This window comes from Streptomyces sp. NPDC041205 (genome assembly GCF_055591765.1).
In genome coordinates, this window is record NZ_JBVIZH010000017.1 from 1 (window position 1) to 56781 (window position 56781).

A 56781-nucleotide genomic window follows, 5' to 3' on the forward strand; every position below is an offset into this window, starting at 1 on the left:
CGCCCGGTTACATTCCGAACCCGGAAGCTAAGCCTTACAGCGCCGATGGTACTGCAGGGGGGACCCTGTGGGAGAGTAGGACGCCGCCGAACTAATTGTAGAGAAAACCCCCGTGCCATTCGGCACGGGGGTTTTCTGCGTTCCGGGGCATTTCCCGTACTACGACGGGCGCACCAGTTTCGTGTCGTACGCCAGAATGACCGCCTGCACGCGGTCCCGTGCGCCCGTCTTCGCGAGGATGCGGCCCACATGCGTCTTCACCGTCGACTCCGCGAGATGCAGCCGGGCGGCGATCTCCGTGTTCGTCCAGCCCTGGCCGATCACCGTGAGGATGTGGAGCTCGCGTTCCGTCAGGGACGACAGGCGCGGGTGCTTCGCGGGATCAGCCGAGCCGGACTCGGTGTCCGTGCCCGTCGGCAGCTGGTCCGCGAACGTGTCCAGGAGGCGACGCGTCAGCCGAGGCGCCACCACCGCGTCCCCCGTGGCCACCGCGCGGACCCCCGAAAGCAGCTCCTCCGGCAGCGCGTCCTTGATGAGGAAACCCGACGCCCCCGCCCGCAGCCCCGCGTACGCGTACTCGTCCAGGTCGAACGTCGTCAGGATCAGGACCCGCGTACTGGAGCCCGAAGCGACGATCCGGCGCGTGGCCTCGATGCCGTCCATGTCCGGCATCCGCACATCCATCAGGACCACGTCGGGACGCAGACCGGACGTCATGCGGACCGCGTCCGTGCCGTTGCCGCCCTCGCCCACCACCGTCATGTCGTCCTGGCTCTCCAAGAGCATGCGGAAGCCGAAACGCTGCAAGGGCTGGTCGTCGACTATGAGGACGGTCGTCACTGAGCGGATTCCTTAAGTGGGATGGGGAGGGGAGCGGTGGCGCGGGGGAGATGGAGCCTGACCTGCCAGCCCGGCTCGGGGTGCGGGCGCGGGCCGGCCTCAAGTGTGCCCGCGTACAAGGCGGTTCGTTCCCGCATGCCGGTCAGGCCGCGGCCCCCGTCGGCCGGCGCGCCGCCCTGCCCGGTGTCCGTGACCGACACCGACACGCCGTCCGCCGCGTACGAGACCTCGACCGTCGCCGTCGCCCCGGGGCCCGCGTGCTTCATGGTGTTCGTCAGGGCCTCCTGCACCACGCGGTACACGGTGAGTTGCTGGCCCTGGGGCAGGGAGTCGGCGCGGCCGTGGAACGTGCTGCGGACGGGCAGGCCCGCGGAGCGGACGCCGTCGATGAGGCGGTCCAGGTCGGTGAGGGCGGGCTGCGGGGCCAACTCGGCGGTCTCGGCGGCCTCCTCGCGCAGGACGTCCAGGAGGCGGCGCAGTTCGGCGAGGGCCTGGCGGCTCGTGGAGCCGATGGCGTCCAGGGCCTGCGCGGCGCGCTCGGGGGACTTGGTGGCCGCGTACTTGCCGCCGTCGGCGAGGCCGGTGATGACGGACAGGTTGTGGCCGATGATGTCGTGCATCTCGCGGGCGATGCGGGTGCGTTCGGCGGCGGCGGCGAGCCGTGCCTGCTGGTCGCGTTCGACTTCGAGTTGGCGGGCGCGCTCGACGAGGGCGCGGGTGTAGTCCTGGCGGGAGCGCACCGCGATGCCGAGCAGCGCGACGAGGGTGTACGCCCACACCTGCGGGACGATCTGCTGGTCCCAACTGCCGGTCGGATAGCGGACCGTGCCCACCACCAGGGGCACCAGCATCAGTACGCCCGCCCACCCCAGCGTCTTCAGGGGAAGTCGCAGCGCGATGTTGAACAGGGCGATGAGCTGGACCAGGGCGATCTGGAGCATCGCGCCGGACGCGCTGTTGACCACGCCGAACCCCACCATGACGGTGAGGACCGCCATCGGCCGGGTGCGGCGCCACAGCAGCGGCAGCGACATGCCGAGGGTCAGGGTGGCGACGAGCCAGCCGGGGAGGTCCGTGTTGTGCGCGATGTTGCGCCAGCCGCCGCCCAGGTAGTCGATGCCGGCCGCCACGACGAAGAACCCCGTCACGAGCAGGTCCCAGACCAGCGGGCGGCGGCCGTCGAAGGCGCGCGCCCGCTGGGTCAGCCGCTGCACGTGCCGGGTGAGCGGGTGCTGGTCCACGTCTTGGGTCACCGGCTCATCCTCGTACACGTACTGGATCTCGTACATGCGCCCGATCCTCACCTGTCGACTCGTGCCCGGGCTCACACGTCGCGGCGCTTGAGCAGGGCCGATGCCGTCACGAGGATGGCCGCCGCCCACAGGGTGAGGGCGAGGAGGCCCGTGCCCGCGGACACGCTGTTCTCGACGCGGGTGATCGAGCCGAGGGACGCGGAGGCCTGCGCCGGGAAGTACCTGACGGCGGTGTCGACCGCGTCGAGGGGGAGCGTGCCGATGACCTCCGGCAGGACCAGGACGGCGCCGACGAACGCGCCGATGCCGCCGGGCACGGAGCGGAAGAGCGCGCCCATGCCGAGGGCGATCAGGCTGAGCAGCGTGATGGCGGCGGCGCTGCCCGCGAGGGCGCCGAGGACGCCGGAGTCGGTGAGGGACAGCTCCTTGTCGGTGTCGGCGAGCCAGATCTGGGCGACGAGGAACGTGACGACGTTCGTGACGAAGGACAGGGTGAAGGCGACCGTCGCGAAGACCGCGGTCTTGGACCACAGGACGGGCCGGCGGCGTGGGACGGCGGTCAGGGAGGCGCGGATCATGCCGGTCGCGTACTCGCCCGCGGTGACGAGGATGCCGAGGACGGCGAGGCAGATCTGGGAGAGCTGGGTGCCGAAGAGGACGAAGACGACCGTGTCGATGTCGGAGTCGTCGCCGTCGTAGGTGGAGCCCATGGTGATGCCGACGGCGAGGACGAGGGCGGTCGCGGTGATCAGGGTGATCCAGGTGGAGCGCAGCGTCCACAGCTTGTGCCACTCCGAGCGCAGGACGCGGGCCGGGGTGACGCGGTACGGGCTCCGGGTCGGGGCGGGGGCGGGCGGGGTGAGGGTGTCCGTGGTCATGCCGCGGCTCCTTCCAGGGGGGTGACGTACTCGACGGAGTCGTGGGTGAGGTCCATGAAGGCCTGCTCCAGGGACGCGCTGTGCGGGGTGAGTTCGAACAGGGGGATGGCGTGGGCGGCGGCGGTGCGGCCGATGTGCTCGGCGTCGGTGCCGCGGATGTCGAGGGTGCCGGAGGCGCTGCTGGTGATGGTCACGGCGGGGCCCGCGAGGAGTTCGGCGAGGTGGGCGGCGGCGGGGGAGACGACCTTGACGGAGCCGGTGCCCGAGTCCCGTACGAAGCGCTCGACCGTGGTGTCCGCGAGCAGCTTGCCGCGGCCGATGATGATGAGGTGGTCGGCGGTCACGGCCATCTCGCTCATCAGGTGCGAGGAGACGAGGACGGTGCGGCCCTCGGCGGCCTGGGCCTTGAGGAGGTTGCGGATCCACAGGACGCCCTCCGGGTCGAGGCCGTTGACCGGCTCGTCGAGGATGAGGGTCGCGGGGTCGCCGAGCAGGGCGGCCGCGATGCCGAGGCGTTGGCCCATGCCCAGGGAGAAGCCCTTCACGCGGCGGCCCGCGACGTCCGTGAGGCCGGTCGTGGCGAGGACGTCCTCGACGCGGGAGCGCGGGATGCCGTGGGTGTGGGCGAGCGCCATGAGGTGGTGGTACGCGGAGCGCCCCGGGTGGATCGAGCGGGCCTCCAGGAGCGCGCCGACCTCCGTGAGGGGCGCGCTGTGCGCGGCGTACGCCCGGCCGCCGATCGTGCAGCGTCCGGCCGTCGGTGCGTCCAGGCCGAGGAGCATGCGCATGGTCGTGGACTTGCCGGCGCCGTTGGGGCCGAGGAAGCCGGTGACGGTGCCGGGGCGGACCTCGAAGGAGAGGTCGTCGACGGCGGTCTTGGGGTTCTTCCCGCCATAGCGTTTGGTGAGTCCGTGTGCCCGAATCATGGCTCGATGGTCGCGTCGGGGCGGGGGCGGGCGCGTCGGACCGGGGTCTCTTCGTCGGGTGGGGAGTAGTACCGGGGTACGACGGCGGGGGCGGTGGCCGTGGGGGCGCCGGGGCAATTGCGTTGCGCGTGGCGGCCCGTCCGCTCAAGATCGGTGTATGGAACACCTCATACGCCCCGTGCGCGCCGACGAATGGCGACAGGTCCGTGAGCTGCGGCTCCTTGCCCTGCGGGACCCGGCTGCGCCGGTCGCCTTCCTGGAGACGTACGAGAACGCCGTCGCGCGGCCCGACGACTTCTGGCAGGACCGTGCCACCGGCTCCGCCGCGCCGGGCGGTTCGGTGCGGCAGTTCATCGCGGAGGGGCCGGACGGCGTCTGGGCGGGTTCGGTGACGGTGCTGATCGAGGAGCCGGGTACGCAGGGGGTGCTCGGCGCGGGCCCTTCGGTGCGGCAGGCGCATCTCGTGGGGGTCTTCGTCCGGGCCGAGCACCGGGGCACGGGGGTGACCGAGGCGCTGTTCTCGGCGGCCGTCGGCTGGGCCCGGGCCACGGACGGCGAGGGGGCCGGGGTGGAGCGGGTGCGGTTGTTCGTGCACGAGGACAATCCGCGCGCGGAGGCGTTCTACCGGAAGTTCGGGTTCGTGCCCAGCGGGGAGGTCGTGCCGGTGCCGGGGGATCCGGGGGCGCGGGAGCGGGAGATGGTGCTGGGCCGGGCGGCCTGAACACCACATCGCGCCAGATAGAACGCTCGTTTTGGATGGGGTACGTGGTCCAGCGGATCTCAGCCCGTCAGCTCGTCGTGGGGCCAGCGGGCGCGGCCCTGTTCGCGGGAGCGGAGCAGGGCCAGGGTGGGCATGCCCCGCTCCGGTCCGGTGGCGAGCAGCTCCGGCAGTTGCGGGAGCGGGGCGACCGCGGCGACGTCGTCCAGGACGAGCGTCATTGGTGGGTCGAGCCGACCGGAGGATGACCGTTCGGCCATGCGCCGGCCGTGCTCGACCACGCTGGAGGCGAGTGCCGTCAGGAGCGGCATCGCGCCGGGGTTCGTCTTGGGGTCCTCGATCGCCTCACCCACCACAAAAAGCGTGCCCCCTTCATCGATGAAGGAATCCAGAGTGAGGGCGTCAGTTCGGTTCGGCGTGCAGGATTCTCGTACGTTGACCGTGAACAGGGCGGAGAGGGCGCGGGCCGTCAACTCCTGGGCGATGTCCCGGCGTTCGGTGTGCGCGGTCAGGGCCGACTCCAGTTCGCCCGCTGCGCCCGAGGCGGCCTTGGGGTGGGTGCGCAGGACACGGACGGCGTCCTGGACCTGGGTGCCCTGGGCCCAGCGGTGGACGTGCTTGATGTTCCGGCCGTCGATGGCTGCGGCGTGCAGGAAGCTGCGGAGCAGGGTTTCCGCCGTGTCGGCCACCGCGGTGTCCAGCTTGGCGCTGGGCCTTATCGGGGCGAGGAGGGATCTTGCCCGGTGGGCGGCTGTCTGGTTGTCCTCGCAGCCGGTGGTGGGGGGCCAGTGGAGGCGGGCCGGGGTGTCGCACAGGTGCGAGGGGTCGTAGACCAGGACGGGGCCGAGCTTCGCCCGGGCGTCCTTGGTCTCCTCCCACAGGGTGGGGTCCGAGGTGATGACCAGGGCGGCGGATTCCGCGTCCGCGATGGCTTGGGCTGCCAGGGGGCGACGGGTTTCCGGGGTGCCTAGGACCAGGGGGGTACGGGGGGTGGGGACCGTGGGGGTTTTGGCTGGCTCGACCTCGGTGGGCGCCGGGGTCGGCGGGGTGGCCGTCTCCGTCGGGGCGCCGTCGGCCTGCGCCGACTTCGGGCCGGGATCCGCCCTGTGAGCGGACCAGTTGCCCACAGCAGGAGCAGGAGCAGGAGCAGGAGCAGGAGCAGGAGCAGGAGCAGGGGCAGGGGCGGGGGCAGGTAGGGCGGTGGGCGCTGGGCTGTCCGCGGCGGGTGCGGACTGGTCCTGCGCGGGAGTCGGCGCTCTCCGCGAGTCGGACCGGCGTGCTCTGCGTACCGCTCTGTAGCGCGTCACCGTTCCCATGACGAAGATCGTGAGGACGATGAGGATCATCACCTGGCCGATGAGGAAGCCCCAGAGGAGGCCGTAGCCGGAGAGTTGGGTGGCGGGGGTGTCGGGCCAGGCGCCGTGGACGTCGTGGGGTTCCTGGGCGAGGTGGCGTACCGCGGGCGGGGTCTTGCCGAAGGTCACGCCGTCCGGCCAGGAGCCGTGGGCCCACCAGGCCGCGATGCCCGTGGACGACCAGATCAGGACGACCATGCCGAGCACGAAGGCGAGGCCGCCCACGAGCAGGCCGTCCGGCACGCCGCCGCGCCCGCCCGTGCCCTGTCCGGCGGGGCCGTGGCCGCCGGGCCCCTGCCCGTGCCGTTCCTGCCCCATGTCACGCCACCGTCGAGCGGGAGCCGGAGGACCCGGCGGGTCCGTCGCCCATCTGCTGTTCCATGTACGCGGCCCTTTCCTCCGCCTCCCGTTCGGCCGCCGCGAGGGCGTCGTCGGCGAGCAGGTCGCTCGCGGACTCCGTCATGGCGCGGTCGGTGAAGACGAGGGGGCGTTCCGTGTCCGTGATGAGGTGCTTGACCACCTGGACGTTGCCGTTGACGTCCCAGACCGCGATGCCGGGGGTCAGGGTGGGGATGATCTCCACGGCCCAGCGGGGCAGGCCGAGGACGCGGCCGGTGGCGCGGGCCTCGTCGGCCTTCTGGGCGTAGATCGTGCGGGTGGACGCCATCTTGAGGATCGCCGCCGCCTCCTTCGCGGCGGCGCCGTCGACGACGTCGGAGAGGTGGTGGACGACCGCGACGAAGGACAGGCCGAGGCGGCGGCCGAACTTCAGGAGGCGCTGGAAGAGCTGCGCGACGAAGGGCGAGTTGATGATGTGCCAGGCCTCCTCGACGAGGAAGATGCGCTTCTTCCGGTCGGGGCGGATCCAGGTGTGCTCCAGCCACACGCCGACGATCGCCATGAGGATGGGCATGGCGATGGAGTTGCGGTCGATGTGGGACAGGTCGAAGACGATGAGGGGGGCGTCGAGGTCGATGCCGACGGTCGTGGGGCCGTCGAACATGCCGCGCAGGTCGCCGTCCACGAGGCGGTCGAGGACGAGGGCCACGTCCAGGCCCCAGGCCCGGACGTCGTCTATGGCGACGTTCATGGCCTCGGCGGACTCCGGTTCGGGGTGGCGGAGCTGTTCGACGATGTCGGTGAGGACGGGCTGGCGGTCGACGATGGTCTCGTTGACGTAGGCGTGCGCGACCTTCAGGGCGAAGCCGGAGCGTTCGTCGAGGCCGTGGCCCATGGCGACTTCGATGATGGTGCGGAGCAGCGCGAGCTGGCCGGTCGTGGTGATCGCCGGGTCGAGGGGGTTGAGGCGGATGCCCATGTCGAGGGCGGCGGTCGGGTCGAGCCGGATGGGAGTTATGCCCAGCTCCTGGGCGATGAGGTTCCACTCGCCGACGCCGTCCTCGCCCTGCGCGTCCAGGACGACGACCTGGCGGTCCTTGAAGCGGAGCTGGCGCAGGACGTACGTCTTCTCCAGGGCGGACTTGCCGTTGCCGGACTCGCCGAGCACCAGCCAGTGCGGTGCCGGGAGCTGCTGGCCGTACAGCTGGAACGGGTCGTAGATGTAGCCCTTGCCGGAGTACACCTCGCGGCCGATGATCACGCCGGAGTCGCCGAGGCCGGGTGCGGCCGTCGGCAGGTAGACCGCCTGGGCCTGGCCCGTCGACGTGCGCACCGGCAGGCGGGTGGTCTCCACCTTCCCGAACAGGAAGGACGTGAACGCGTCCGTGAGGACGGTCAGCGGGTCCCGCATCGCACCTTCACACCCCTACCGTTGAGGTTCATCGCCGGATGCCGGTCGCGAACGGCAGCGTGTTCACAAATGCCCGGTGGTGCTCGCGGTCGCACCACTCCAGCTTCAGATACGACTTTCCGGCCGAAGCCCGGATGGTCCGCTTGTCGCGGGCGAGGGCTTCGGGGGAGCGGGACGACACCGTGATGTAGCCGACCAGGTTGACGCCCGCGGCGCCGCTCGCCAGGTCCTCGCCGCGCTGGTCGAGGCGGGAGTGGGAGGCGATGTCGCGGGGGTCGACGGTGCGGTTCATCTTGGCCTGGCGGCTGGCCTCGGCCTCGTCGTTGGTCTTCTCGGTGAGCATCCGCTCGATGGCGACCTCGGTGGGTTCCAGGTCCATGGTGACGGCGACGGTGCGGATGACGTCGGGCGTGTGGACGAGCAGCGGGGCGAGGAAGTTGACGCCGACGGGCGTCATCGGCCACTCCTTCACCCAGGCCGTGGCGTGGCACCAGGGGGCGCGGGTGGTCGACTCGCGGGTCTTCGCCTGGAGGTACGTCGGCTCCATCGCGTCCAGCTCGGCGGGCCAGGCGTTGCGCTTGGTCATGGCCTGGAGGTGGTCGATGGGGTGGTCGGGGTCGTACATGGAGTGCACGAGGGAGGCGAGGCGGCCCTGGCCGAGGGGCTGGCGGACGCGGATGTCGGCTTCCTGGAGGCGGGAGCAGATGTCGGTGAGCTCGCGGGCCATGACGACGGCGAGCCCGGCGTCCTTGTCGAGCTTCCTTCCGCCGTGCGGGCGCGAGGCGCGGGCCATGGCCTGGGCCTCGGCGGCGAGGTCGCGGGAGTAGTGCATGCAGGCGACGAGGTAGGCGCGGTGCTGCTCGCTGCTGGTGGAGACCATCGACTGGAGCTGTTCGTAGCTGTGCTGGAGCCAGGGCAGCGCGCGGTCGTCGCCGCGCGCGGTGACGTCCTTGGCGTGTGCGTCGGGGTCGGCGGGCAGCGTACGGGCCAGCATCTGAATGCGTGTCACGAAGCCGTCGCCGTTGGCGACGTGCTTGAGGAGCGTGCCGAAGCGGTCGACGAGGGCTTCCTGGTCCTCGCTGTCGCGCAGGCCGACGCCGGGGCCCTCGATCTCGATGGCGGCGGTGACGGTGCGCCGGTCGGCGTGCAGGAGGACGGCGATCTCGTCCGGGCCGAAGGGCGCGGCGAGCCAGTTGATGCGGCCGATGCCGGGCGGCGGGCCGATCTCGACCTCGCGCCCGTCGAGGCGCACCCCGGCCTCGGCGACGCCGGAGCGGTAGGCGGTGCCGCGCCGCAGCGAGCGTTTGAAGCTGCGGTTGATCTCGAACCACTTGTAGAAGGTGCGGCCCTTGTAGGGGAGGTACACCGCCGCGATCGCGATCAGGGGGAAGCCCATGAGCAGCAGGATGCGCGGGAGGAGGAAGGGGATGAGGATGCCGCACATCATGCCGAGAAAGGCGCCGCCGATGATCAGGGCGATCTCGCCGGTCTCGCGGTTGCGGCCGATGATGGCGTTCGGCCGGGCGCGGCCGATCAGATAGGTGCGGCGGGGCGTGACCGGTGGGGACACATGGGACTGGGTCGTCAACGCCCTTCACCTCCAGAGCGGTTGGTACTTCCGGTGCGGTCGCCCGCGTGCGGCGTGCTCGACGGGCTCGTGCGGGGCGGGGGTGCGGCGGAGGGGACAGTTCCGCCGCCGTTCGGGGAGCCGGAGCGGTGGCCGTGGGTGGACACACCGCTGCCGACGGCGTTGGCCGTGGCGGGCTGGGGCGGGGTGTCGCCGCCGCCCGCCTTGCCGCCGCCGGCCTTGCCGTTGGAGCGGGCGCTGTGGGTGCGGATGCCCTGGGCGACCCAGGCGGCGGGCGAGTTGAGGGCGGTGGCGGCGCGGTTCTCGGCGCCGCGCATCAGGCGGTTGTTGCGGGTGGCCATGATGTCGTCGCCGAAGCCGGGGACGAAGCGGTAGATGGAGGCGCTGGCGAAGATGGCGAGGAGGATGACGGAGAGCCCGGAGACGACGGCGGACAGCGAGTCGGGTCCGTCCTCGCCCTGGAGGGCGCCCGCGATGCCGAGCACGATCACGATGATCGGCTTCACCAGGATGATCGCGACCATCAGGCCCGCCCAGCGGCGGATGCGGCCCCAGGTGTTCTTGTCGACGAGCCCCGAGTAGACGACGGTGCCGAGGAGCGCGCCGACGTACAGCATGGCGGCGCGGATCACCAGCTCCAGGCAGAGGATGCCCGCGGCGGCGATGGACACGGCGGACACGACGATCAGCATGATCGGGCCGCCGCCGATGTCGGTGCCCTTGTCCAGGGCCTGCGAGAACGTGCCGAAGAACTTGTCGGTCTCGCCGCCCACGGACTTGGCGAGCACCTCGGAGATGCCGTCGGTCGCGGACACGACGGTGGCGAGGATCAGCGGGGTGAACGCCGAGGCGAGCACCGTCAGCCACAGGAATCCGATGGCCTCGGACAGCGCGGTGAGCATGGGGACGCCGCGGATCGCGCGCTTGGCGACCGCGAGCAGCCACACGATCAGCGTCAGGACGGTCGACGCGGCGAACACCACGGCGTACTGCTGGAGGAACTTCTCGTTGGTGAAGTCCACCGCGGCGGTGTCGTTCACGTACTCCGTGAGCTTGTTGACGATCCAGGACGCGGCGTCGCCGAAGCCGCGGGCGAGGGAGGAGAGCGGGTCGAGCTTGGAGAAGGCGCCGTCGTCGGCGGGGGACCTGGGGGCGCCGCCTCCGCCTCCACCGCCGCCTTCGCCCCGTTCGCAGTACTTCTTGGCCGGGCCGCGGATGAGTTCGCAAGGGTCGTCGGGCTCCGCCGCGGCGCGGGTGGCCAGCATGAGGACGGCGGTCTGTACGGCGGCCAGGGCGCCGGTGAGTGACAGGACGCGACGTCGGGTGCTACCGGGCATAGGTGAACCCTCCGTACTCCTCCACGGCCTTCGCCATGTCGTCGGCGGTGGAGGCCCGCTGGTCGCGGCCGACCGGGACGGGGCCGTCCTTCTGCTTGAAGTCGGCGACCTTCCAGTCGCCGGCGACCCAACGCATCTCGTACGTGTTCGTGAACCAGCTCTCGGTCACGGGGTTCTCGGCGTTCTCGCCCGCGAGGCCGAAGAGCGAGGAGTACCAGATCTCGACGGTCGCCGAGCCCCCGCCGAACTTGGTGACCTTGGTGCCGACCGGGATGGTGCGGGACACGAAGGTCATGCCGTCGGGCGCCTTGCCGTCCTTGGTCAGGCCGATCCGGGACAGGAACGACTCGCCCGTGTACGCCTTGTCCAGCTCGGGCTTGCGCTGGCTGGCGGCGGTCGGGGTGTAGACGGCGTCGACGATCGCGTGCCGCCCGGACGTGTTGAACATGTCGGCCGAGCCGAGCGCCACGGCGTAGTTCGCCGTCGCGCTCTCCACGCCCTGCTGGGTCTTCGGGAACCCGGAAGGAATGCCCGCCGCACCCTTCCCACTCACCGGCTTCTCCCCGGTAGGCGCCGTAGGAGCCGCCTCCGTCCCCTTGCCGCCCCCGCGCCCCCCGTCCCCGCCCCCGTCGGACGACGAGTCGTCGCGGTTGGCGAAGGCGATGGCGGCGATGAGGAGGACGACGACGCCGATGACGGTGACGACGCTGCGGGAGGGGGAACGTGCGGGTCTGCGGGAGCCGTACCCGTCGGCGCCGCCGCCCTCCGGGAGCCGCGTCCGGGTCTCGCCCGTGCCGCCGAAGAGGTCATCGTCATCGCTCATGCCGCGTACGCCCCCTCAACCTCTTGCTTGACCGCGCTATCCGCCAGGTGCACCCGGTACGACGGTAGCCGGGCCGGCTCCCGCGCGGGCGCGGTGTGGTGACTGGACATCAGGGAGTTGCAACCTCAGCCGGTGGGCGCGTCGGACGGGGGAGTACCCGGTGGCAGCCGGGGAACGGGTGTCAGACCGCCATGCCGTACACGATGGTGAACAGCGTGCCCAGCGAGCCGATGATGAAGACGCCGGTGAGACCGGCGATGATCAGGCCTTTGCCCTGTTCCGCGCTGAAGGTGTCGCGCAGGGCCGTCGCGCCGATGCGTTGTTTGGCGGCGCCCCAGATCGCGATGCCGAGGCACAGCAGGATGGCGACCGCCATCACCACCTCGATCATCACGCGCGCCTCGTTGCCCAGGCTCCCGAAGGGGCCCCAGTCGGGGGCGATCCCACCGATGATGGTGTTGATGTCGCCCTTCTCGGCTGCCATAAGCATGTGTAACTCACCGCCCCTAGTGGGTTGTTCTCGCGCCTCTGCCCGCCTCTGCCTACCCAGTGCAGAGGACGAGGCTCATTGTCGCTGACAATCGGTCCGGCGCGTGCCGCCTTGACGTCATTTGTTGGCCGACTTCGTACGTTTCGTCGTACGCAGCCCGCGTAGGCGTTCGGCGGCGGGCGCAGAACGCTATACGAAGGAACGTATGGTCACTCTGTGTATCACGAGGGGTGACGTCGGGCAATGAATGCCCGGCGTGGCCACTGACGTCAACTCAGGCGGGCCCGGGGCGCGGCTTGCGGACGGGGCGTCAGGTTCGGGGCGAGAAGTCGCCGAAGCCGCCGCGGACGACGTAGGCGCAGTCCGTGTAGCGGTAGCCGCCCTGCACCTTGGCTCCGTCGCTGTGGTCGCGGACCAGGTTGCCGGCGCCGGTGCCGCGCTTGTAGAGGAAGTGGTACTCGCCGGCGGGCAGCCGCAGGGTCTTCTGCGGGTAGCTCCTGCCGCTGGCCTTGCAGGCCTTGGCGCGTCCTTCGGTCCTGGTGCTGTACGTGGTGCAGCCGAGGCAGGCGCCGAGCTTGATGCTGCCGGTGGCGGGGCCGGTGAAGAGGACCTCGACGGCGCTGGGGCCGTCGTTCTTGATGATGAACTCCTGGCCGGAGCCGGGTCCGCGCTGCGCGGGCAGCTTGCGGCCCGCCTGCGGGCGGGCGGCGGCGACCTCGGCGGCGATGGCGATGGTGCGGGCGCGCTTGCTCCTGCCGCTGTCCTTGTACGTGTCGGCGTAGCCCGAGAGGGTCTCGGCGGCGTCGGTGTAGCGGCCGTCCTTGAAGTCGTCGACGCCGCAGGCGTAGCTGCCGGACTGGATGGTGCTCGCGGTCTTGGCGCGGAGCGAGGCGGCGGTGTCGCCGGGCAGGGTCTCGGCGGTGGTGCGGATGGCGCGCAGCTCGGTGGTGGCCGAGCAGGGGTCGGGGCCCTTCAGTTCGTCGGCGCGCTCGTCGATCGCGGCGCGGATGCCGGGGACGACCTTGGCGGCGGCGTCGGACTTGGGGAAGGTGCTCATCAGCTCCCGCAGGTCGGTGCCGCCGCCGGTCTTGCCGAGCGAGGTCATGCCGCAGGCGTGCAGGGAGTCGGCGAGGCGGTTGTCGGGCCAGGTGGCGAGGCGGCCGAGGCGGTCCTCGCCGAGGCTGTCGGGCAGGGTGCGCAGATACTTCAGCGGCTCGATGGCCTCGCAGTACTGGCGGCCGGCGTAGGGCGCGGCGACGGCTTTGTAGTACGTGTCGAGGCGGTCGGGGACGCGGTCGGCGGCGCGCGAGTCGGCGTGGTCGCGGAGGAGGCCGCGGTAGGTGCCGAGGGCGTCGCGGTACTCGCTCTCGGTGGCCGTGAACGGGCGGCCCTCCTGGGCCTTGACGAGCCGGTCGGCCTTGTCGAGGCGGTCGAGCAGCATCTGTTCGACGGCCTCGTCCTGGGCGGAGTCGTAGGCGAGCGCGCCGGAGGCGGGTACGGCGAGCAGGACGACGCCGAGCCCGGCGGCGAGGGGTGCGCGCAGCCGCCAGCCGATGGGCGCGCGGCGGGCGCGGCGGGCGGCGTCGGCGGCGGCGAGCACCAGCACGACGGCGTACCCGAGGAGGGCGCCGCCGGGTACGCCGTCGACGTCGGCGGGCAGGGCGACGAGGAGCAGCGCGGCGGTGGCCACCCAGCACAGGGCGGCGGGGATCCAGGCGCGGATCAGCACGTATCCGAGGCCGAGGCCGGTGAGGTTGAGCAGGGCGGCGGCTAGGGGGCGCAGGGGCTCGGGCGGGCCGGGGTCGGGCGCGGGGGCCCGGGGCGTGACCGGGGGTTCGAGGAGTTCAGGGGTGCCGTAGGGGGAGGCGGGTGGTGCGGGTGGGGTGGGCGTGCCGGGCGGTGCGGTCGCGCCATGCGATGTGGGCGCGGCGGGCTGGGCGTGGGGCGGCTGCTGGGGCGGGCCGTAGGCGGGCGGCGGGCCGTAGGCGGCCGGGGCGGGCTGAGCAGGATGGGCGGATGGGGCAGGTGGGGTGGTGGGGGCGTACGCGGGCGGTGGTGGCGGTGCCGTGGGCTGGGCGGGTGTGGTGGGCGGCACGGACTGCGTGGGCTGCGCGGGCTGCGTGGGTGTGGCGGGCGGCGCAGGTGCGGCAGGCGTGGCCGGGGGCGCGGGCGGCGCGGGCGTGGCCGGGGGCGGGCCGAAGTTGCCCTCGGTCTCGTCGGGGCGGCGGTCCTGAGGCTCGTCGGGACGGCGGTCCCCGGTCTCGTCAGGACGGCGGTCCTGGGGCTCGCCTCTGGGCTCGTCACGAGGTCCATCGGTTGCCAACGTCGGCTCCCCCTAGCCGTAGGGCGCACACCTCGAACACGGGTGTGCGCACGGGCCGACGCTCCCCATCCCCACAGGGTCGACCCAACTCCCCTACATTCCACCGAAGTTGGCGCTGCGTCAATCGCCCGTAACGGGCGGTTTCCGCTCCGGCGCACGCCGCCTCCGACCGGGCGAGGTGACGGCTGCTCCGGCACGTGCCCGTGGCGAAGGTCAGTCCTTGACGGAAGGGGGGAGGGTCGTGGGGATCTGCGGGTTGTTGGCGCACTTGAATCCGTCGGCCATCACTTTGGCTGAGTGGAGGAGGTGTTGGAGGTGGGTGCGGTAGCTGCTCAGGTCGTCGGTGAGGAGGTCGGTCATTGACCCTGCAAGCGTCACATCATTCAGTTGTGAGGCGGGCGCCCCAGGTATTCCACACCTGACGTGGACGTAGTACCTCCGCTTGTCAGGATAGCGGCTCTTCTCGTAGATGAGCTTTGCGTCCGGCCCGAGATCGACTGAGATCAATCCGACGTTAGGGCCCGGGAATTCGTCGAAGGGAAAAGCGGCTGCGCTGTAGGCCAGAATGAACTGGGCGCTGGGCCCGCGCTCGGGGGCTTCTGAATAGCACATCACAGATCGTGCGGTGCTCCGGAATGCGGACTCGTCTGGATTCCAGCCGGGGACCTTTTTGCGGAATTTCTCGGCCGCGTGGGCGATCGTCTCGGAGGTGTTCGGGTTCAGCTTGGGCACCTTGGCGCTTTCTTTGAGCCAGGTCATTCCTTCCTTTCCTAGGAGTTTCTCGCAGTCCCGGCTCTCGCGTCGCGTGTCCCGCTTCTCGGCGCTGCCGGTGCAGCCACCCACGGCGAGGAGCGCACAGGCCAGGGCAGCTGCCGTAAGCCGGAGGTTCCGCATCAGTGGCCCCTCGCATCGTCGGTGTCCGTCTTGGTGTCACCATGACCGTACTCGTCCTCCAGATTTTTCACGTATTTGGCCATTTGGCCTCCGTCTATCCCTTCGGATTGCGCATAGTTGATGATCGGAGCCATGGCATTGCTCTGGCCCGCTGCCTTCGCCGCGTCGATGCTGTCGATCGCCTGCTGGCTATTGTCGTACTCGTCGGCCTTCAGCCAGTCGAGAGTGTTCGTGCTGAAAGTCTCCACAGCCCCGCCCCCGACCTCGAACGCAAGAGGGACAGCGATGGCGGCAGCTGCTCCTGCGGGGATGACGGTGGCCGCCCCTACCCCAACGCCCGTGCCGATAATGGCGCTCGCGGCGAAGTTCCGCCATCCGGCTTGTTTTTGCAATGCCTCATTACGTTTGGCCTCTTCGTCGGCGAACTCCTTGCCGATGGCCTCGAACCGGGCTTCATCAAGCGCGCCGTGCACCCTGAGGCTGTATCCAGCAGCACCCATGGCGGCGTCATGGTCATTTCCCTGAGCCGCCATGAGGCTGGCACCGTAGACCTGCTGGGCGCTGGATACCGTCGCGTACGAGTCCTGATCCGAGGCCAGAGCGCGAAGGAAGTTCGGGGTCCCGGATCCTAGATGGACCAGGTGCTTCTTATCCGCATCGAGCAGTTCGCCGACGTCGGTCACCCCCAGGGTGCGTCCGAAGTCGGCGTTCGTGTACGTGAGGCTGTCGACATGCCCCGCAGCCATCCGCGCCAGACTGTCCCGCATCCCGGGCTGCCCATCGATCAGATCGGCGCTCCCATAGTGGTCAACGACCCTCTTCATGAGGTCGGTCCGGTCCTGGCGTGCTTCGATCTGCGCGTCGGTCTTCATCGGGGGGATCTCGGGGGTCTTGTCGTCATACGCGTACCCGAGCGTCGCCGACTCCAGCGCGTGCCCGAGGCTCGCGTACCCGGCCGGTTTGCCGTCCTCGCCCTGTGGCCACGAGCGGACGTCGGGTGCGTTGTCCTCGTCGCCCTTGGCGCCCACCAAGTAGTCGTAGTTGTCGATCGGCTCAAGGCCATCGCCCTGCGTGGAGCCCTTGAAGAACGCGGCTGAGGCGCCGGGGTTGTGGGCCAGGCCCTCCAGGAAACCGGCGACGGGGTCGTTCGGCTTGTCCGAAGGCGGGTAGTCGAGCTGGCTGTCGAAGCCCCAGAGGTTTCCGGGGTTGCCGTAAGCGGGGCTCTTCCCCTTCTCCCGCTCGAACTCGATCAGCTTCGTGCCGTAGTCGTTGAGGAAGCCCGATGCGAACTTCCCCTTCTTCATGAGGCTGCTGGCGATCTGGAATCCGTAGGGGCCCTGGATTCCATCGGGCAGCGGGAACTTCTTGTCCCCGGCCGCGATGACGTCGCGTTTCCACTCGTCCATGGCCGGGGTGTCGACGTGCGTGGCGTTCGCCAGCGACATGCTGAGGTTGTCCTGGACGTGGGCCAGCATCTTGGCCCGGTCGCCCTCGATGTCTGCGCCGGGAGGTGCGGCGAGGTCGCGCCAGAACTGGAGAGTTCCCTCGCCGCCCAGACTCGTGGCGAGCGTGGCGGTGAAGGCCTTGTTGTCCCGCTGGTTTCTCAGCGAGTCGTTGAAGCGGGCGAGTTCCTTGTCGCTCCACTCGCTGACATCGCCCTCCTTGATCTTCTTCGCCCAGTACTCGGCTTCCTTCTTGCCCTGCCTGGCGTCCGCTGCGGCGAGGTCCTTGGGGCCGCCGGAGCGGAAGTCGTGCTTGTTCTTCGCGATGCCGCGAAGGGCCTCGGCTGCGATCCGGTCGGTCTCGGTGGCTTCCCACAGGATCCGGGTGACCCGCTCGGCCGCGGCGTCCAGCTCCGCTTGGCTGGGCTTGTCCGTGATCTCGCTGCCGAGGAGCCCCTTCGGGTGGGCGTAGCGCGCTGTGCCGTTCTCCTCGTGGCGGATCCGCCGCGTGCGCCCGTGGTCGATGGCGGTCTGGAGGTCGCTCTTGTGCTTGGCGAGGTCGCTGTGCGTATCGCGCAGCAGGCTCAGGATCGTCTTCGCCTCGGCGGCCGCCTGGCTGAACTCGCGGCTGGTCTTGGTGATGAACTCCCGCGTCACGGTGGCGTTCACGCCGTGCCAGTCGGCGGAGCCCGCCTGCTGGGCCAGGTCGGCGGCGGAGATCCCGTCCTTGCCCTCGGCCAGCCGCTGCAGGCGGCCGGCCATGGTCTGCCAGTCGGTGACGGCTTCCTGTAGCTTCCCCAGGCGGAGTTCAAGCAGATCCGAGACGGTCAGCACCAGTTCCCCTTACGCCAGGTATCGCGAGATGGCCGAGGCCTTGATGGACGTCGCGACCTTGTCCTCGTCCTTGGCATGCTGAGAGCGGGCGAAGTCCAGGCCGTTGGAGATGTGGGCGCAGGCGTCCTTGAGCACCTTGGCCTTGCTGTTCCACGCGTCGTGCAACTCGGTGAGCGCGGCGCCGGTGTCCAGGCCGTCGTTCCCCAGCTCGACGGAGGCGTCGAACGTGGCCTGCCGGGCGTGGTCACTGTCCACACGGAACCGCTCTCGCAGGTCGTACGCCATGTTGCCGAGCCGCCCGAGTTCGTTGTCGTGGACGACGAGGTCCTTGCCACCCCCGCCCTCGCCCCCGCGCCCGGTCGGCAGCTGGTTCAGTCGCATCCGCCCGGCCTGCCGCTCAGCGGCATCTGCCTTGAGCTGCGCCCACTCCTCCCACGCCATGTCATGGCCTCCCGAACACGTTGGGGGACGTAGCGGCCCGGCGCCTGCGGGCGACGGCCACCGCGGCGACCACGCCGCCGATCAGCGCGGCAGCGCCGACTCCCAGGCCGACCTTGGCTGTTGTGCCGATGCCGCCGCCGTCGCCGTCGTCGGAATTGTCCTGTGCCGCCGATCCGGGGGCGGTTGACGGGGTGGGCGACGTGGCCTTCGGCTTGGGCTCGGGCATGGACTGCTTGAGGTCCGGCAGGGGGTATTCGTCCGGCGCCCCCGGGTCACCCGGCTTCTCCAGAGCGACCCGGGGGCGCACGATGCCGTAGCCGATGGAGTCGTTGCGCTTCGCGCCGTCCGTGGGGGCGCCGATGGTGTTGAGCATGACCCGCAGGACCTGGTTGTTGGTCCAGTCAGGGTGTTTGGACCAGATGAGGGCGGCGCTGGCAGAGGCGAGGGCGGTGGCGTTGCTGGTGCCGTGAGTGTTGCAGATGCCCTTGCCTGACGCGCACGTCGTGTAGATCTCGTCACCGGGTGCGGCGAGGTCCACCTGGGGGCCGTACTGGGACTCCTTTGTCTTGCGGAGGCTCTTGCTCACGGATCCGACGCCGACCACCCCCGGCGTACCCGCTGGGTAGCGAAGCGCCGAGATCCCCTCGTTGCCGACTCCGGCGAAAACGAGCGAGCCTTTGTCCAGGGCGTACCGCACAGCCGCAGTGAGCTGTGGTGACCCCTTGACAAGCGCCATCGAGATGTTGATGACCTTCGCACCGTGATCGGCTGCGTAGCGGATGCCACGGCTGAAGCGCTTGTTGTCCCTGATGATGTGCTGATTGGCGTTCAGCCCGTCGTCCTGGACTCGGATGGGGAGAACCTTGGCGCCCGGCGCGAGGCCGAGAGAGCCGCTTCCGCCATTGCCCCTGCCTGTTCCCGCGATCATGAGTGACATGTAAGTGCCGTGCCCTTGCGGGTCGGTGTGTTCGTCTCCGGCCTTCCCCGGCGCCAGGTCCATGCCCGGAAGCACTTGGCCCCGCAGATCCGGCAACTCGGCGTTGACACCCGTGTCGATGACAGCGACGGTGACGCCCTTGCCCGTACTGGTCTGCCACATCTTCTCGGCCTGCATGGCGCTGAGGTGCCACTGCTTCTCTCGTACGGACTCCGCGTGAGCGGGTGTGGCCGCGACGCCTGTCAGCAGGAGGCCCACGGCACCCGAGGCGATGTTCCGCCACCGTGTGTGGTGCGGTGTCCTGGCAGCCATCTGCACTCTCATGACCTCGTGGTTTCTGGGGTGGGGGTATGCATGTCAGTCGATGACGGGCGGGACGACCCGGCGGCCGTCCGGGCGCCAGGTGTCCTGGTCCTCAGTGAGGTAGTCCGGTCTGCCGTCTCGTTGCTCGTCGCGTCGTGAGCGTGAGGGCTGAGTCGTGTTCGGCGGCATGGCGCCCCGCATCGGTCCCTGCCGCTGGGGCTGCCCGCCTGCGATGCCGTTGGGGGCACTCATCGGTCGCTGTCCCGCTGCCGCGCCTCGTCCGGCGCCCGGCCCTCCCGGGCCCGTCCCCGCAGGAGTCCCGCCGACGACCGCACCTCGGGGTATGCCTCCGGTCGGCCCGCCGGGGACGGACGGCGTGGGACGACCGCCGACGATGCCGGGGCCGCTTGGCATACGTCCAGCAGGCGGGCCCGCAGGTGGAACCCTGGGAGTGCCCCCGACCACCGGTTGCGCCGGGCCCGTCGGGCGCGGAGGCAGAGGCTGACCCCCACTGTGCGTACGCCCGGGGGCCGGTCCTACCGGTCCACTACCTGCCCGTCCGGGAGCAGGACCCACTGGTCCACCACCCGCCGTCCGTCCCGGAGGAGGCCCCACCAGCCCGCCCCCGGGCGGCAGTAGTGAACGTCCCCCTGGCCCAACTGGCCCTGGCCCCGGCGGAATCGTGGGGTTTGCCGGCGGGCTCGGTTGCCGTCCCGAAGATGGCGGAAACAGACCTATGGGTTGAGCCGTCCCGTCGGGCCTGACCGGGGTCGACGTGCCGTCGGGAGGGGAGGACGGTGGTGCCGATGAGACGTCTGGGAGCGTTGTCGTTCCGTCGACCTGGACGCCTACAGGGTCCGGGACTTGGGGTGCAGGTCGCGGCGCGGTGCCAGGCGGCAGATCGGGTGCTGGCCCCGACCCGGTGGGGCCTGGGACGGCAGTTGGCGGCTGGGGCGGTGCGCCCGAGGGCGGCGCACCCGGCAGCGCTCCTCCAGGCTCCCCACCCGATGGTCCGGTCCCGCCGCCCCCACTGGGCGGCGACTCGTTGATAGCCAACCCCACCGGCGGCGGCGTAACCTCCGGCGGCAACGGCCGAAACCGAGGCCTCTCCAACCCCTCCAACTGCCCAGCCGCCAACTGATACGCCTGCCCCAGCTTCCGCATCTCCGCCGCGGCCTCCTGGCGCACCTTCTCCTTGGCCGCCTCGATCCGCTCCAGCTCACCCGCCGACTTCGCGCCCACCGCCCGCGCGTCCGGATCGTTGGGCGCGGCCTGCGCCGCCTTCAAGTTGCCCTGCGCGCCGCCCTTGTCACGCGGAATCGACGCCTGCGCGGTAGCAATCGCCTCCGACGCCCGCGACAGCCACCTCGCCGACTCCTCGCTGAAGTCACCAAGGCGGAGCGTGGAGTTGGCCAGATCGCCGCTCCACGTACGGAACGCCGTCGCGCCCTCGCCCTTCCACCGCACCCACTGCGGCCGCACCTTCAACTCGTCCGCGATCTTGCGGATCTCCGCAGCCGCGGCGACGAGCCGGTCGGCGGCCGCCTGGACCTGTCCCGCGTTCGCCTGGTCGAGCCACGCCAGCATCTGCTCATGACTCATCGACTCAAAAGACGTGCCGCCCTTGCCGCCCATCAGGCCGCCCCTCCCGCGTCCCCTGCCGGATCCTGCGTACGCCGGTTCGCCCGGCCCGGCCCCTGCCCGGCACCAGCCCTCCCCACCGGCCCCACCTCTGGAACGACCACACGGCCCAGGCTCGATCGCGCGGCGAGCGCATAGCTTTTGCGAACCACCAGGCAACTCTAGTCACTGGGCATGACAGCTTGTATCTGAACGATCACTCATGCGATCAGATTCAGGCCAGGACGAGACAGCCACGAGACATCCATGAGGCCCGCCAACGGGAGTCAGCTCAGGGGACGTTGCACGATCCAGGACATTCGCACCGGTACACGCGAGTCCAACACCACGCGATATCAGCCAAAGCCCGCCCCTCCTCGGCTCAGCGCGGCGGCTTGCGGTGCTATTCCTTCGAACTTCCGACGCCTTCCAGGCCCTCCAGGCCCTCCACGCCCTCCACGCCCTCCACGAAGCGGTGTGCCTGCCATCACACCCGAGTGGTGTCACACCTGACGTCGCTGCGGTGTCTTCATGGCGGAAGCGAGAGAAGGGACCGTGAAGATGAAGGCCGTCATCGTGTGCGCCTCCGTGTCGCACGGCAATACGCGTCGTGTCGCCGACTGCATGGCCCAGGTACTGGACGCGAAGGTCGTCTCCCCCGAGCAGGCCGACCTGGCGGAGCTGGCCGATGCCGACCTCGTGGGATTCGGCTCGGGCGTCTTCTACCAGAGGCTCCACCCCCGCCTGATCAACTTCGTCAAGGCGCTGCCCACCGGGCGGGGCCGGGCATTCGTGTTCGCCACCAGCGGGCTTCCCGAGCTGCCGCTGGCGCCCTTCTCCCGCCCCTTGGCCAAGCTCCTGGAAGGCAAGGGCTTTGAGGTGGACGGGAACTTCTCGTGCCGGGCGTTGGACACCATGGGGCCCTTCAAGCTGGTCGGCGGCATCCAGAAACAGCGGCCGAACGAAGGGGACCTGGCTGCCGCGCGGGCGTTCGCCGCGCGGCTGCGGGACGGGCAAGGACCGCTTTCCTGACACGCGCCGCGTGCGCCGCGTCGCCGGGAGGCGGCAGGCAGCGCGTACTAGACCCCTTCAACGAAGTGGTCGAACTCGCCCGCCCGTACGCCGAGGACGAAGGCGTCCCACTTTTTGCGGGTGGTCGTGACGACGTTGTCCGGGGCGTCGGTCGTGCGCAGGTAGACGGCGTCGTCCGCGCCGAAGGCGAGCTCGATCCAGGGGCCGGGGCCGTCTTCGCCTTCGGGGGCGGTTCGGGTCCAGTCGAGGTCCGGGGGCACGTCAGGCACGGCTGGGGCTCTCCTTCGCAGCGCGGAGGAGAGCGGCGAACGCGGTGCGCGGTGCGGAGAGTATGACTTGGGCCGGGTCGGCGCTCTCCGTGAGGCGGATGTTGCGGGCGCCTGCTGTGGACACGTGTATGCAGGAGTTGCCCTCGGAGCAGTAGGACGACTTCTGCCAGGGGGAGTTCATCGGTACTCCTTCACAGGTCTTGCATGATGGCGAGGACCAGGTCCCGGGACTTGGCGGGGGAGAGCGCGGCGCTGTCGATGCGCTCGAAGAGAGTCCTGTACTTGTGAAGTTGGGCCTCGGCGTCGAGGAACGCCAGACCGTGGGACTGGTCCAACTGAACTGTGTCCAGTTGCGGCACCGGTCCGTTCACGAAGTAGATCGACTGCCCTGAGCCCGGGTAGGCACCGGCGTCGAAGGTGATGGCACGCACAGTGACGTGGCTGCGTTCGCTCATGTCGAGGATGTGCTGAAGCTGTTCGCGTGCCGTCGCCGGGCCGCCAACCTTCATGCGGAGCGCCGCCTCGTGGATGACGGCGTGATACGGCGTGGGAGTGTCCGCGTACAGGATGGTCTGTCGTTTGATCCGGAACGAGAGCCTGTGTTCGATGTCCGGTGGGGAGAGTGCCGTAACGGCGTGACGGAAGATCTCGCGAGCGTAGGCGTGCGTCTGGAGCAAGCCTGGGATGCGTGCCGTGGTGCTGTCCCGCACGGCCCGTGCATGGTGTTCCAGCTCGGCCAGGTCGAGGAGTGAACCGGGCAGAAGTTCGCGGTACTGCTCCCACCAGCCGCGTGTGCGGTCGCTCGCCATGGTGGCCAGGGCGTCGACGAGATCCTTGTCCGGGCACTCGTAATGGCTGGCCAGTAGCCGCACACGGTCCGGGCTCACGCCCATGCGGCCCGACTCCATGTTGCTGACCTGGTTCTGCTTCATGCCGAGGAGTTGACCTGCCTCGGTGGACGTCAGTCCCGCCCGCTCCCGAAGTTTGCGCAGCTCCGCGCCCAAACGGAGTTGGCGTCCCGTCGGGTTGGATCTCACGGTTCGCTCTGCCTCTCGCTCCGACTGACTCACCCACACGAGTGGTGGAACAGCCCTTTTCGGCAACATCGATAATTCCTTATCGGTGCGCCGCTACCTTATAGCCGGGCCCCCACCCCAGAAGCACCCCGCTCGACGGAGCGGCAACGGTCACTGGGCACGACCCCGCAACTCCCCTGCGTGAACGGAGACTTCCATGACCACCGTAAACCCGTCCTGGGCCTACACCCTCCACCTCCCGCACGATCCCCGCGCACCGGGGGTCGCCCGCGCACACGTACGGGCCGTGCTCGCCGCCCACGGGCTCGCCGAACTCACGCCGACCGCCGAGCTCCTGGCCGCCGAGATGCTCAACAACGCCCAGCTGCACACCGACGGGGCCTACGGCCTCGGGCTTCAGCCTTCCGCCCCGGGTGGGGTCCGCGTAGCCGTCTGGGACACCAGTCCCGTCATCCCGCCGGGGTTCGGGGCGGCGGTGCCCCCGGACGACGGCACGCCCTCGCGGTGGGCGGAGGGCGGCCGGGGGCTGTGCCTGGTGCGCGCGTGTTCCCACTCGTGGGGCGCGTACGCGAGTCCGGGGCGCGGCGGGAAGCTTCTGTGGGCCGCGTGTTCGTGAGTCCCTCGCCAGGGGCCCCGCCTCTACACTGGCCCCGGCGGACTCCCGGGCGGCGAGGGGTGGTTGACGGTGCGTAAGGCATGGCTGCTCGCAGGCGTCGCGTTCAGCGGGTCCATGGGATTCATGATGCTGCTCGTCGTCGGGACCTTCGTCGCGGCGGGCAGCCTCGCCGACCAGTCCGGGGGCGGTGGGAACGTCGGGCTCGCCAAGGGCGCGGTGCCCGCCTCGTACCAGCCGCTGGTGCAGAAGTGGGGCAATCTCTGCAAGGCCATCAACCCGGCTCTGCTCGCCGCCCAGCTGTACCAGGAGAGCGGGTTCAACCCGCGGGCGCAGAGCCCGGCGGCGGCGCAGGGGATAGCGCAGTTCATCCCCGGGACCTGGGCCTCGCACGGGCTCGACGGCGACGGCGACGGCGATCGGGACGTGTGGGACCCCAAGGACGCCATCCCGTCGGCGGCCTCGTACGACTGCAAGCTCGCCAAGTACGTGAAGGACGCGCCCGGCGATCCGACGAGGAACATGCTCGCCGCGTACAACGCGGGCGCCTACGCCGTGATCAAGTACGGCGGCGTGCCCCCGTACCGCGAGACGCAGAACTACGTCAAGATCATCACGACCCTGGAGAAGAGTTTCGCCCGGCCCATCGACCGCGTGAACCCCTCCCAGCAGGCGGCGGGCGCCATCTACTACGCGCAGAAGAAGCTCGGCACCGAGTACCTGTGGGGCGGCAACGGAACCGCCGACCAGGGCGGCAAGTTCGACTGCTCCGGGCTCACCCTGGCCGCGTACCGCAGTGTCGGCATCACCCTGCCGCGGGTGGCCAACGACCAGTACAACGCCGGGCCGCACCCCAAGCGCGAGGAGCTGCTCCCCGGTGACCTGGTGTTCTTCTCGGACGACCTCAGCAACTCGCGTGCCATCCGGCACGTGGGGATCTACGTCGGCGGCGGCTACATGATCGACGCCCCCCGGCCCGGCGCGGTGATCCGTTTCGACCCGGTCGATACGCCGGACTACTTCGGGGCCACGCGAGTCACCAAAGATGGCGCAAAAGCGATCCCCGAGAAGCCGGTGGAGAAGCTCGTGGAGCGGCCCGGAGGGAAGCCCGGGAACGCTGAGAAGGCTGAGAAGCCCGGGAAGGCGGAGGAGAGTCCGGCGGAGGAATCGGAGCGGCCCGGGGAGTCGGACGTGGATCCCGAAGGCGGTCCCGCCGAGGAACCTTCCGGTTCGCCCTCGGGAGGGCCCGCCGCCCGCCCCTCGGGGCGGCCTTCGGACGGGGGCGTAGAGGCCTGACGCGGACCCGCGCCACCGCTCGATCCGGTGCTCGGGAGGGGGCGCTCCGGTGCTGAGCGGAGGGCGCGCGCACGGCGCGCGCGCCGCGTGATCTGGCTTGAACCCTCCGTTGAAGCAACCCCCTGAGCTGCGGCGATGAATCTCTCTTCGATAACGTCTGAGTGATCATTCGGTGGAGAGTGGAACGTATGGAAGGGGACCAGGCGTTCCCTTGTCTGGTACGGCACGTACGCGAAGAACAGCGCGGGGAGCACTGAACCAGCGGCACGACTGCACTGACCACGGGGGTTGATGGAAGGGCGCACGACCACGTGCGCTCGCGAGTGAGAAGACAAGGGGCCACAGCATCATGGCTGGACTCGATGATTCCGGGTCGAACCCCGACGTCAGCCTGCTCTACGACATCAACGGCCTGGCCGAGGACGCCCCCGGCTGGCTCGCGCGGACCATGGAGTTCGTCGGTGAGTACGGACTCCTGCTCGCCCTGGTCCTGCTCGTCGTGTGGTGCTGGTGGGGAGCCCGCCGCCGCCCGGTCCTCGACGACGCGGCCTCGTCCGTCGCCGCCGTCGTGTGGGCGCCGCTCGCCGCCGGTATCGCCGTCCTGGTGAACGTACCGATAAGAGGCTTCGTGGAACGCCCGCGCCCCTTCGAGGACCACCAGGGCCTGGAGGTCCTGGTCGACGGCAAGACCGACTACTCCTTCGTGAGCGACCACGCGACGCTCGCCATGGCCATCGGCGTCGGCCTCTTCGTCGCCAACCGCAAGTTCGGCGTCGCCGGTATCGCGCTCGCCGTCGCCGAGGGCTTCTGCCGGGTCTTCATGGGCGTGCACTACCCCACCGACGTCGTCGGCGGGTTCGCGCTCGGCACGGCCGTCGCGCTGCTGCTGTCGCCGCTCGCCATGGCCCTGCTGACCCCCGTCGCCAAGGCCGTCGCCCGCTCCGGGAAGGCCTCCCGGCTGGTGTGGCGCGGCCCCGGCGAGGTCGAGCCGGTCGCCGCCCTGGCCGAGCAGGAGCCGGCGCCGGGCGCCGACGAGCGGGACCTGGCGGCCTAGCCCGGGGCAACGCCTACAGGACCTGGCCCGGGGCAACGCCTACAGAGCCTGCGGGAACGAGAAGAAGCGCGTCGGGTCGTACTGCTTCTTGAGCTTCTTCAGGCGCGGTGCCGCCTGCCCGTAGTACGCCTCCCGCCAGTTGGTGAGCGTCGGGTCCGCGTAGTTCTGGTACGCCGCCCCGGACGCGTACCGCCGCATCCCGGTGTGGGCCGTGTTCAGCCAGGACTGCGCGGTGCCGCCGGAGGTGCCCGCGCGCCAGGACACGATGTACTGGGCGAGCATCCGCGAGCGCCGGTGGACGAACGCCGTGGCCGTCGGGTCGACGCGGTTGATGGCGCCGCCGAGCGCGGTCAGGGCGATGCTGCCCGCGGTGCCGCGCTCGCCCCGCACGCCCTCGATCTGGTGGAGCAGTGCGCGGATGCCCGCGCTGGAGAGGGAGCGGTCGAAGAAGTCGGAGCGGGCCGCGTACGTCTCCCGGCCGAGCGCGCCGCTCGGCGTGCGGCCCGGCGTCGAGCCCGGCAGATGGCACTGGGCGTCCGAGGCGAACGACGAGCAGCCCGCGTACACCTCCATGGCCTGCTCGTACGTGCGCCGCTTCAGGGAGACGCTGCGCGCCGGTGAACCCACCTTGTCGGCGAGGCGGTCGACGGCGTTCTGCAGCGAGCCGTAGGTGCCGAGGGAGAACGCGGCGACGGAGATGGTGGGCGTGCCGCCCGGCACCGCCGCGAGGTGCGCCGACGACCAGATCTCGTCCGGCTGCGAAGGCCCCCATTCCTGCCAGGCCTTGAGGACGGCGGCGGCCTTCGACCAGGGCCAGGTCAGATACGCGGAGACGGCCTGCGGGGCGGGGTGGGTGCGGAAGGTCAGCTCGGTGACGATGCCGAACTGGCCGTTGCCCGCGCCGCGCAGCGCCCAGAAGAGGTCCTTGTTCTCGCTCCTGCTGGCCCGTATTTGCTTGCCGTCCGCCGTGATGAGGGTCGCGCCGGTGAGGCTGTCGCAGGTCAGGCCGTAGGCGCGGGAGACCACGCCGTGGCCGCCGCCGAGGGTGAGGCCGCTGATGCCGACGGTCGGGCAGGAGCCCGCGGGTATGGTGACGCCCTTCGCGGCGAGCGCGCGGTAGACGTCGATGAGCTTGGCGCCGCCGCCGATCGTGGCGGTGGTGCCGCTGGAGCGGACGCGGTTCAGCTTGGAGACGTCGATGACGAGGCGGCCCGTGCCGGAGGACCAACCCGCGTACGAGTGGCCGCCGTTGCGGATGGACACGGGGGTGTCGTGGGCGCGGGCGTAGGCCAGGGTGGTGCGGATGTCGTCGACGCCCGCGACATAGGCGACGGCGGTCGGCTTCAGGTTGTCGAAGCGGGTGTTGTAGAGCTGGCGGGCGGTGGCCCAGGCGGCCTCGTTCGGGCGGACCAGGGTGCCGTCCAGGTCCCGGGAGAGGGCGGCGAGGCTGGCCGGGGCGGAGGCGGCGGCCGTCTTGATCGGCGTGGTGCCGGTGCTGGTGTGCGCCGTTCTCGTCGTGGCGGTGCCGCTCGCCCTGCCGGAGTCCGCGCCGCTGGTGCAGGCGGTGGTGGCCGCCGCGAGTGCGGCGGTCGTCGTTCCGAGGAACGTACGTCGTTGCATGAGGCCCTCCCGTTGCTTCCCGCACAACGAGACGGTGCGGGCGCTTGCGGGGTTCCCGTGGACGGGCGCCGTGAACGTTCCCGTCGCGAACGTTCTCGTCGGGGGCGCGGCGCACGTTCCCGCCGCGAGCGCGCTACACCGCCTGCGCCATGTGATCGGCCGCGTCCGTGCGGGCCCTGCTGCGCGCTCTTCGGGCCGGGCCGCGCCAGCCGCAGGTGCACCGGGCGGCGCAGAACGGGCCGTTCTCGACGGTGGAGGTCCGGTGCGGTTGCGGAGATCGCTGCTCAGCCACCCGACCACGGTACGCCCGCCGGGTGAACCCGTTCCCGCGTGACGACCCCTCGGACCGGTCGTTAATCGAAACGGCAAGGGGCCGGGTGTTGACGCGGGAAAGGCTGGGGGTCGGCGGGGCGATGGAGCGGCGCGGGCGCAGGGACAGGGCGGCCGCCGCGGGTGCGGCGGCGCTGATGGCGCTGGCCACGGCGTGCGCCGGTGGCGGGGCCGCGGCCAGCGACGACCCGGCGGCGGCCGACCCCGTCGGCGCGGTGCGGGCCGTACCCGACTCCCTGGTGCGCGCCGGGAGTTCCCGCGCGCGCACGGCCATGGAGATGGCCAGCGGCGGCACCCGCGTGACCGTCAGGGGCCGCGGCGGGTACGACTTCCGGCGCCGCGTCGGCCGCCTCGACGTCGTGCTGCCGCAGGACCCCGCCGGGCGCAGGCCGCCCGTCACCGAGCTGCTCGCGGGCGGGGACCTGTACATGAAGAACCGGGGCGCGGGCGTGCCCGCCGACAAGTGGGTGCACATCGAGACGGCGTCCCTGTCCGACGGGAACCTCGTCACCGGCGGCGCCACCGACCCGTTCGCCGCGGCCGAACTCCTGCGCGGCGCGGGCGAGGTGACGTATGTGGAGCGGACCCGGCTCGACGGCGTCGACGTGCGGCACTACCGCGGGGTGGTGGACCTGGCCCGGGCCGTGCGGGCGGCGTCGAAGGAGCACCGGCCGGCGCTGCGGGCCGCGGTGGAGAAAGGGTTCAGCAAGGCCGGGGTGCCGTTCGACGCCTACCTCGACGGGCGGGGGCGGCTGCGTGAGGTACGCCACCGTTTCCAGGTCGCGGACACGACGGTGGCGTCGACGACCTCGCTGTACGGGTACGGGGCGCCGGTGCGGGTGCGGCTCCCCGCGGCCGCCGACATCTTCGCCGGGAAGATCGCCGAGCACTGAGCCGTTGCACGGGGTGAGGGGTGGAATATGGTCCGTCCGTGCCATGCGCGGTGCGTAGGCCGCTCCCTACTCTAGGAAGCCGATACCGGCACGAGTTGTGGTCAGGAAGAGGTGGTGAACGTGGCCCCGGTGGGCGGAACGGCAGTTCAGGACCACGTTGCCCTCGCCGAGATCGAGCTGTGCGGAGACCTGATCATCGCGGCGTCCGCCGCGCGCGGTGAGCGGCTCAGCGCCGACCGGATCGACGAGGTGCTCAGGGTCTCCGACGGGGTGGACGGCGGGGCGGTCCGGGACGAGTCCCGGACCTAGGGCCTGTCCGCCGCCGCGCGGCGGATCTCCCCGCCCGCCCCCGCTCACCGCGCGCCGTGAGCGGCACGCCGTAGACGTCACATCGCGTCAGGTGCGCAGCATCCTCGCGATGGCCTTCGTCGCCTCCTCGACCTTCGCGTCGATCTCGTCGCCGCCCTTGACCGCCGCGTCCGCGACGCAGTGGCGCAGGTGCTCCTCCAGGAGCTGGAGGGCGAAGGACTGCAGGGCCTTCGTGCCGGCGGAGACCTGGGTGAGTATGTCGATGCAGTAGACGTCCTCCTCGACCATCCGCTGCAGGCCCCTGATCTGGCCCTCGATGCGGCGCAGTCGCTTGAGGTGCTCGTCCTTCTGCTTGTGGTAGCCGTGCGTCTGGTGGGCCTCGCCCGTCGCTGTCGCCTGGTCCTCGCCGGAGGGCGCTTCGGTCGTGGCCGCGGCGGCCGTCTCTGTGGTCGTCATCGCGTCCTCCTGTGCATACCCCTAGTGGGTATAGGGTAGCCGATTCCTCGGGTGGTGTGCTGATCACTGTGCCTGATGGGCGACACTGGGGTCCGGCCGGTTAGCCGTGGCCGGATGATGCGCCTAGCATCAGCCTGACCGCATCCAAAGCACCCCGAGGACCCCACGTGCGATTTCGTCTGACCCCCAGGGAGACGAGCTTCTACGACATGTTCGCCGCATCCGCGGACAACATCGTCACCGGCTCGAAGCTCCTGATGGAACTGCTCGGGGCCGACGCCTCGGCCCGAGCCGAGATCGCTGAGCGTATGCGGGCCGCCGAACACGCGGGGGACGACGCGACGCATGCGATCTTCCACCAGCTGAACTCCTCGTTCATCACGCCGTTCGACCGCGAGGACATCTACTCCCTCGCGTCCTCGCTCGACGACATCATGGACGCCATGGAGGAGGCCGTCGACCTGGTCGTGCTCTACCAGGTCGAGGAGCTCCCCAAGGGTGTGGAGCAGCAGATCGAGGTGCTCGCCCGCGCCGCCGAACTGACGGCCGAGGCCATGCCGCATCTGCGCACCATGGACAACCTCACCGAATACTGGATCGAGGTCAACCGCCTGGAGAACCAGGCCGACCAGATCCACCGCAAGCTGCTCGCCCACCTCTTCAACGGCAAGTACGACGCCATCGAGGTGCTGAAGCTCAAGCAGATCGTCGATGTGCTGGAAGAGGCGGCCGACGCGTTCGAGCACGTCGCCAACACGGTGGAGACCATCGCGGTCAAGGAGTCCTGAGGCACCTCCATGGACACCTTCGCGTTGATCGTGACCATTGGCGTCGCGCTCGGTTTCACGTACACGAATGGCTTTCACGACTCCGCGAACGCCATCGCCACCTCCGTCTCCACGCGGGCGCTGACGCCACGCGCGGCACTCGCCATGGCCGCGGTCATGAATCTCGCCGGTGCCTTCCTGGGCAGCGGCATCGCCAAGACGGTCAGCGAAGGGCTGATCGAGACGCCGCACGGCACCAAGGGGATGTGGATCCTCTTCGCCGGTCTGGTCGGCGCCATCGTCTGGAACCTCGTCACCTGGTACTTCGGCCTGCCCTCCTCCTCGTCGCACGCGCTGTTCGGCGGTCTGGTGGGCGCGGCGCTCGCGGGCGGCATCGGGGTGATCTGGTCCGGGGTCGTCGAGAAGATCGTCATCCCGATGTTCCTGTCGCCGCTGGTCGGCCTGCTGGTCGGCTATCTGGTGATGTGCGCGATCATGTGGATGTTCCGCAAGTCCAACCCGCACAAGGCCAAGCGCGGCTTCCGGATCGCGCAGACCGTCTCGGCGGCCGGCATGGCGCTCGGCCACGGCCTCCAGGACGCGCAGAAGACCATGGGCATCGTGGTGATGGCCCTGGTCATCGCCGATGTCGAGGACGCGGGTGACCCGATCCCGATCTGGGTCAAGATCTCCTGTGCCGTGATGCTGTCGCTCGGCACGTACGCCGGTGGCTGGCGCATCATGCGCACCCTCGGCCGCAAGATCATCGAGCTGGACCCGCCGCAGGGCTTCGCCGCGGAGACCACGGGCGCGGGCATCATGTTCACCACCGCGTTCATGTTCCACGCGCCGATCTCGACCACGCACGTCATCACGTCCGCGATCATGGGCGTCGGTGCGACCAAGCGGGTGAACGCGGTGCGCTGGGGCGTCGCCAAGAACATCATCCTGGGCTGGTTCATCACGATGCCCGCGGCGGCGCTGGTCGCGGCGCTCAGCTTCTGGATCGTGAATCTGGCGTTCCTGTGATGCTGTCGCCCGTGGCGGTGCGGGATGACGGTGTCGGCTGGGGGGCCGGGGGTCGTCCCCCGGGGGATGCAGCATCACGATGCCGGCGGCTGCGCTGGTCGCGGCGCTGAGCTTCTGGATCGTGAATCTGGCGTTCCTGTAGGGGCGCGGGATGCGGGAGTGCCCCCGGTCCGGATCGTGGTTGATCCGGGCCGGGGGCACTTGTGTGTGCGGTCCTGCTCTCCGCGTACGTCCCTACTTCGCGAAGTACTCGCCGAAGTGGGCGGAGCCGTAGCCGCCGCCGAGGTTGAAGCTCTTGGCGCCGGTGCCGGTCACGCCGTCGGCGCCGGTCTGGAGCTGCCAGACCCGGCCGACGAAGGTGTCCTCGCCCATGCCGCCCACGTACACCTCGGGCTTGCCGTTCTTGTCGCCGTCGACGACGGCGACCGCCTCACCGAAGTGGTCCGACTTCTCCGAGGTGCTGGGGATGCCCTTGGAGTTCTGGGTCAGGACCTTGGCGCCCTCGGTGGTGACGCCGGTCTTGCTGCCGCGCAGCATGGTGACCGAGCCGGACACGGCCGTGGCCGGGTCCGTGGCGGACTCCCAGGAGGCGCCGACCAGGAGGTCGCCGTAGCCGTCCTTGTCCAGGTCGCCGACGGACACGTCGGTGCCCCAGCGGTCGCCCTTCTCGTTCACGCCGGGGACACCCGGGCTCTCCTGGTCGTAGTGGCGCGCGGGCAGGGTCTTGCTCACGCCGTCCGGACCGCCGTACGTGACGGTGATGCCGCCGTACATCTTGACGTCGGACGCCTGCGGGGTGCCGACGAAGTCCTGGTAGCCGTCGCCGTTCAGGTCGCCGAAGGTGCCGGTGTGGCGGGAGTCGAGCTTGCCGCCGGGGACCAGGCCGTCGCGGGTGCCCTTCAGGACGCGGGCCTCGGAGGTCCAGTAGGGGTTGCGGATGGAGCCCATGGCCACCACGTCGTCGATGCCGTCGCCGGTCATGTCGCCGATCTCGGCGCCGCTGACGGCGAACCCGTCCTCGGCCTCGGTGTCCTGGAAGGCGATGGCGTCCGGCTTGCCGGTGGTCCGGCTGATGGGGCCGTACAGCATGCCCAGGCCCCACTTGGCCCCGCCTCCCATCGGGCCGACCTGGGCGGCGCCGACGATGTCGGCCTTGCCGTCGCCGTTGACGTCGCCGATGCCGTGCCAGGCCGAGCGGAAGGCGGGGGACTTCGCGGAGCTGCCGTCGCCGCCGACGACCTCGGTGCCGCCGGAGATGCCGTCCTTGCCGCCCCACAACACGAGCTGGTCGCCGCCGTCGCTGATCAGCACGTCGTCGTAGCCGTCGTCGTCGAGGTCGCCGTAGTCGGCCTTGGTGCCCCAGCCGTAGCCCGTCTCCTTGGGCTCGCCCGGGACGCCCGGGGTGGCGCGGCTGATCAGCTGCTGCTTGTCGTACTTCAGGCCCTCGGCCGAGCCGTAGACGATGGAGACGAGGCCGGCCCGCTTGATGCCGTCGATCTTGGCGCTGGGCGCTCCGACGGCCAGGTCCGGGTAGCCGTCGCCGTTGAAGTCGGCGGCGGGCTTCGTGGCGGCGGGCTTCGCGGGGGCCGCGGGGGCGGCCTGGGCCGGGGCGGTGATGCTCAGCAGGGCCGCGGCACAGGCCGCGGCCGTGAGGTAGGTGGTGCTGCGCAAGATGGGTCCCCCAGATGGGCGTCAGACCGGGACGGTGTCGCCGGTCATGGTTCCGACGCCGAGGATGACCAACGGGAGAGCCGGATAGTTGGTGTGACGCAGCTAACGGGCCCGCCCCCCGGGAGCCAGGGGGCGGGCCCTTTTCGTCCCTGCGGTGGCACCGCCATGCAGCACCGCGGGGAGTTCTGTCCGGCCGGGGAGGCCTAGCCGAAGCGGCCGGAGATGTAGTCCTCGGTCGCCTGGACCGACGGGTTGGAGAAGATGCGCTCCGTCTCGTCGATCTCGATGAGCTTGCCGGGCTGGCCGACGGCCGAGAGGTTGAAGAAGGCCGTGCGGTCCGAGACGCGCGCCGCCTGCTGCATGTTGTGCGTCACGATGACGATCGTGAAGCGCTCCTTCAGCTCGCCGATCAGGTCCTCGATGGCGAGGGTGGAGATCGGGTCGAGCGCCGAGCACGGCTCGTCCATCAGGAGCACCTGCGGCTCGACCGCGATGGCGCGGGCGATGCACAGGCGCTGCTGCTGACCGCCGGAGAGGCCGGAGCCCGGCTTGTTCAGGCGGTCCTTGACCTCGTTCCAGAGGTTGGCGCCCTTGAGGGACTTCTCGACGACGTCGTTCAGCTCGCTCTTCTTGTACGAGCCGTTGAGCTTCAGGCCCGCCGCGACGTTGTCGAAGATCGACATGGTCGGGAAGGGGTTGGGGCGCTGGAAGACCATGCCGATGGTGCGGCGCACGTTCACCGGGTCCACGCCGGAGCCGTACAGGTCGTCGCCGTCGAGGAGCACCTTGCCGTCGACGCGGCCGCCGGGGGTGACCTCGTGCATGCGGTTCAGGGTGCGCAGGAACGTGGACTTGCCGCAGCCGGACGGGCCGATGAAGGCCGTCACGGAGCGCGGCTCCACGGTCATGGAGATGTCTTCGATCGCCTTGTGGGAACCGTAGTAGGCGTTCAGGCCCGATACGTCGATTCGCTTGGCCATGGAGATCACTGCTTCTTTCGAAAGTCTGCTGCGTCGGTCGCTGTATGGCCCCGCTCGGCGCAGCCGAATGCTGTCGCGTCGGAGCCGATGGGTCGCCTCAGCGACCGGTCTTCGGGGCCTTCCAGCGGGCGAGGCCGCGGGCCACGAGGTTGAGGATCATGATGAAGGCGATCAGGGCGAGCGCCGCTGCCCAGGCACGGTCGTAACCGGCGTTCGTGCCGGACGCGTACTGCTGGTAGATGTACAGCGGCAGCGAGCCCTGCGGTCCGTTGAACGGGTCCGTGTTGATGAACGGGTTCGTCCAGACCAGGAGCAGCACGGGCGCGGTCTCGCCGGCGATGCGGGCGACGGCCAGCATGACGCCGGTCGTGATGCCGCCGATCGCGGTGGGCAGGACCACCTTCAGGATGGTGCGCCACTTCGGTACGCCGAGGGCGAGCGATGCCTCGCGCAGCTCGTTCGGGACGAGCTTCAGCATCTCCTCGGTGGAGCGTACGACCACCGGCATCATCAGGATCGACAGCGCCATGGCGCCGGCCCAGCCGGAGAAGTCGAAGCCCAGGATCAGGATCCAGAAGCTGAGGACGAACAGACCGGCGACGATGGACGGGATGCCCGTCATGACGTCGACGAAGAACGTGACGGCCTTGGCGAGCTTGCCCCGCCCGTACTCGACGAGGTAGATCGCGGTGAGCAGGCCGATCGGCACGGCGATCAGGCAGGCGAGGCCGACCTGCTCCAGGGTGCCGATGATCGCGTGGTAGATGCCGCCACCGGGCTCGTCGTCGGCGACGACGCCCATCGAGTGGCTCAGGAAGTACCCGTCGAAGACCTTCGTGCCGCGCTGGACGGTCTCGAAGATGAGCGAGGCCAGCGGCACGACGGCCAGCAGGAACATGACCCACACCAGCGAGGTGGCGAGGCGGTCCTTGGCCTGGCGGGTGCCCTCGACGGTCGCCGCGAGGAAGTACGAGACGCCGACGAACACGATCGCCGAGATCAGGCCCCACTGGAGGCGGGAGCTGAGGTCGGCCGCGAGGCCGATGCCGCTGCCCACGGCGAGGGAGCCGACGGCGATGACGTAGGGCGCCCAGCGGGGCAGCCGCGCGCCCTGCAGGTCGGAGGGGGCGGGCTTGCCGTCGGGGGTACCGGTGGGCTTGATGGTCGTGGTGCTCATGCGTTGGCCCCCGAGTACTCCTTGCGGCGGGCGATGATCAGCCGGGCCGCGCCGTTGACAAGGAGAGTGATGACGAAGAGGACGAGACCGGAGGCGATGAGGGCGTCCCGGCCGTACTCGCTGGCCTCACTGAACTTGCTGGCGATGTTCTGCGCGAACGTGCCGCCGCCGTAGTCGAGCACGGACGCCTGGATCACGAAGGTCGGGGAGAGCACGGTGGCCACGGCGATCGTCTCGCCGAGCGCGCGGCCGAGGCCCAGCATCGAGGCGGAGATGATGCCGGAGCGGCCGAAGGGGAGCACCGACATGCGGATGACCTCCCAGCGCGTGGCGCCGAGGGCGAGCGCGGCCTCCTCGTGCATCTTCGGGACCTGGAGGAAGACCTCGCGGCTCACGTTGGTGATGATCGGCAGGATCATGATCGCGAGCAGGATGCCGACCGTCATGAGGGAGCGCGGGGCGCCGCCCTGGTACTCGAAGATTCCGGTCCAGCCGAAGTAGTCGTCGAGCCAGCTGTAGAGCCCGGTGAGGTTCGGGGCGACCACGAGGGCGCCCCACAGGCCGTACACGATCGAGGGCACGGCGGCCAGGAGGTCGATCACGAAGGCGATGGGGGCGGCGAGCCTGCGCGGCGCGTAGTGCGAGATGAACAGCGCGATGCCGATGGCCACGGGCACGGCGATGGCGAGCGCGATGATCGAGCTCACGATGGTGCCGAAGACCAGGACGGCGATGCCGAAGTAGGGCTTGCCGTCGTGCAGGGAGCCCGCGGGGTCCCACTCGAAGGTGGTGAGGAAGTTGCCCTCGTTGTCCGCGAGCGCGATGGACGCGCGGTAGGCGAGGAAGGCCGCGACGGCGGCCATGATCAGCAGCAGCGTGATGCCGGAGCCTCGGGAGAGCGCGAGGAAGATCCGGTCACCGGGGCGGGTGGCACCGCGTGCGGCGCGCTTCTGCTCGGTGGTCGTCGGCTTGGCGTCCTCGACGTGCGAGGGCGGGGGAGGCGTGTCGGTGGGTATGTCCATGGGGTTCTCCGGTCTGCGGAGCCGGCCGTGCGGTCGGCTCCAGGCGGCGGTGCACCGGACGGCGCGGCCCGCCGGGGAGGCGGGCCGCGCTCAGGTTCAGCTCAGGCCCTTGACGGTCTCGCGGACCTTGGTGATGATCTCGGTCGGCATCGGCGCGTAGGCCTCGTCCTTGAGGACGGACTGGCCGTCCTCGCTGGCGATGTAGTTCAGGAAGGACTTCGTGGTGGCGAGGGTGTCCTTCTTGTTGTTCTTCTCGCAGACGATCTCGTACGTGACCAGGATGATCGGGTACGCGCCCTCGGCCGTGGGCTTGTAGTTCAGCTCCATGGCGAGGTCCTTGCCCTTGCCGACGACCTTGGCCTCGGAGATGGCCTTGGAGGCGTTGTCGACGGTGGCCTTGACCGGCTCCTTGGCGCCCGTCTTGATGTCGACGGTCTTGATGCCCTCCTTGACGTACGACAGCTCCATGTAGGAGATGGCGCCCTCGGTCTGCTTCACCTGCTGGGCCACGCCGGAGGAGCCGCTCGCGGACTGGCCGCCCTTGGCCGCCCAGACCTTGGCGGGCTCGTGCGGCCAGGCGGAGGGCGCGGCGCCCTTCAGGTACTTGGTGAAGTTGTCCGTGGTGCCGGACTCGTCCGAGCGGTGGAAGGCCTGGATCTTGGTGCCGGGGAGCTTGGCGTCGGGGTTGAGCTTCTTGATCGCCTTGTCGTCCCAGGTCTTGATCTTGTCGTTGAAGATGTCGGCGACGGTCTTGGGGTCCAGGGTGAGGCTGTCGACGCCCGGGACGTTGTAGCTGATCGCGATCGGGCCGCCGACCATCGGCAGGTCGATGGCCTGGCTGCCCTTGCAGACCTTCTTCGACTCGGCGATCTCCTCCGGCTTCAGGGCCGAGTCGGAGCCCGCGAAGGCGGTCTGGCCCTGGAGGAAGGAGGTGATGCCGGCGCCGGAGCCGTCCGGCTTGTACTGCAGCTGCACTTCCTTGCAGGCCGCGCGGTACTGCTTCACCCAGGCGTCGATCGCGCCCTTCTGCGCGGACGAGCCGGAGGCCATGAGCTGACCCTTGGCGTCCTCGCAGTTGATGTTGCTGTTGGCGGTGGTCTTCTTGCCGCCGTTGCTGCTGCCGTCGTCGTCCGAGCCGCACGCCGTGAGGGCCAGGGCGCCGGAGACGGCGAGAGCACCGAGGGTGAGGGCCCGCCGGTTCATGCGCTGAAGCTTCACTGTCGGGAGTTCCTTCCGGGAGCCGCCGGGCGGCGGCGTGCGAAGTCTGTACGAGTGGCCGTAGGTGGCCGTGGGGCAAAGCGCGCGTTGCCGGGGCGGTCTGTGCGATCGCGCCACGCATCACGTAGGGCCGAAATTAGGCAGATCAGGTGAAGTGACCGATGGCCGTAAATGAACGCGCGGTGAACCTACGAGGACTTTGTGGTTAGGTCACGGTCGGATTACGCAGCGAGGGGCACGACGAGGCGGCGGCACCCCGTGAGCGGGGTGCCGTCGACCAGCGAGGTATGACTCCACGTGTCCGGCCGGGCACTCTCGGTCTCCGGCGCGTGCCCGGTCCGCACCTTTCCGTCAGGACTCGTCCACCGGGCGCAGCGTGGTGACCAGGGCGTCCAGGAGCTCGCGGTCGCGTACCTGGGTGAGGCGGGCGCGGGCCTCGGCAGGGGGAAGCCAGCGGACGCGGTCCACCTCGCGGTTCGGGGTGAAGTGGCCGTGGGTGGCCTCGGCGGCCCAGTAGTGGACCACCTTCGGGCGGCCGCCCGTGCGGTAGTGGACCGTGGGCAGGGGCAGACCCGGGACGCAGTGGTGGCCGGTTTCCTCCCCCACCTCGCGCACGGCGCCCGCCAGCGGGGACTCGCCCGGCTTCAGCTTGCCCTTGGGGTGCGACCAGTCGTCGTACTTCGGCCGGTGCACCACGCAGACCTCGAGGCCGCCCGGTACCGGCGCGCGGCGCCACAGCACGCAGCCCGCCGCGCGGATCAGGTCCGGCGGCCTCGTCACGGTGCCGTGACCGCCTCGCGGAGCCAGGCCCGCTGGAAGGCGAACCTCGCCGCCTCCACCTCGTGGCGCTGGTCGGCGTGCAGCACGCCGAGGGCGTACGCGGTGGCCGGGGCGATGCGGGGGGTGCGGGCCGCCGAGGCGGCCGCGGCCGCCGCGTCCGCGGCCTCGCGGTGCAGGTCCAGGGCCTGGCCCGCCTGGAGGAGGCGCGGGTCGAGGGGGGCCTCGCCGAGGAGGACCTCCTGGGCGTAGCGGTGCAGGCGCAGCAGCGAGCGGACCTTCAGCCAGGGGGCGTCCTGGGCCTCCGGCGCGGTGTCCGCCGCGAGGCCGTGGACCAGGGCCTCCGCGTTGTACGGGTGGCCCGCCCTGATCAGGGGCAGGGCGGCCACTGCCTCCGCCAGGTGCTGTTCGGCCGTCGCGGCCAGGGGTTTGAGGTCGGCGTCCGGGGCGTCCCGCAGCGGGACCTCGCTGGCGAGGACGGCCACGTTGTCCGCCACCGCGTGGAAGCGGGAGGAGCCGAAGGCCTGGAGCGCGGCGGAGTGGGCCCGGGTGCGGGCCAGGGTGAGCTGGCGCTCCAGGAGCGCGGCGGCCTTGGCTGCGCCAATGGCCAGGGGGCCGGTGGGCTTTTTGGCGGGGCCGGAGCCGGGGGTTTGCGCGGGGAGGCCGGACTGGCGGGACCGGGACGTTTCGGCACCGTCGACCGGGGGCTGGGCCCACCCGTCCCCGAGTTCTCGACTTCGCTCGAACAGGGGAGACCCCAATCGCCCCGCGGAACGCCTGCCCACAGCACTTGCGGCTGCGGGTGAGGGGTGGCCTGCGGAACGCCTGCCCGCAGCGGTGGGGTCGGTGGGAGGGGTGCCGGTGGCCGCGCCTCGCGGCGTGGAGCCGCCCGCGCCGCCCGGCCCCTGCCTCCCGCCCCGCGCGTTGCCCAGGAGTTCCTCGGCCTGCTGCTCCGCGAGCTGTGAAGGGTGGGCGGGCGGGGGGAAGGCGCCGCGCAGCGGCGGGGTCGCCGGGGACGGCAGGGGAGCCGGTGGGGGTGGGGAGGAGAGGCGGTGGAGGGCCGTGAGGAGGCGTTCCAGGCGCGTGGCGTAGGCGTGTTCGCGGGCCAACGTGCCGGACAGCCAGGCCAGCTCCGGGCGCAGGGACTCAGTCCACTCCGGGTCGAGGAGGGGCCTGAAGGTGTGCAGCGTGGCGCCGACCCTGCGGGACGCGCGCCGCAGGGCCCGCGCCGCCTCCAGGGACTCCTCGGCGCCCTGCGCGTCCGTGGCGGACTCGCGGTGCAGCCGCAGTGAGCGGAGGAAGTCGGTCGCCTGGTCCTGCAGGTAGACCGACAGCGTCTCGCCCGCCGTCATCTCATGGTGTTGCTGTGCCACGCCGGCGCCTCCGGGCGTCTATGAGCATCTCCTGTACGTTTCGCAGGGGCTGGCCGTCCGGGTCCGTGGCATGCCGCGTCCAGTTGCCGTCCGCCCCCAGGTGCCACGAGGCCGTGGTGTCCGACATGCCGGTCTCAAGGAGCCGGTTCAGGGTCGCCCGGTGCGCCGGGGCCATCACCCTGACCAGGGCCTCGATACGGCGGTCGAGGTTGCGGTGCATCATGTCGGCGCTGCCGATCCACACCTCGGGCTCGCCCCCGTTGCCGAAGGCGAAGATCCGGGAGTGCTCCAGGAAACGGCCGAGCACGGACCGGACGCGTATGTTCTCGGACAGGCCCGCGACCCCCGGCCGCACCGCGCAGATCCCGCGCACCCACACGTCCACCGTCACCCCGGCCTGCGAGGCGCGGTACAGCGCGTCGATGACGGCCTCGTCCACGATCGAGTTGACCTTGATGCGGACGTAGGCGGGGCGGCCCGCGCGGTGGTGCTGGATCTCCCGGTTGATGCGGGTGATCAGGCCGTCGCGCAGGGACTTGGGGGCGACGAGCAGGCGCCGGTAGGTCTCGCGCCGCGAGTAGCCCGAAAGCCGGTTGAAGAGGTCGGAGAGGTCGGCGCCGACTTCCTGGTTGGCGGTGAGCAGCCCCAGGTCCTCGTAGAGGCGGGCGGTCTTGGGGTGGTAGTTGCCGGTGCCCACGTGGGAGTACCGGACAAGGTTGTCACCCTCCTGGCGGACCACGAGCGACAGCTTGCAGTGGGTCTTCAGGCCGACCAGGCCGTACACGACATGGCAGCCCGCCTCCTCCAGCTTGCGCGCCCACTTGATGTTGGCCTGCTCGTCGAAGCGGGCCTTCAGCTCGACCAGGACGAGGACCTGCTTGCCGGACTCGGCGGCGTCGATGAGCGCGTCCACTATCGGGGAGTCGCCCGAGGTGCGGTACAGCGTCTGCTTGATGGCGAGGACGTTCTCGTCGGCCGCGGCCTGCTCCAGGAAGGCCTGCACGGACGTGGAGAACGAGTCGTAGGGGTGGTGCAGGAGCACGTCGTGGTCGCCGCGCAGGGCCGCGAAGATGTCGGGCGCGGACGCCGACTCGACCTCGGCGAGGTCGCGGTGGGTGCCCGCGACGAACTTCGGGTACTTCAGCTCGGGCCGGTCCAGGCCCGCGATGGAGAAGAGGCCGGTGAGGTCGAGGGGGCCCGGCAGCGGGTGCACCTCGGACTCGCCGATCTTCAGCTCCCGCATCAGCAGGTCGAGCACCTTGCGGTCGATGGACTCCTCGACCTCTAGGCGCACCGGCGGCCCGAAGCGGCGCCGCATCAGTTCCTTCTCCAGGGCCTTGAGGAGGTTCTCGGCGTCGTCCTCCTCGACCTCCAGGTCCTCGTTCCTGGTGAGGCGGAACATGTGGTGCTGCTTGATGTTCATGCCCGGGAACAGTTCCTGGAGGTGCTTGGGCGCGGCGATGACGTCCTCGATGGGGACGTAGCGCTGCGGGGACGCCTCGAGGAAGCGGGACAGGAGCGGCGGGACCTTGACGCGCGCGAAGTGCTCGTGGCCCGTGACCGGGTTCTCGATCACCACGGCGAGGTTCAGGGACAGACCCGAGATGTACGGGAAGGGGTGCGCGGGGTCCACGGCCAGGGGAGTGAGGACCGGGAAGATCCGGTGCATGAAGAGGGTGTAGAGCCGGGACTGCTCCTTGTCGGTGAGCTCGTGCCAGCGCACCACGTGGATGCCCTCGTCGGCGAGCGCCGGGGCGACCTCTTCCTGGTAGCAGGCGGCGTGCCGGGCCATGAGCTCGCGGGAGCGGGACCAGATCAGCTCCAGGACCTCGCGGGGCTGCAGGCCTGAGGCCGAACGGGTGGCGACGCCGGTCGCGATGCGCCGCTTCAGGCCCGCCACCCGGACCATGAAGAACTCGTCCAGGTTCGAGGCGAAGATCGCGAGGAAGTTCGCCCGTTCCAGGAGCGGGGTGTTCGGGTCCTCGGCGAGTTCCAGGACGCGTTCGTTGAAGGCGAGCCAGCTGCGCTCCCGGTCCAGGAAACGGCCCTGCGGCAGCTCCGCGCCGCCGTACCCCGCCTGGGCGTCCTCGTCGTATCCGTCCAGGTCGGCGTCGATGTCGGGGTCCAGATCGGAGACCGTGGCCGCGATGGTGTGCGGCCGGTGGGCGGCCAGGGAGCCGACGGACGGCTGTGCGTGGCGCACCCCGGGGACGTCGGCGTGCTGGCTGTCGGACTGCGCGGTGGGCTCGCTCATGCGCCCATTGTTCCGCGCGGTGCCCGCTCCGGGCGCGCCGAGGGACTCGGGCGCGAGACGGACCTTGCCGTTCTGGCGCGATCCGTCCGGCGCGGGTTCGGGCACGGTGGGGGGCTGCATTGCCTGAGCGTCGCAAGGCTGTCTGAATCAGTGGTTACGCCGACATGACGCCTGGGAGTTCGCATGGATACCCCCAGACGTCTACACGCGAGGGCGCGCCGCAGGGCGTACGGCGGCGCAGGGCCCGGAAGCAGGCACACACCGCGGCGGCCGCGAGTGCCAGGACGGTCCCGGACTCGATGAGCTGTACGTGGTGTTCACGGACGTGGTGTTTACGGTTCACGACTCCGTGCGGTACATCAGGTCCGTCTCGTGCGTCACGAAGCCGAGGCGCTCGTACACGCTCACCGCCGCCTTGTTGTCCGCGTCGACGTACAGCATCGCCGTCGGCAGCCCGGCCGCCGCGAGGTGCCGCAGGCCGATGGTGGTGAGCGCCTTGCCGAGCCCGCCGCCCTGCGCGCCGGGGCGCACCCCGACGACGTACACCTCGCCGAGCCGCTCCGCCGCGTGCGTCTTCGTCCAGTGGAAGCCGACCAGATCACCGTCCGCCTCGCGCTCGGCCAGGAAGAACCCGGCCGGGTCGAACCACGGCTCGGCCTTGCGGTCGTCGAGGTCGCGCTGGGTGAGGGAGCCCTGCTCGGGGTGGTGGGCGAAGGCGTCGGCGTTCACCGCGAGCCACGCGGCGTCGTCCTCGCCGGGGACGAAGGCGCGTACGCGGACCCCCTCCGGAAGCACCGGCTCCGGCAGGTCCAGGTCCGCCAACGGGCGCCGCATCTGCCGCAGTTCCCGGAACAGGGTGAGGCCGAGGACCTGGGCCAGGTGGCGCGCCGCGGAGTGCCCGCCGTGCGCCCACACCCGCAGCCGCCGCCCCGACTCCGCGAGCAGCGCGGTGCCGAGCGCCCGCCCGTGCCCGTGCCCCCGGTGCGCCGGGTGCACGACCAGCTCGGCGGCGGGGGCCTCCACGGGGTCGGTGTCCTCCAGCTGGGCGTAGCCGACGAGTTCGCCGCCGACGGTCAGGAGCAGATGGCGCACACCCGCCCGCTCCCCGCCGCGCAACTGCAGCCGCCCCTGCTCGGACACGGCCTGCTGCCCGTCCGTGCGAGCCGCCTCCACGAGGAGCCCGAGCACGGCCTCGGCCTGTTCGGCCGTGAGCACGTCGAGGGTGTCGATCCGGCGGAGGGGGGCGGGGGCCTGGTCGTCAGTCATGGGACGAGCGTACGGCGCCGGGCCGGCTGTCTTGAGCCCGTCCGGCGTTCAGTGACGGACGAGCCATCCTGAGCCCCTCATGGGGTCCCCTGCTCCTTTAGAGCTTGGGGGAGATGGAGGACGAGTAGAGCTTGGGGGAGACGGAGGACGAGCGCGCCGGCGCGATGAACCCCAGCCGAAGCGCTCCCGCAGACAAAAGGCAACCACCCTGTAACCACCGGGGCCCTGTTGCGCTACGCGCGTTGACCTTAGGCTGCCCGACGGCCCAAGTCGTCCCGAACACCCCCGGGGGTAACCCTTGCCCGCCACACCGAAACACCGAAGGCCCAGGCGCCGCGCCACCCGCGTCCTCGCCGTCGCGGCGGGCATCGCCACCGTGGGGGCGCTCGCCGTCGCCCTGCCCGCGAGCGCGGGGCAGGACGCGCGGAGCGGCGCCGCGGCCAAGGACAAGAAGCGCACGGTCGACGTGCAGTTGCTGTCCTTCAACGACTTCCACGGCAACCTCCAGGCACCCGCGGGCTCCTCGGGCCAGGTCACCGAGAAGCAGCCGGACGGGACCGAGAAGAAGATCGACGCGGGCGGCGCCGAGTACCTGGCGACGTCCCTGCGCACGGCCCGCAAGGGCCACCCGTACTCCATCACCGCCGCGGCCGGCGACCTCATCGGCGGCAGCCCGCTGCTCTCGGGGCTCTTCCACGACGAGCCGACCGTCGAGGCCCTGAACAAGATGGACCTCGACGTCTCCAGCGTCGGCAACCACGAGTTCGACGAGGGCGCGCAGGAACTGGCGCGCATCCAGAACGGCGGCTGCCACCCCAAGGACGGCTGCTACGAGAAGGACAGGCACGGCAAGGCCAAGAAGTTCAAGGGCGCCGACTTCCCCTACCTCACGGCGAACGTCACCAAGGACAAGACCGGCAAGCCCCTCCTCAAGCCCTACTCGGTGTGGAAGCACAAGGGCGTGAAGATCGGCTTCATCGGGCTGACCCTGGAGGGCACCCCGGACATCGTCTCGGCCGACGGCATCAAGGGCCTGAAGTTCCACGACGAGGTCGAGACGATCAACAAGTACGCGAAGATCCTCGACAAGCAGGGCGTGAAGTCGATCGTCACGCTCATCCACGAGGGCGGCTCCCCGGCGAGCCAGGCGTACAACTACAACTGTGACTCCCCGGGCGCGGGCGACGGCATCTCGGGCCCGATCACCGCGATCGCCAAGGCCGCGTCGCCCAAGGTCGACGCGTTCGTGACCGGCCACACCCACCAGGCGTACGTCTGCACCATCCCGGACCCGTCGGGCAAGCCGCGCATGGTCACGTCGGCGTCCTCGTACGGAAAGCTGTACACGGACACCACGCTGACGTACGACCGCAGGACCAAGGACATCGTCCGCACCAGCGTGAAGTCCGCGAACCACGTCGTCAGCCGTACGCAGCGCAAGGCCCGCGACATGAAGCGCCTCATCCGCCGCTGGGACAAGCTGGCCGCGCCCATCGCGAGCAAGCCCGTCGGCTTCATCTCCGGCGACATCCCCGGCCGCGGCGCCACCTCGCCCGAGTCCCCGCTCGGCGACCTGATCTCCGACGCGCAGCTCGCGCACGCCAAGTCCCTGGACCCCAAGGCGAGCCTGGCCCTGATGAACCCGGGCGGTATCCGCTCCGACCTCGTCCACAAGGCGAGCGGCAATGAGGGCGACGGGGTCGTGACGTACGGCGAGGCGTTCACCGTGCAGCCGTTCAGCAACACCGTGAATCTCGTCGACCTCACCGGCGCGCAGCTTCTGACCGCGCTTCGCCAGCAGGTCAGCGGCCCGAACGAGGCCTCGCCGAAGATCCTCCAGGTGTCCGAAGGACTCACGTACACGCTCGACATGACGAAGTCCGGCGCCGACCGGATCGTCACCGACTCCGTGAAGCTGAACGGCAAGGCGCTCGATGCGAACGCCACCTACCGCGTCGCCCTGAACTCCTTCCTCGCGGGCGGCGGCGACGGCTTCGCCGAACTCGGCAAGGGCGCCAAGCCGCTGGTCGGCGCGGACGACCTGAAGGCGCTCAACGACTACTTCGCCGCCAACTCCTCGGCGGACAAGCCGATCGCGCCGCCGAAGGCCGACCGGATCACCGTGGTGCGCTGAGCAGAGCGTTCGCTTCAGCGCATAGTGCTGTGAAGTAGCTCTCCGGCGAACAAGCTTGGGGTGGGGTGTGAACGTATGGTGAGATCGCTTGATGCGTTCCCCCCACCGCATGGCCGTTTCTGATCCGTCTTCTGATCCATCCGAAGAGATGTCCCCCCGTCGTTCGTACGGAGCGACATCCCACCGCAATCCGTACGAAGAGCTCGGCGCCCTCGCGCCCAACCCCCTGGAGGACTTCCTCGAGGAGGAGCCCGAGGACGAGGCCGAGACTCCTTGGCAGCCGCCCAACCACCGGCGCGGCAGCCGTCGGCGCCGCAACCGGTTCGCCGGGCTCCCGCTGGCCGCGAAGGCCGTCGTCGCCCTCGCCGTCGCCGCCGCGTTCCTCGTCCTCGCCGACCGCTGGGCCCTGCTCTACGCCGAGCACGAGGCCGCCGACAAGCTCAAGGACCAACTGGACCTGAGCGCGGCCCCCGAAGTCGACATCGAGGGCTTCCCCTTCCTCACCCAGGTCTTCGACCAGCGCCTGGACGAGGTGAAGGTGACCGTCCCCGACGTCGCCGCAGACCGCGTCTCCCTCGCGAAGGTCTCCGCGACCGCCACCGACGTGACCATGAAGGGCGACGGACCCACCTCCCTGACCGGCGCCGTCATCGGCCGCATGCGCGGCGAGGTGCTCCTCTCCTTCGACGACCTCAACCGTGAACTGGGTGCCTCCCAGGTCACCTTCACCGGCCACGGCCGCGACAAGGTGTACGCCCGTGGCACCCTGCCCGTCGCCGGGCACGACCTCAAGGTCCGCGCCGACGCCCGCATCGAGCGCAACGGCGAGCGCGGTGTCGCCACCGACATCGACCGGATGCGCCTCGACATCGGCGACATGGCGACCTACCGGCCCGGCGCGCGGGAGTCCGAAGGGCTGCACCTCAGCCGCACGGGAGCCCGCCGCGTGGCCGACGAGTCGTCCCAGGCCAAGGCCCTGCTCGCGGTGCCCGAGATCGCCCGGCGGCTGGGTGTGCCGGGCGACGCCGTGCGGGAGGCGCTCCGCAGCGACGCCGAGCTCAACGACGTCACCGGGTCGCCGGAGTTCGTCGACGACGTGATGCGGTTGAACCTGATCGATGTGGCGGCGGGGCACCCCGCCCTCCTGAAGCGGCTCGGGCTCGACCCCGCCCTGCTCAAGGGCCTGGACGACCTCACCCGGCCCGTCCTCGTCGACCGCCTGTCACTGTCCTTCCAACTGCCGAGGCTGCCGGGGGAGGGGGCCATGCGGCTCCAGGGCGTGAAGGTGGAGAAGGACGGGATCCGGGTGGGGGTCGAGGGGTACGGGATCGGGTTCGGGACGTAGGCCCTGCGGGGCATTCCCCAGTCCCGCCCCTTCCCGAGCCCGGGGCTGCGCCCCCGGACCCCCGCTGATCGGCGCTCCGCGCCTCGTCCTCAAGCGCCGGACGGGCTAGACAGTTGCTGCTGGCTGGCCCGGCAGGTGCAGGGTCGGGCCCCGGTAACCCGCCCGAAGGCGTCGGTCGTGTGTCACCACGATCAGCGTCCCCTCGTACGTCGCGAGTGCCGCCTCCAGGTCCTCCACCAGGGCGGGTGAGACGTGGTTCGTCGGCTCGTCGAGGAGCAGCAGGTCGTACGGGCGCGTGACCAGGCGGGCCAGTTCGAGGCGGCGGCGCTGGCCCGTGGACAGGGTGCCGACCGGGCGTCGCAGGTCCGCCTCCCGGAACAGGCCGAGCGCGAGCAGTTCATCGCCCCGGTCCTCGCCGAAGGCGGCGAGCAGCGAACGCGCGCCCTCCGCGTCGGACAAGGGCGCCGCGACCTGCCGCAGCAGCCCGACCCGGGCGGGCCGCCGGACGGTGGCGCCCGGCTCGGGCTCGACCTCGCCCGCGAGGACCCGCAGCAGCGTGGACTTGCCCGCGCCGTTGGGCCCGGTCACGAGCAGCCGCCCGCCGGCCGGGACGCGCAGGGAGTCCAGGGCGAGCCGCCCCGGCACCCGCAGGTCGGCCACCTCGACCGCGCCGTCGGCCGCCCCCGCGATGCCCGCGCTGAACCGCAGCGGCTGCGGCGGCGCGGACACCGGGTTCTCCGTCAGACGGCCGAGGCGTTCGCGGGCGTTGCGGATGCGGCTCATCGCGCCGTGCGCCCGTGACCGGGCCCGGAAGGCGCCCGCGCCGCTGAAGGCCGCGGGGGCCTTGCGCGGGATCGCGTCGAGGCGTCCGATGCCGGAGTCGGCGAGCCGGGACTGGCGGGCCACCTCGGCGCGCCACTCCTCGTACTCCCGCTCGTGCCGGGCCCGTTCGGCGGCCTTGGCGGTCAGATAGCCCGCGTAGCCGTCGCCGTAGCGGCGCACGGATCGGGTGGCATGGTCGACCTCCAGGATGGTGTCGGTGACGCGGTCCAGGAAGGTCCGGTCGTGGGTGACGGCGACGAGGGTGCCGCGGTGGGCGCGCAGCCGCTCCTCCAGCCAGGCCACGGCCTCGTCGTCGAGGTCGTTGGTCGGCTCGTCGAGCAGCAGCAGTTCGGGGGCGGAGGCGAGGGTCGCGGCCAGGGCGAGCCGGGAGCGCTGCCCGCCGGAGAGCGTGCCGAGCCGCCGCGAGCGGTCGAGGCCGGTGTGCTCGCCCAGGTGCCGCAGGGCGATGTCGACGCGCCGGTCGGCGCCGTAGCCGCCGCGCGCCTCGAACCGGGCGACGAGCGCGGCGTAGGCGTCGTACGCGGCCGGGTCGGCGCCGTCCAGGTCCGCGCCCGCGGCCTGGATCCGGCGCTCCAGGGACCGCAGTTCGGCGAGCGCGAGGTCGACGGCGTCGCCGACGCGTGCGGAGTCCGGCAGGTCCAGGGTCTGGGCGAGGTGCCCGGTGCCGCCCGGGGCGACGACGGTGACGGTGCCGTTGTCGGCCCGCTCCCGCCCGGCGAGCAGCCGCAGCAGCGTGGACTTGCCCGAGCCGTTGTCCCCGATGACACCGGCTTTCTCGCCGGGCCGGACGGTGAGCCGGACGCGGTCGAGGACGAGGTGGTCGGCGTAGCGCTTGGTGACGTCGGTGAGGGTGAGCTGGGAGACGGTGGGGGTGGTGGTGGAGGCGGCGGAGGTAGCGGCGGCGGGTGCTGCTGGGGCACGGAACAAGTGGGGCTTCTTTCGCAGGCGACGGTGGGTGGGGCGCGTGTGGTGCGTGCACCCCTTCACTGGGTGACGAGACGTCTCGTCTCGCTTCAGCGATGGCTACCGTAGCGCATGCGGGCCGCCAATGCAAGACGCAACGTCTCGTTGGAGTGTCGCAGGCCGTCGGCGCCGGTTCGCGGCCGACGAACAGAGGCGGCTCGGGCCGACGATCAGAGCCGGTTCACGGCGCCGCGGGCGGCGGCGTCCCCGCCCCCGGCAGCCGCAGCCTGGCCACCGTGCCGCCGCCGTCCGCGGGCCCGAGCGCGACCTCGCCGCCCGCCTGCCGCACGGTCCGCGCCACGATGGACAGGCCGAGCCCGGAGCCGGGCAGGCTGCGGGCGGTGGGGGAGCGCCAGAAGCGGTCGAAGACGTAGGGCAGTTCGTCGGCGGGGATGCCGGGCCCGTGGTCCCGCACCGTCAACTCGCCTCCCTTGAGCCCGACTTCGATGGCCGTGCCCGCCGGGCCGAACTTCACCGCGTTGTCGAGGACGTTCACGATGGCCCGCTCCAGGGCCGCGGGCTCCGCCCGTACGAACCACGGGGTGAGGTCGGCCTCGAAGGTCAGCTCGGGGCCGCGCAGCCGGGCCCGCTCCAGGGCCGCGTCCACGATCTCGTGCAGGGCGACCACCTGCACCTTGCCGCCGCCCTGGGCCGCGTCGGGGCGGGACAGCTCCTGGAGGTCGCCGATGAGGGCGGCCAGCTCGGTCATCTGTGCCTTGACGGAGGCGAGGAGCGCGCGGCGGTCGTCGGGCGGGATGGCCCGCCCGGTCTCCTCGCTCCGGGCGAGCAGCTCGATGTTGGTGCGCAGCGAGGTGAGCGGCGTCCGCAGCTCGTGTCCCGCGTCGGCGATGAGCTGCTGCTGGAGGTCACGGGACGAGGCCAGGGCGGAGGTCATCGCGTTGAAGGACCGGGAGAGCCGGGCGATCTCGTCGTCGCTGTCGTCGTCGGCGGGCAGTCGCAGGTTCAGGTCCTCGGTGCGGGCGACGTGCTCGACGGCGGCGGTGAGTTCGTCGACGGGGCGCAGGCCGGTGCGGGCCACCCAGAGCCCGGCGGCACCCGCGCCGAGGACGCCCACACCGGCGACGAGGGAGAGGACGAGGACGAGGTTGTTGAGGGTGTCGTTGACCTCGTCGAGGGGGCGGGCCACGGAGACGGCGAGGGAGGTGCCCTGCAAGGGGTAGGTGAAGACCCGGTACTTGACGCCGTTGGCCGCGTGGGTGTCGTGGTACGTCTGCGGCGACTCCTGGCGGGCGACGGCGAGGTCGGACTCCTTGATGTCGATCTTCTGCCGCCCCATGATGACGCAGCTCGCGCCGTTCGCGAAGACGACCTGGATGGTCTGCTTGTACAGGTCCGGGTTGCTGGGGAAGGTACGCAGACACCGCCCGCCCTGGACGTCGATCTGCTCGATGACGTCGGAATCCGCCGGACGGTTGCTCCGCAGCGCGTCGTCCAACGAGCTGACCAGCACGTTCCGTACGACGAACCAGCACGCCACCGCCGCCGCCGCGACGGCCACGGCGACCGCCGTGGCGACGAGCAGGGCGAGCCGGGAGCGCAGCGGGAGCGCGCGGAAGCGGCGGACGAACCGGTTCACACGCCGCCGCCGGATCCCGAGGCGTCGGCCCGCAGCACGTACCCCACTCCCCGCACCGTGTGCACGAGCCGCGGCTCGCCCCCGGCCTCCGTCTTGCGGCGCAGGTACATCACGTACACGTCCAGGGAGTTGGACGACGGCTCGAAGTCGAAGCCCCACACCGCCTTCAGGATCTGCTCGCGCGTCAGGACCTGGCGGGGGTGCGCCAGGAACATCTCCAGGAGCGTGAACTCCGTACGGGTCAGCTCCACCGTGCGCGTTCCGCGGGTCACCTCGCGCGTAGCCAGGTCCATGCGGAGGTCGGCGAAGGCCAGGCCCTCGTCCTCCGTCGCGGTCCGGTCCGACGCCGTCGCGTAGGTGCTGCGGCGCAGCAGGGCGCGGATGCGGGCGAACAGTTCGTCCAGCTCGAACGGCTTGACCAGGTAGTCGTCCGCCCCCGCGTCCAGGCCCGTCACCCGGTCGCCGACCGTGTCCCGCGCGGTCAGCATCAGGATCGGCGTCGTCGAACCGGCCGACCGCAGCCTGCGCGCGGCCGTCAGGCCGTCCATCCGGGGCATCTGGATGTCCAGTACGACCAGGTCGGGGTGGTAGGCCGCGGCCTTCTCCAGCGCGTCGGCGCCGTCCACGGCGACCTCCGTGCCGTAGCCCTCGAACGCGAGGCTGCGTTGCAGGGCCTCGCGCACGGCCGGCTCGTCGTCCACGATCAGGATGCGCTGCTGCGGGTGCGGGTACTCACGATCGCCTTCGGCGGGGCTCATGGAGGGTTCGGCTCTCTGGTGGGTGGCGGACGGGGGCGGTCGGTATCAGCGTCGCATGGGGGGTGGGGGTGGGCCCTGCGGGGCATTCCCCGACTCCGCCCCTTCCCGATGCCGGGGCTCCGCCCCAGACCCCGCGCCTCAAACGCCGGAGGGGCTGGAATCAGCCCGTCCGGCGTTTGAGGACGAGGCGCGGAGCGCCGATACGGGGTCCGGGGCGGAGCCCCGGTTCCGGGAAGGGGCGGGACTGGGGAATGCCCCGCAGGGCTCACCCCTCCGCCCCGGCCCGCAGCTTCCCGAGATCCCCCTTCACCGTGTTGATGGGAATCGCGAACCCGAGCCCCACACTCCCCGACTCGGACCCGCCCCCGGCCCCCGACCCGGAACCCGCCGAGTACATGGCCGAGTTGATCCCGACGATGTTCCCGTCCATGTCGATGAGCGCACCCCCGGAGTTCCCGGGGTTGAGCGACGCGTCGGTCTGCAACGCCTTGTACGTCGTCTTCGAAGACCCCGTGTCCCCGTTGAACTGCTCCCCGCCGAACTCGAACGGCCACCCCCCACCGGGCTGCTGCCCCTGACCCTGCCCCCGCCCGGGATCGGCGGAGACGGTCACGTCCCGGTCGAGCGCGGAGACGATGCCGCTGGTGACGGTCCCGGTCAGCCCCTCGGGCGAGCCGATGGCAACGACTTCCTGCCCGACCTGTACGTCGTCGGAGTCACCGAGGTTCGCGGCCTTCAGCCCGGACGCCCCCTCCAGCTTGATCAGCGCGAGGTCCTTCTTGCTGTCGGTGCCGACGGTCCTGGCCTTGTAGGTCTTGCCGTCGCTGGTCCGGACGGTGATGTCGGTGGCGCCGGAGATGACGTGGTTGTTGGTGACGATCTCGCCGTCGGAGGTGATGATCACGCCGGACCCGGTGGACTTGCCGGAGCCGGTGGTGGCGTTGATCTCGACGATGCTGGGGGAGACGGCGGCGGCGACCCCGGCGACGGTGCCCTTGCTGCCGGCGGAGACGCTGGTCCCGTTGATGTTCCGCGCGCCCCCGCTGCCGCTGTCGTCACCGGTCAGCGTCTGGAAGGCGTACGCGGTGCCACCACCGACGGCCGCGGCGGCGAGGGCGACGGCGGCGAGGAGGGCGACGGGCCCTCGGGCTCGCCGGTTGGCCCGACCGGGAGCCGGGACGGGACCCGGGACGGGACCCGGACCTGGACCCGGGACGGGACCCGGACCCGGGACGGGGCCCGAGGCCGAGCCCTGGGCCGAGAACGCGTCCGGCGCGGGCGCGCCCGGCGCCTGGGGCGGGTCGAAGGAGGGCGGAGGCGGGTACTCGCCGTGCTGGCGGAAGGGTTCTGTCATGTCTTCGATCGTGTGCCCCGCACATGAGAGCCCCCTGAGGACGCCCTGAGAACCCCACCAGAACCGCGTTCGCCCGATATAAAGCCCACCCGGAGGAGCCCGCCCAACACAGGCACCCGGCAGGGGCGCCCCTTCCCGGGGAAACCCGGAACCCTGGCACCTCAGCACCCCCGGAACCCTGGCACCTCAGCACCCCCGGAACCCTGGCACCTCAGCACCCCCGGGACCTCAGCACCCCCGGCACCCCCAGGCCCCTAAAGATCAGCCGCGGCCGCAGGCCCGCATCCGCACGACTGCCGCACCACGAGCCGCGAGGGAAACACCTTCAGCCGCTCCCGCCGCGACCCGGCCACCCGCAGCCCGTCGTCGAGGACCAGGTCGACCGCCGCGCGGGCCATCGCCGGGCGGTCGGAGGCGACCGTGGTGAGGGGCGGGTCGGTGAGCCCGGCCTCCTTGACGTCGTCGAATCCGGCGACGGCCAGTTCGCCGGGCACGTCGATGCGCAGCTCGCGGGCGGCCCGCAGGACGCCGATGGCCTGGTCGTCCGTGGAGCAGAAGATCGCGGTGGGGCGGTCGGGACGGGAGAGGAAGCCGAGGGCGAGCTGGTAGGCGTCGTAGCGGTTGTAGGGGGCCTCGAAGAGTCGGCCCTCGACCGGGAGACCGGCCTCGCGCATGGCGCGCCGCCAGCCCTCGACGTGGTCGGAGACGGGGTCGCCGACGGTCGGGGTCTCGGCGGTGCCGCCGACGCAGGCCACGTACGCGTGGCCGTGTTCGAGCAGGTGCCGGGTGGCGAGCTGGGCGCCGCCGACGTCGTCCGTGACGACGGCGACGTCGTCGATGGCCTCCGGGCGCTCGTGCAGGAGCACCACGCGCGCGTCCCAGGCGTCGATCTCGGCGGCGGCCTGGTCGGTCAGGCCGTGGCTGACGAGGATCAGGCCGGAGACCCGCATGCCGAGGAAGGCGCGCAGATAGTGCGTCTCACGTTCTTCGACGTAGTCGGAGTTGCCGACGAGCACCATTTTTCCGCGCTCGGACGCGGCCTGCTCGACGGCGTGGGTCATCTCCGCGAAGAACGGCTGCCGCGCGTCCGGCACGATCATGCCTATGAGGTCCGTGCGCCGGGACGCCATGGCCTGGGCGACCCGGTCCGGGCGGTAGCCCAGCTCCTTGATCGCGGCGAGTACGCGCTCGCGCGTGGCCGGGGCGACCGGCCGGGGTCCGTTGTTGATGACGTAGCTCACGACCGCGGTCGAAGTACCCGCCAGTCGCGCCACATCGTCCCGCGTCACCTTGGCCACGCGCGCAGTCTACGCGGATGGACTCAACCCTGAGCAGGGCGTGCGACGGCTTCCTTCGCCCGTTCGGCGGCTGCCTGCGGCGCCCGCCCCGCGGCGGGCTTCGCGGCGCCCGCCCTGGCGCCGTCGGAGTCGCCCGTGCGCGCCGTCCGCTCCGGCTTCTCCGCGGTGTCCCGCGCCGCCTTCTCGGCCCGCTCGGGCTTCTCGGGGACGACGAAGCGGTAGCCGACGTTGCGCACGGTGCCGATCAGCGACTCGTGCTCGACGCCGAGCTTGGCCCGCAGCCGGCGTACGTGCACGTCGACCGTCCGCGTACCGCCGAAGTAGTCGTAGCCCCAGACTTCCTGAAGCAGCTGGGCGCGGGTGAAGACCCGGCCCGGGTGCTGTGCGAGGTACTTGATCAGCTCGAACTCCTTGAAGGTCAGGTCGAGGACCCGGCCCTTCAGCTTCGCGCTGTACGTCGCCTCGTCCACGGACAGGTCGCCGCCCCTGATCTCCATGGGGGAGTCGTCGGCGGTGATCTGCTGGCGCCCCATGGCCAGGCGCAGGCGCGCCTCGACCTCGGCGGGGCCCGCCGTGTCCAGGAGCACGTCGTCGATGCCCCAGTCCGCGGTGACGGCGGCGAGGCCGCCCTCGGTGACGACCAGGATCAGCGGACAGCCGGGGCCGGTGGAGCGCAGGAGCTGGCAGAGGCTGCGGACCTGGGGCAGGTCGCGCCGCCCGTCGATCAGGATGACGTCGGCACCGGGGGTGTCGACGAGCGCCGGGCCCTCGGCGGGGGCCACCCGCACCTGGTGAAGGAGCAGGCCGAGGGCGGGAAGCACCTCCGTCGACGGCTGGAGGGCGTTGGTCAGGAGCAGCAGAGAACTCATCGCGGCCCACCTGCCTGGGTCGTCCGCCGGTTCTTCTGACTGTCGTGCACGTTTCGCTCGCCCATTACGTCGGTTCCTCCTCGGTCCCTGCGAGGACGTATGGCACTGCTTCGTACGTATGGCTCTCGTATGGCACTGCTTCGTACGGTTGATACACCTCCCGCGCCCTGGGAAGTGGCCGTGCGCGCCGTTCTTGAGGCTTCGTTTACGGGGCCTTGGTGAGCCTCGTGCGCGAGTCCGCCGGAAAGCACGAAAGGACCCGGGGGCTGCGCTGCCCGGATCCTCTGCGCAGCAGAATAGCCCACATGAGTTCCGGTCCGGCAGGTCAAACGGCGCGATCTTCTGTGCAGCCGATCACTCGCGTTCAACCGCGCGCCACGTCGCGTTCCACGCTCCTCACCTCGGACGGGGTGCGGATCGAAGCCGCGTACGACCCCGGTCCCGGGCCGGTCGGCGGGCCCGCGATCGTGCTCGCGCACGGCTTCACGGGGGACCTGGGGCGACCGCACGTGCGCCGGGCCGCGACGGTGTTCGCGCAGCGTGCGGCCGTGATCACGTTCTCGTTCCGGGGGCACGGCGGGTCCGGCGGGCGCTCCACGGTCGGCGACCGCGAGGTGCTCGACCTCGCGGCGGCCGTGGCGTGGGCGCGCTCGCTCGGGCACGCGCGCGTGGTCACGGTCGGTTTCTCCATGGGCGGCTCCGTGGTGCTGCGGCACGCCGCGCTGCACGGGGGGCGCACGGAAGCGCGCGTCGACGCGGTCGTGTCGGTGAGCGCACCGGCCCGGTGGTTCTACCGGGGTACGGCGCCGATGCGGCGGCTGCACTGGGTGGTGACGCGGCGGGCGGGGCGGCTCGTCGGGCGGCTCGGTCTGCGCACCCGGATCCACCCGCACGAGTGGGACCCCGTCCCGCCCTCGCCGACGGAGTCCGTGCCGCTCATCGCGCCGACCCCGCTCCTGATCGTGCACGGCGACCAGGACCCGTACTTCCCCGTCGACCACCCCCGGATGCTGGCCGCCGCCGCGGGCGGGGCGGCCGAGCTGTGGCTGGAACCCGGCATGGGGCACGCGGAGCACGCGGCGGACGACGAACTCCTTGGGCGGATCGGCGCCTGGGCCACGGCATCATGGACGTCGGCAACCGCCGAGTGACTTGAGCGAAAGGAGGGGGCATGGCATCCGGGACGATTCGGTACTGGGCCGCCGCCAAGGCCGCCGCGGGGATCGCCGAGGAGCCGTACGCCGAGGCCACGCTGGCCGAGGCGCTCAGCGCGGCCCGTGCGCGACACCCCGGAGAACTCGACCGCGTGCTGCGGCGCTGCTCGTTCCTCATCGACGGCGACCCCGTCGGTACCCGCGCCCATGAGACGGTACGGCTTGCCGAGGGCGGCACGGTCGAGGTGCTCCCGCCGTTCGCAGGAGGATGACCCGTACGCGATGAGCAACGAACCGTACGACCCTTATCAGCAGTACCCACAGCAGCCGCACCCGCAGGCCCAGCCCCAGCAGTACCAGGGCCAGCAGCCGTACGACCCGCAGTACGGGCAGTACCCGCAGGAGCCCGCCGCCCAGCAGGGGTATCCGCAGGGGCAGGGCGAGTGGGGGTATCAGGAGCCCTACGCGCAGCAGCAGTACGCCACGCAGCAGTGGGAGGGGCAGACCTGGGAGACCCAGGTGTCGGCCCCGCTGCCCGCCGTCGACGTGACCGAGACCGCGTACCTGCCGCCCCAGGCCTACGCGGAGCCGCCGCAGGCGTACCAGGCGCAGCCCTACCAGGCCCAGGCGTCCGAGCCGGACTACCCGGGGTCGCACCAGCCCGAGCCCGAAGTCGGCCCTGAACCCGTGGTCAGCCCCGAGGCCGGAGTCACCCCCGAGCCCGACACCGCCGGATACGGCCCCGCCACCGTCACCGGCAACCCCCGCATCACCGACGCCCAGCGGGCCCGGGCCGAGGGGCGGTCGCCGATCATAGAGCCGGGGATGCAGCCCGCCCTGCTCACGGCGCTGCTCGGGCTGCTGCTCGCCGGGGGCGCCGCGGCGGGGCAGTACGGGCTGCTCGTACCGCTGGTGATCCTGCAGGGTGTGACGGCCGCCGGATGGTTCCGGCTGAACGGGATGTGGCCCGCCCGGCAGGGCATCGCGCTCGCGTTCCTCGGCGGTGTCGCCGCCGACGTCGCGCTGCTCGCCACCGGCGAGGGCAACGCCCCGGCCGCGATCCTCGGCACCCTCGGCGTGTGGGTGCTGCTGGTCCTCGTCCTGCAACTGCGCAGCCGCGCCGGTGCCGACGAGCGGATGTACGGCCTGATGGCCACCCTCGCCTCCAGCGCGCTCGCGATCATCGCGGCCGGGCACCTGGCCGCCGTGGACGACGCCGCGACCGTCGGCGGGGTCGCCGTCGCCGGGGCCGTGCTGGCCCGCGCGCTGCC

The 56781-nt window shown here is 71.0% G+C and carries 49 protein-coding genes, 1 rRNA gene and 1 pseudogene (1 of these 51 only partly in view); 16 read left to right on the forward strand and 35 right to left on the reverse strand.

Annotated features, from left to right (window positions below):
• Positions 1-92 (forward strand): 5S ribosomal RNA (rrf, locus tag ACZ6BG_RS38405); the annotation flags it as partial.
• A 67-nt stretch (positions 93-159) separates the two neighbouring features.
• Here rrf and ACZ6BG_RS38410 read toward each other — a convergent pair.
• From ACZ6BG_RS38410 to ACZ6BG_RS38425, 4 genes are read right to left on the reverse strand one after another with little or no spacing between them, the layout of a single operon-like run.
• Positions 160-840: a response regulator gene (locus ACZ6BG_RS38410; protein WP_469010867.1), complete on the reverse strand. Its 681-nt coding sequence runs from the start codon at positions 838-840 to the stop codon at positions 160-162.
• A complete protein-coding gene (locus ACZ6BG_RS38415; RefSeq protein WP_469010869.1) occupies positions 837-2129 on the reverse strand; it encodes a sensor histidine kinase in 1293 nt (430 codons plus the stop codon). The genes ACZ6BG_RS38410 and ACZ6BG_RS38415 overlap by 4 nt, the downstream gene beginning before the upstream one ends.
• A gap of 35 nt (positions 2130-2164) precedes the next feature.
• Entirely contained in the window at positions 2165-2971 is an 807-nt protein-coding gene (locus tag ACZ6BG_RS38420) for an ABC transporter permease (protein ID WP_469010872.1), read from the reverse strand.
• Complete coding sequence (locus tag ACZ6BG_RS38425) at positions 2968-3897, reverse strand: ABC transporter ATP-binding protein (RefSeq protein ID WP_469010873.1); 930 nt, start codon at positions 3895-3897, stop codon at positions 2968-2970. Before ACZ6BG_RS38425 ends, ACZ6BG_RS38420 begins: the two co-directional genes overlap by 4 nt.
• Before the next feature lie 157 nt (positions 3898-4054).
• Here ACZ6BG_RS38425 and ACZ6BG_RS38430 point away from each other — a divergent pair, with 157 nt between their 5' ends.
• The gene (locus tag ACZ6BG_RS38430; RefSeq protein ID WP_469010875.1) at positions 4055-4618 is read left to right on the forward strand and encodes a GNAT family N-acetyltransferase; all 564 of its coding nucleotides are present in this window, start codon (positions 4055-4057) and stop codon (positions 4616-4618) included.
• Between the two features lie 59 nt (positions 4619-4677).
• On the opposite strand, the gene ACZ6BG_RS38435 is transcribed toward ACZ6BG_RS38430, so the two are convergent.
• The 11 genes from ACZ6BG_RS38435 to mycP all read right to left on the reverse strand — a co-directional run bounded on the left by ACZ6BG_RS38435 (position 4678) and on the right by mycP (position 19141).
• Positions 4678-6288 (reverse strand): type IV secretory system conjugative DNA transfer family protein, encoded by a 1611-nt coding sequence (locus tag ACZ6BG_RS38435; RefSeq protein WP_469010877.1) that lies wholly within the window; start codon positions 6286-6288, stop codon positions 4678-4680.
• Between the two features lies 1 nt (position 6289).
• Positions 6290-7720, reverse strand: coding sequence for an ATP-binding protein (locus tag ACZ6BG_RS38440; protein ID WP_030363591.1), 1431 nt, complete (start codon positions 7718-7720; stop codon positions 6290-6292).
• 28 nt (positions 7721-7748) lie between these two features.
• Positions 7749-9308 (reverse strand): SCO6880 family protein, encoded by a 1560-nt coding sequence (locus ACZ6BG_RS38445; RefSeq protein WP_469010880.1) that lies wholly within the window; start codon positions 9306-9308, stop codon positions 7749-7751.
• Positions 9305-10645 carry a hypothetical protein gene (locus tag ACZ6BG_RS38450; RefSeq protein WP_469010883.1) on the reverse strand — a complete coding sequence of 447 codons (1341 nt, stop codon included), beginning with the start codon at positions 10643-10645 and terminating at the stop codon, positions 9305-9307. Before ACZ6BG_RS38450 ends, ACZ6BG_RS38445 begins: the two co-directional genes overlap by 4 nt.
• Positions 10635-11468 (reverse strand): hypothetical protein, encoded by an 834-nt coding sequence (locus ACZ6BG_RS38455; RefSeq protein WP_469010887.1) that lies wholly within the window; start codon positions 11466-11468, stop codon positions 10635-10637. Before ACZ6BG_RS38455 ends, ACZ6BG_RS38450 begins: the two co-directional genes overlap by 11 nt.
• A gap of 181 nt (positions 11469-11649) precedes the next feature.
• Positions 11650-11958, reverse strand: coding sequence for a hypothetical protein (locus ACZ6BG_RS38460; RefSeq protein ID WP_030363595.1), 309 nt, complete (start codon positions 11956-11958; stop codon positions 11650-11652).
• A gap of 310 nt (positions 11959-12268) precedes the next feature.
• Positions 12269-14281 carry a hypothetical protein gene (locus ACZ6BG_RS38465; RefSeq protein ID WP_469010891.1) on the reverse strand — a complete coding sequence of 671 codons (2013 nt, stop codon included), beginning with the start codon at positions 14279-14281 and terminating at the stop codon, positions 12269-12271.
• A 213-nt stretch (positions 14282-14494) separates the two neighbouring features.
• On the reverse strand, positions 14495-15175 hold the full coding sequence (locus ACZ6BG_RS38470) for a hypothetical protein (protein ID WP_469010893.1): 681 nt from the start codon (positions 15173-15175) through the stop codon (positions 14495-14497).
• Positions 15175-17451, reverse strand: a complete 2277-nt coding sequence (locus tag ACZ6BG_RS38475) for a hypothetical protein (protein WP_469010896.1) — start codon at positions 17449-17451, stop codon at positions 15175-15177. The genes ACZ6BG_RS38470 and ACZ6BG_RS38475 overlap by 1 nt, the downstream gene beginning before the upstream one ends.
• Positions 17452-17460: 9 nt before the next feature.
• Positions 17461-17892: a hypothetical protein gene (locus ACZ6BG_RS38480; RefSeq protein ID WP_469010898.1), complete on the reverse strand. Its 432-nt coding sequence runs from the start codon at positions 17890-17892 to the stop codon at positions 17461-17463.
• 1 nt (position 17893) lies between these two features.
• Positions 17894-19141, reverse strand: a complete 1248-nt coding sequence (mycP, locus tag ACZ6BG_RS38485) for a type VII secretion-associated serine protease mycosin (protein WP_469010901.1) — start codon at positions 19139-19141, stop codon at positions 17894-17896.
• A 1186-nt stretch (positions 19142-20327) separates the two neighbouring features.
• Between mycP and ACZ6BG_RS38490 the strand changes: the two genes are divergently transcribed.
• Together ACZ6BG_RS38490 and ACZ6BG_RS38495 are read left to right on the forward strand one after the other, a co-directional pair.
• Positions 20328-20729, forward strand: a complete 402-nt coding sequence (locus ACZ6BG_RS38490) for a hypothetical protein (protein WP_469010903.1) — start codon at positions 20328-20330, stop codon at positions 20727-20729.
• A gap of 584 nt (positions 20730-21313) precedes the next feature.
• Positions 21314-21784 (forward strand): flavodoxin family protein, encoded by a 471-nt coding sequence (locus tag ACZ6BG_RS38495; RefSeq protein WP_469010905.1) that lies wholly within the window; start codon positions 21314-21316, stop codon positions 21782-21784.
• 47 nt (positions 21785-21831) lie between these two features.
• Here ACZ6BG_RS38495 and ACZ6BG_RS38500 read toward each other — a convergent pair whose 3' ends face one another.
• The 3 genes from ACZ6BG_RS38500 to ACZ6BG_RS38510 are packed head-to-tail and all read right to left on the reverse strand — an operon-like array spanning position 21832 to position 23090.
• The gene (locus ACZ6BG_RS38500) at positions 21832-22053 is read right to left on the reverse strand and encodes a DUF397 domain-containing protein (RefSeq protein ID WP_469010907.1); all 222 of its coding nucleotides are present in this window, start codon (positions 22051-22053) and stop codon (positions 21832-21834) included.
• Positions 22046-22234, reverse strand: coding sequence for a DUF397 domain-containing protein (locus ACZ6BG_RS38505; RefSeq protein WP_469010911.1), 189 nt, complete (start codon positions 22232-22234; stop codon positions 22046-22048). Before ACZ6BG_RS38505 ends, ACZ6BG_RS38500 begins: the two co-directional genes overlap by 8 nt.
• Positions 22235-22244: 10 nt before the next feature.
• Positions 22245-23090, reverse strand: a complete 846-nt coding sequence (locus ACZ6BG_RS38510) for a helix-turn-helix domain-containing protein (RefSeq protein WP_469010914.1) — start codon at positions 23088-23090, stop codon at positions 22245-22247.
• A 196-nt stretch (positions 23091-23286) separates the two neighbouring features.
• On the opposite strand from ACZ6BG_RS38510, the gene ACZ6BG_RS38515 reads away from it, so the two are divergent.
• The 3 genes and pseudogenes from ACZ6BG_RS38515 to ACZ6BG_RS38525 all read left to right on the forward strand — a co-directional run bounded on the left by ACZ6BG_RS38515 (position 23287) and on the right by ACZ6BG_RS38525 (position 26053).
• Positions 23287-23706: an ATP-binding protein gene (locus ACZ6BG_RS38515; protein ID WP_469010916.1), complete on the forward strand. Its 420-nt coding sequence runs from the start codon at positions 23287-23289 to the stop codon at positions 23704-23706.
• A gap of 69 nt (positions 23707-23775) precedes the next feature.
• Positions 23776-24777: pseudogene (locus tag ACZ6BG_RS38520) on the forward strand (C40 family peptidase); the annotation flags it as partial.
• Between the two features lie 571 nt (positions 24778-25348).
• On the forward strand, positions 25349-26053 hold the full coding sequence (locus ACZ6BG_RS38525; protein WP_469010918.1) for a phosphatase PAP2 family protein: 705 nt from the start codon (positions 25349-25351) through the stop codon (positions 26051-26053).
• Positions 26054-26092: 39 nt separating this feature from the next.
• On the opposite strand, the gene ACZ6BG_RS38530 is transcribed toward ACZ6BG_RS38525, so the two are convergent.
• Positions 26093-27673 carry an FAD-binding oxidoreductase gene (locus ACZ6BG_RS38530; RefSeq protein ID WP_469010920.1) on the reverse strand — a complete coding sequence of 527 codons (1581 nt, stop codon included), beginning with the start codon at positions 27671-27673 and terminating at the stop codon, positions 26093-26095.
• A gap of 413 nt (positions 27674-28086) precedes the next feature.
• Here ACZ6BG_RS38530 and ACZ6BG_RS38535 point away from each other — a divergent pair, with 413 nt between their 5' ends.
• Both ACZ6BG_RS38535 and ACZ6BG_RS38540 read left to right on the forward strand, forming a co-directional pair.
• Positions 28087-28896 carry an SCO4651 family lipoprotein gene (locus ACZ6BG_RS38535; RefSeq protein WP_469011009.1) on the forward strand — a complete coding sequence of 270 codons (810 nt, stop codon included), beginning with the start codon at positions 28087-28089 and terminating at the stop codon, positions 28894-28896.
• Positions 28897-29016: 120 nt separating this feature from the next.
• Entirely contained in the window at positions 29017-29205 is a 189-nt protein-coding gene (locus ACZ6BG_RS38540) for a hypothetical protein (protein ID WP_469011013.1), read from the forward strand.
• 87 nt (positions 29206-29292) lie between these two features.
• Here the strand turns inward: ACZ6BG_RS38540 and ACZ6BG_RS38545 are convergent, their stop codons facing one another.
• Positions 29293-29661, reverse strand: a complete 369-nt coding sequence (locus ACZ6BG_RS38545; protein WP_469010922.1) for a metal-sensitive transcriptional regulator — start codon at positions 29659-29661, stop codon at positions 29293-29295.
• 167 nt (positions 29662-29828) lie between these two features.
• Here ACZ6BG_RS38545 and ACZ6BG_RS38550 point away from each other — a divergent pair, with 167 nt between their 5' ends.
• Together ACZ6BG_RS38550 and ACZ6BG_RS38555 are read left to right on the forward strand one after the other, a co-directional pair.
• Positions 29829-30449, forward strand: a complete 621-nt coding sequence (locus tag ACZ6BG_RS38550) for a DUF47 domain-containing protein (RefSeq protein ID WP_289949001.1) — start codon at positions 29829-29831, stop codon at positions 30447-30449.
• A gap of 9 nt (positions 30450-30458) precedes the next feature.
• Positions 30459-31457: an inorganic phosphate transporter gene (locus ACZ6BG_RS38555; protein ID WP_385718049.1), complete on the forward strand. Its 999-nt coding sequence runs from the start codon at positions 30459-30461 to the stop codon at positions 31455-31457.
• A 234-nt stretch (positions 31458-31691) separates the two neighbouring features.
• On the opposite strand, the gene ACZ6BG_RS38560 is transcribed toward ACZ6BG_RS38555, so the two are convergent.
• From ACZ6BG_RS38560 to mshD, 9 genes are all read right to left on the reverse strand, one after another.
• Positions 31692-33128, reverse strand: a complete 1437-nt coding sequence (locus tag ACZ6BG_RS38560) for an integrin alpha (RefSeq protein ID WP_469010926.1) — start codon at positions 33126-33128, stop codon at positions 31692-31694.
• Between the two features lie 203 nt (positions 33129-33331).
• Complete coding sequence (pstB, locus tag ACZ6BG_RS38565) at positions 33332-34108, reverse strand: phosphate ABC transporter ATP-binding protein PstB (protein ID WP_468462025.1); 777 nt, start codon at positions 34106-34108, stop codon at positions 33332-33334.
• A gap of 97 nt (positions 34109-34205) precedes the next feature.
• Positions 34206-35285, reverse strand: coding sequence for a phosphate ABC transporter permease PstA (gene pstA, locus ACZ6BG_RS38570; protein ID WP_469010929.1), 1080 nt, complete (start codon positions 35283-35285; stop codon positions 34206-34208).
• Positions 35282-36307: a phosphate ABC transporter permease subunit PstC gene (gene pstC, locus ACZ6BG_RS38575; RefSeq protein WP_468462021.1), complete on the reverse strand. Its 1026-nt coding sequence runs from the start codon at positions 36305-36307 to the stop codon at positions 35282-35284. Before pstC ends, pstA begins: the two co-directional genes overlap by 4 nt.
• Before the next feature lie 96 nt (positions 36308-36403).
• A complete protein-coding gene (gene pstS / locus ACZ6BG_RS38580) occupies positions 36404-37525 on the reverse strand; it encodes a phosphate ABC transporter substrate-binding protein PstS (protein WP_469010932.1) in 1122 nt (373 codons plus the stop codon).
• Between the two features lie 351 nt (positions 37526-37876).
• Positions 37877-38305, reverse strand: a complete 429-nt coding sequence (locus ACZ6BG_RS38585; protein WP_469010934.1) for an NUDIX hydrolase — start codon at positions 38303-38305, stop codon at positions 37877-37879.
• Positions 38302-39675 (reverse strand): CHAD domain-containing protein, encoded by a 1374-nt coding sequence (locus ACZ6BG_RS38590; RefSeq protein ID WP_469010936.1) that lies wholly within the window; start codon positions 39673-39675, stop codon positions 38302-38304. The genes ACZ6BG_RS38585 and ACZ6BG_RS38590 overlap by 4 nt, the downstream gene beginning before the upstream one ends.
• Positions 39656-42049 (reverse strand): RNA degradosome polyphosphate kinase, encoded by a 2394-nt coding sequence (locus ACZ6BG_RS38595; protein ID WP_469010939.1) that lies wholly within the window; start codon positions 42047-42049, stop codon positions 39656-39658. The genes ACZ6BG_RS38590 and ACZ6BG_RS38595 overlap by 20 nt, the downstream gene beginning before the upstream one ends.
• Before the next feature lie 219 nt (positions 42050-42268).
• The gene (gene mshD, locus ACZ6BG_RS38600) at positions 42269-43195 is read right to left on the reverse strand and encodes a mycothiol synthase (protein ID WP_469010941.1); all 927 of its coding nucleotides are present in this window, start codon (positions 43193-43195) and stop codon (positions 42269-42271) included.
• A 298-nt stretch (positions 43196-43493) separates the two neighbouring features.
• On the opposite strand from mshD, the gene ACZ6BG_RS38605 reads away from it, so the two are divergent.
• Together ACZ6BG_RS38605 and ACZ6BG_RS38610 are read left to right on the forward strand one after the other, a co-directional pair.
• Positions 43494-45329 carry a bifunctional metallophosphatase/5'-nucleotidase gene (locus ACZ6BG_RS38605; protein WP_469010943.1) on the forward strand — a complete coding sequence of 612 codons (1836 nt, stop codon included), beginning with the start codon at positions 43494-43496 and terminating at the stop codon, positions 45327-45329.
• Positions 45330-45420: 91 nt separating this feature from the next.
• The gene (locus tag ACZ6BG_RS38610; RefSeq protein WP_469010944.1) at positions 45421-46674 is read left to right on the forward strand and encodes an LmeA family phospholipid-binding protein; all 1254 of its coding nucleotides are present in this window, start codon (positions 45421-45423) and stop codon (positions 46672-46674) included.
• 105 nt (positions 46675-46779) lie between these two features.
• On the opposite strand, the gene abc-f is transcribed toward ACZ6BG_RS38610, so the two are convergent.
• The 6 genes from abc-f to ACZ6BG_RS38640 form a co-directional block, all read right to left on the reverse strand.
• Positions 46780-48444, reverse strand: coding sequence for a ribosomal protection-like ABC-F family protein (gene abc-f / locus ACZ6BG_RS38615; protein WP_469010947.1), 1665 nt, complete (start codon positions 48442-48444; stop codon positions 46780-46782).
• 217 nt (positions 48445-48661) lie between these two features.
• Positions 48662-50077 (reverse strand): HAMP domain-containing sensor histidine kinase, encoded by a 1416-nt coding sequence (locus ACZ6BG_RS38620; RefSeq protein ID WP_469010948.1) that lies wholly within the window; start codon positions 50075-50077, stop codon positions 48662-48664.
• A complete protein-coding gene (locus tag ACZ6BG_RS38625) occupies positions 50074-50835 on the reverse strand; it encodes a response regulator transcription factor (protein ID WP_469010950.1) in 762 nt (253 codons plus the stop codon). Before ACZ6BG_RS38625 ends, ACZ6BG_RS38620 begins: the two co-directional genes overlap by 4 nt.
• A 265-nt stretch (positions 50836-51100) precedes the next feature.
• Positions 51101-52189, reverse strand: a complete 1089-nt coding sequence (locus tag ACZ6BG_RS38630; RefSeq protein WP_469010952.1) for a S1C family serine protease — start codon at positions 52187-52189, stop codon at positions 51101-51103.
• 254 nt (positions 52190-52443) lie between these two features.
• A complete protein-coding gene (locus ACZ6BG_RS38635) occupies positions 52444-53487 on the reverse strand; it encodes a LacI family DNA-binding transcriptional regulator (protein ID WP_469010954.1) in 1044 nt (347 codons plus the stop codon).
• A 23-nt stretch (positions 53488-53510) separates the two neighbouring features.
• Positions 53511-54356, reverse strand: a complete 846-nt coding sequence (locus ACZ6BG_RS38640) for a response regulator transcription factor (RefSeq protein ID WP_469010956.1) — start codon at positions 54354-54356, stop codon at positions 53511-53513.
• A 305-nt stretch (positions 54357-54661) separates the two neighbouring features.
• On the opposite strand from ACZ6BG_RS38640, the gene ACZ6BG_RS38645 reads away from it, so the two are divergent.
• The 3 genes in view from ACZ6BG_RS38645 to ACZ6BG_RS38655 are tightly spaced (at most 20 nt apart) and all read left to right on the forward strand, a layout consistent with a single transcriptional unit that may run on beyond the window.
• Positions 54662-55507, forward strand: a complete 846-nt coding sequence (locus ACZ6BG_RS38645; protein WP_469010958.1) for an alpha/beta hydrolase family protein — start codon at positions 54662-54664, stop codon at positions 55505-55507.
• Between the two features lie 20 nt (positions 55508-55527).
• Entirely contained in the window at positions 55528-55782 is a 255-nt protein-coding gene (locus tag ACZ6BG_RS38650; protein ID WP_468461994.1) for a MoaD/ThiS family protein, read from the forward strand.
• A 10-nt stretch (positions 55783-55792) separates the two neighbouring features.
• Positions 55793-56781, forward strand: the 5' portion of a protein-coding gene (locus ACZ6BG_RS38655) for a hypothetical protein (RefSeq protein WP_469010960.1). It continues 253 nt past the right edge of the window; 989 of the gene's 1242 nt are visible here — the first part of the coding sequence; the start codon lies at positions 55793-55795; its stop codon lies beyond the right edge, outside the window.

Coding starts and splice junctions, on each gene's coding strand:
- ACZ6BG_RS38495 (WP_469010905.1), top strand. CDS start 21,314: ATGAAGGCCGTCATCGTGTGCGCCTCCGTGTCGCACGGCAATACGCGT.
- ACZ6BG_RS38650 (WP_468461994.1), top strand. CDS start 55,528: ATGGCATCCGGGACGATTCGGTACTGGGCCGCCGCCAAGGCCGCCGCG.
- mycP (WP_469010901.1), bottom strand. CDS start 19,141: ATGGCTGCCAGGACACCGCACCACACACGGTGGCGGAACATCGCCTCG.
- ACZ6BG_RS38470 (WP_469010893.1), bottom strand. CDS start 15,175: ATGCGGAACCTCCGGCTTACGGCAGCTGCCCTGGCCTGTGCGCTCCTC.
- ACZ6BG_RS38480 (WP_469010898.1), bottom strand. CDS start 17,892: ATGGCGTGGGAGGAGTGGGCGCAGCTCAAGGCAGATGCCGCTGAGCGG.
- ACZ6BG_RS38525 (WP_469010918.1), top strand. CDS start 25,349: ATGGCTGGACTCGATGATTCCGGGTCGAACCCCGACGTCAGCCTGCTC.
- ACZ6BG_RS38545 (WP_469010922.1), bottom strand. CDS start 29,661: ATGACGACCACAGAGACGGCCGCCGCGGCCACGACCGAAGCGCCCTCC.
- ACZ6BG_RS38535 (WP_469011009.1), top strand. CDS start 28,087: ATGGAGCGGCGCGGGCGCAGGGACAGGGCGGCCGCCGCGGGTGCGGCG.
- ACZ6BG_RS38530 (WP_469010920.1), bottom strand. CDS start 27,673: ATGCAACGACGTACGTTCCTCGGAACGACGACCGCCGCACTCGCGGCG.
- ACZ6BG_RS38435 (WP_469010877.1), bottom strand. CDS start 6,288: ATGGGGCAGGAACGGCACGGGCAGGGGCCCGGCGGCCACGGCCCCGCC.
- ACZ6BG_RS38625 (WP_469010950.1), bottom strand. CDS start 50,835: ATGAGCCCCGCCGAAGGCGATCGTGAGTACCCGCACCCGCAGCAGCGC.
- ACZ6BG_RS38555 (WP_385718049.1), top strand. CDS start 30,459: ATGGACACCTTCGCGTTGATCGTGACCATTGGCGTCGCGCTCGGTTTC.
- ACZ6BG_RS38425 (WP_469010873.1), bottom strand. CDS start 3,897: ATGATTCGGGCACACGGACTCACCAAACGCTATGGCGGGAAGAACCCC.
- ACZ6BG_RS38515 (WP_469010916.1), top strand. CDS start 23,287: ATGACCACCGTAAACCCGTCCTGGGCCTACACCCTCCACCTCCCGCAC.
- ACZ6BG_RS38645 (WP_469010958.1), top strand. CDS start 54,662: ATGAGTTCCGGTCCGGCAGGTCAAACGGCGCGATCTTCTGTGCAGCCG.
- ACZ6BG_RS38460 (WP_030363595.1), bottom strand. CDS start 11,958: ATGCTTATGGCAGCCGAGAAGGGCGACATCAACACCATCATCGGTGGG.
- ACZ6BG_RS38420 (WP_469010872.1), bottom strand. CDS start 2,971: ATGACCACGGACACCCTCACCCCGCCCGCCCCCGCCCCGACCCGGAGC.
- pstC (WP_468462021.1), bottom strand. CDS start 36,307: ATGGACATACCCACCGACACGCCTCCCCCGCCCTCGCACGTCGAGGAC.
- ACZ6BG_RS38455 (WP_469010887.1), bottom strand. CDS start 11,468: ATGAGCGATGACGATGACCTCTTCGGCGGCACGGGCGAGACCCGGACG.
- pstB (WP_468462025.1), bottom strand. CDS start 34,108: ATGGCCAAGCGAATCGACGTATCGGGCCTGAACGCCTACTACGGTTCC.
- ACZ6BG_RS38415 (WP_469010869.1), bottom strand. CDS start 2,129: ATGTACGAGATCCAGTACGTGTACGAGGATGAGCCGGTGACCCAAGAC.
- ACZ6BG_RS38595 (WP_469010939.1), bottom strand. CDS start 42,049: ATGCAGCCCCCCACCGTGCCCGAACCCGCGCCGGACGGATCGCGCCAG.
- ACZ6BG_RS38440 (WP_030363591.1), bottom strand. CDS start 7,720: ATGCGGGACCCGCTGACCGTCCTCACGGACGCGTTCACGTCCTTCCTG.
- ACZ6BG_RS38430 (WP_469010875.1), top strand. CDS start 4,055: ATGGAACACCTCATACGCCCCGTGCGCGCCGACGAATGGCGACAGGTC.
- ACZ6BG_RS38630 (WP_469010952.1), bottom strand. CDS start 52,189: ATGACAGAACCCTTCCGCCAGCACGGCGAGTACCCGCCTCCGCCCTCC.
- mshD (WP_469010941.1), bottom strand. CDS start 43,195: ATGACTGACGACCAGGCCCCCGCCCCCCTCCGCCGGATCGACACCCTC.
- ACZ6BG_RS38640 (WP_469010956.1), bottom strand. CDS start 54,356: ATGAGTTCTCTGCTGCTCCTGACCAACGCCCTCCAGCCGTCGACGGAG.
- ACZ6BG_RS38450 (WP_469010883.1), bottom strand. CDS start 10,645: ATGCCCGGTAGCACCCGACGTCGCGTCCTGTCACTCACCGGCGCCCTG.
- ACZ6BG_RS38610 (WP_469010944.1), top strand. CDS start 45,421: ATGCGTTCCCCCCACCGCATGGCCGTTTCTGATCCGTCTTCTGATCCA.
- pstA (WP_469010929.1), bottom strand. CDS start 35,285: ATGAGCACCACGACCATCAAGCCCACCGGTACCCCCGACGGCAAGCCC.
- ACZ6BG_RS38505 (WP_469010911.1), bottom strand. CDS start 22,234: ATGAACTCCCCCTGGCAGAAGTCGTCCTACTGCTCCGAGGGCAACTCC.